Below are 57671 nucleotides of genomic sequence, written 5' to 3'. Positions count from 1 at the left end.
CCCAACTCGATCAAGCCGCCCTGGCGGGCCTTACCGAGCAGCGACAGATCGAGCACATCGAAGAATTCGGGAAATATGGTGACGATATCGATGCGCATGGTCAAATCCTAGAAGATCTGGGCTTGCTCTTTCGCCTCGAGGTACCGGTCGAGGACCACGTCAACCAGAGGAGCGGGGGCCGTTTCACCCGGCAGCAGCAGCGGAGCGGTGACCAGCTCAGCGCCCACGCTCTGGGCGCGCGTCAAGTCGAAGAAGAATCCGGGCGCCATGAGATAGGTACTCACGGTCACGTGTTCGCTGCGCAGCCTGGCGCCGGTGACGGCACAGGCCAGCCGGGGCGTGGCCGCGGAGAGAAAGCCGACGGTGACGCGAACACCGAGGCGCTGTTCCAGCAGGGCGCCGACCGTGCGGCAGTCGTGCACCGCGCGCGCGTCGCTCGATCCGGCGGCGGCGAGCACGATCTCTTGGCCGCGGACCCGTTTGTCGAACCCGTCGGCACGAAGACGATGTTCGAGTACGTCGATGAGTCGCTCGTCCGGGCCGAGCGCCCGCGACACGGCTGTCACGCGGTCGTGCTCGCTCGTTTCCCGTTGGAGGTCGACGTGCACGTGGTAGCCGGCGGAGAGCAACAGGGGAACCACGACCGCGGCGGAATCCGGCGGCACCGCGCCGAGGCTTGCGGCGACATCCGGCTGTTGCACATCGACGAAACCGCTGATCACGGCAAGTTCGGGATGAGCGAGGGCCACGGCTTCGACGAGGGCAGCGATGGCGGCCTGGCCGTCAGCCGAGTTGGTGCCGTGCGAGATGGCGACGAGTGCCGGCGTTCTGCGCTCAGCACCGCTCCGCTCGGCACTGCGCCCGGAGGTGCGGTGCCAATCGATGCTGTGCTCTGTTGCGCGAGGCCGTTCGCCAATGAGGGTCATGCTGCCTTGAGCAGTCCAGACTCGACCGCGACCTCGATGTACCCGCCGACAACGCGGGTTTCGTAGGTGTTGAGCACGAGCATCGGGTTGGTGAAGCATTCCCCGGTGCCGAGGTCGTAGACCTCTTTGTGCAACGGCGAGGCGATGGTGGGTCGGTCGCCCTTGGAGCCGACAATGCCTCGGGCCATGACGTTGGCCTCGGTGTGTGGGTCACGGTGATCGACAGCGTAGATTTCGGTCGGCGACAGCAGGAACAACGCGATCTGCTTCATGCGAATAAGGGCGGCTTCACCCCAGCTGGGTTCCAGATCGGCCACGGCACAGGCGCGCTCCCAGATCAGGGCGGGGCGGGTCGCTGCAGCGGTCAGGCGGGTGTCGGCCAGTGTCATCGTCATCGTGCGCTCCCAGGGGTTTGGTTTAGGGGTTGTCGCGTTTGTGCGCTGGTCCCACGGTAGGCGGGCCATATTTCGGCCAGGCGCCTGCCATGTTTCCCCCGAGTGAAACCCGCCTCACAGCGGGTGCGCTCCGCTGTGGGGCTTTCGACCAGTGCGGGACACACGGGCGACACGAGGGGGAAACTACCCCGAACTACGCTCACAATCGCCCCGCTTTGAAAGGATGCTGATGCCAGCTTCTCGTGAAACCGCCTCCGCGTATTCTGCCCCAGTCGCCACAGCATCCGCTATGGACGCGACGCACGCCGTCACAACAGTGAGTCCAGGGGATGCCGCCATGACCGATCCAGACGCACCGCGCCGCGTCATCGTGATCGGTGGCGGCCCCGCAGCGCACCGCCTCACCGATGCCCTGCACTCCCGCGATACCGAGCACGCCCTCTCGATCGTCGTGCTGGCCGAGGAGAACCACCGGCCCTACGATCGGGTGGCGCTGAGCCAGCGTCTGGCGGGAATGATCGACCTCACGCTCGAGCCCACGGCGCCGTGGGACAGTGAGCGCGTCGCACTGCGCATCAACGAGCGAGCCACCAGCATTGATCGGTTCGCACACACCGTCACTACGTCAACCGGGGCCGTGCTCGACTACGACGACCTCGTGCTCGCCACCGGATCCAGTGCTCCTGTACCCGAGATGCCGGGTCGCGAACACATTCGGGTCTACCGCACCGTGGACGACGTCGACGCCCTCGTCGACGAGCTCGCCGTCCTCACCGTCTCCCTCGGCCGCACCCCCCGAGTCGTCGTAGCCGGCGGCGGTCTGCTCGGCCTCGAAGCGGCCGGCGGACTGCACAAGCTCGGCGCGGAATCCGCCATCGTGCATTCCGGCGGCTGGCTCATGTCGGCCCAGCTCGACGAGGGCGGCGGGCAGGCCCTCGGTCGGCTCATCGTCGCCCAGGGCATCGAGCTACACCTCGGCACCAGGGCCCGAACCATCCTCTGCGACGACGACAACGCGGTCACCGGCCTGCAGCTTGGCAACGGCCGCGACATTGCCGCCGACATGGTCGTCTACGCGATCGGCATCTCGCCGCGCGACGAGCTGGCGCGCGGGGCCGGACTGACCGTTGGCGTGCGCGGCGGCGTCACGATCGGTAACGACTGCCGAACGAGCGACCCCAGCATCTGGGCGATCGGTGAGGTCGCCAGCTGGAACGACCGCTGTGTCGGTCTCGTCGCACCGGCCAACGCCATGGCCGAGGTCGTCGCCGACCGTCTGCTCGGCGGCAGCGCCGACTTCACGACCGTGGACGATGCCACCAAGCTCAAACTTTCCGGTGTCGACGTCGCCAGCTTCGGTGACGCCCTCGCCCGCACGCCGGGCTCACTTGAAATCGTCTACGCCGACCCGGCGCGCGGGCTCTATCAGAAGCTTGTCATGACCGACGACGCCAAAACCCTGCTCGGCGGCATCTTTGTCGGCGACGCCACCCCCTACTCGGCTCTGCGGCCGATGGTCGGCCGCGAACTCAGCAGTGAGCCGGCCGCCTACCTCTCTGCGGCCGGTGCCGAAGCCCCGGGCGGCGACGAGCTACCCGACGACGCCCTGGTCTGCTCCTGCAACATGGTGTCGGCCGGCGCCGTGCGAAGCGCCGTGCTCGGCGATCAGCACACCGATGCCTGCACCGAACTCGGGGCGCTCAAGGCCTGCACGCGGGCCGGCACCCAGTGCGGTTCGTGTGTGCCGTTGGTCAAGAAGATTCTTGAGGCCGAGCTGACGGCATCCGGTCAAACAATCTCGCACGCACTGTGCGAGCACTTCGAGCTGAGTCGCCAGGAGCTGTTCGACTCTGTACGAGTGCTCGGGCTCATGTCGAGCGATGAGATCTTCTCCCGCTTCGGCACCGGCCGCGGCTGCGATATCTGCAAGCCCGCCGTCGGCTCGATCCTGGCCAGCCAGAACTCCTCTTATATTTTGGATGCCGGTCGCGGTACCCTGCAGGACACCAACGACCGCGCCATGGCCAATATGCAGAAGGACGGCACCTACTCGGTGGTTCCGCGCATTCCGGGCGGTGAGATCACGCCGACGAAACTCGCCGTCATCGCGCAGGTCGCGCTCGACTTTGACCTCTATACCAAGATCACCGGCGGGCAGCGGATCGACCTGTTCGGCGCCCGGCTGGAGCAGCTGCCCGACATCTGGCGCATCCTGGTCGACGCCGGCTTTGAATCCGGTCAGGCCTACGGCAAGGCGCTGCGCAACGTGAAGTCCTGCGTCGGCTCGACCTGGTGCCGCTTCGGGGTGCAGGATGCCGTGGGCCTCGCCATTCGGCTGGAACTTCGCTATCGCGGCCTGCGCGCGCCGCACAAGTTCAAGTTCGGGGTGTCGGGCTGCGCCAGGGAGTGCGCCGAAGCACGCGCCAAAGACGTGGGCATCATCGCCAGCGACAACGGTTGGAACATGTATGTTGGCGGCAACGGTGGTTTTCAGCCCGCGCACGGGCAGCTGCTGGCGACCGACCTCGACGAGGAAACCCTGATCAAGTACATCGACCGCTACATGATGTATTACATTCGTACGGCCGATCGGATGCAGCGCACGGCGCGCTGGATGGAAGATCTGGAGGGCGGCCTCGAGCATGTGCGCGAGGTCGTCATCAACGACTCGCTCGAATTGGCCGAGGAGCTCGAGCAGGCCATGCTCGCCCACGTCGACAACTATGAAGACGAGTGGGCGGCCACGCTCGCCGACCCGGAGCGTCTGCGCCGCTTCCGGTCCTTCGTGAACGCGCCGACCGAACCCGACCCGAGCATCGCACTCGTTACGGAGCGTGACCAAATCCGGCCCGCGACCCCGGCCGAACGAGCCTCGTCGAGTACTGTTCTACTAAGTGGAAGCCGCATTCCCGTTCGAAAAGAGTAAGAAAATGACAACCCAGAATTCTCGTGCGACTGGGTCAGTCAGCGCCGGGTCGGTCACTCTGGTCGGCGGTGGCCCCGGCGCTGCTGAGCTACTGACCGTCGCCGCCGTCACCGCTTTGCAACGAGCGGATGTCGTGCTGTTCGACCGCCTCTCGCCCAGCGACGACCTCGGCTCACTCGCCCCCGGCGCAACCCTCGTCGACGTCGGCAAGCGCGCCGGCAGCCATCCGGTCTCGCAGGCCGGGATCGAAGAGCTGATGGTCGAGCATGCCCTCGCGGGCAAGCGCGTGGTGCGGCTCAAGGGCGGCGACCCCTATGTGTTTGGGCGCGGAAGCGAAGAAGTGCTTGCCTGCCACCGCAACGGTATTGCGGTCACGGTCATTTCCGGTGTCACGAGTGCGATCGCGGTGCCGGCGGCGGCGGGAATTCCGCTGACGCACCGCGGTATCAGCCACGCGTTCACCGTGATCAGCGGCCACGCGCCACTCACCGACAACGAACTCGAGGGCCTCACGCTGCTCGGAAGTACCATCGTCGTGTTGATGGGCGTTGGTACGCTGCCCACCCTGAGCCAGGGCCTGCTGCGCCACGGCATGCCCGCGCGGATGCCCGTGGCCATTATCGAACGCGGGTTCAGTGCCACCCAGCGCACCACCGTGAGCACGCTGGCAACCGTGCTGGCGGATGCCGCAGCGGCCGGCGTGCGCAGCCCGGCTGTGCTGGTCATCGGTGAGGTCGTGCGCCTCGCTTTCAGCGGCGACACTGCCGCGAACGACCTCGTGGCCCGGGCCGCTGAGTTCACGGTGACCGCCTGATGGCCAGCGGGGCCGGACCGGTTTCGGACAGCGAGCCGGGAGCATGCGCTGCGAAGCTGCCCGCGCACCGCGTGCCAAAGCCGGCGACCGAGCCGATCGAGGTGGCGGCTCCCTTTCTACAGCCGAACCAGCTGGACGGGTTTCGGATCGGCGTGACCAGCGATCGCCGCTCAAGCGATTTGATCGACGCCTTTGAACGGCGCGGTGCCCGGGTTGTGCACGCGCCAACGCTGCGCATCGCCCACTCTCAGCAGGACGGTCCGCTGCTCGATGACACCAGAACCCTCATCGCCGCGCGACCCGATATTCTGCTCGCGACGACCGGCTACGGCGTGCGACGCTGGTTCGAAGTAGCCGAGGCCGACGGCCTCGGCTCGGAGCTGACCGACGCACTCGCCGATACCACGATTCTGGTGCGCGGGCCGAAAGCACGCGGCGGCATTCGCGCCACCGGGCTGAACGACTCTGGCATGAGTCATTCAGAGACCACCGCTTCCCTGGTCGATAAGGTATTGGCCGAGTATCCGCCGGGACTTATCGTCGGCATTCAGGTTCATGGCGCCACCGACGAGGTGCAACTCGACCGGCTGCGCGCGGTGCACGAGCGCGTGCTGGTCGTTGCGCCGTATCGGTGGATCGCTGTCGATGACAGCGACGAACGCGTGTACAAGCTCGTCGAGGCTATCTGCTCCCGCCAGCTCGACTGCGTGACCTTCACGAGCGCCCCGGCCGTGCACGCCCTGTTCACTGCGGCGGAAGGCATGGAGGTCTATCCGGAACTCATCGCGGCGCTGCAGACGCAGGTGTGCGCCGCCGCCGTCGGCCCGGTGACCAGCGCCCCGCTCATTGCGGCCGGGATCGCGCCGATTCAGCCGACCCGGTTTCGCATGGGCGCGCTGATTCGGCTGGTCTGCGAATACCTGGAACAGAACATGATCGAACGGGTCGAAACGCAGAACGGGCTCGTGCAGCTGCGCGGTTCGATCGTGCAGGTTGGCGAGGAGCGCGTGCAGCTGCCGCCGACAGCGCTCGCGATTATGCGGGCGCTGGTTAGGGCCCGCGGCGCGGTCGTTTCCCGTGACGACCTCACCCTGTCACTGGCCGCCGACTCCGACGATCACGCCATGGAGGTTTCGCTCAGCCGGCTGCGGCAGACGCTCGGTGTTCCCGGGCTGGTCGCGACCGTGGTCAAGCGCGGCTACCGGCTCAACGTGTAGCTCTTTGGGCATCGACGCTCCCCCGCTGCTCGCGTTGCGCGGGAGGTACGCCAGTACGCGGGAGTTCCGGCGTGGCCACAAGTCCCGCGAAGCCAGGGGCGCGGGAGCTGCGCCAGTACGCGGGAGTTTCGCCTCCCGCGTAGCGGCGCAACTCCCGCGCGCCGTGAATCCCGTGGTTAGGGGCGGTCGGTCGTGGGATCGGATGCCGCGGCATCCGCTTCGGAGGCGGGCGCAGCATCCGTTTCAGCGTCAGCTTCAGCTTCAGCTTCAGCGTCAGCGTCAGCTTCGGCTTCGGCTTCAGCTTCCGCTTCAGCTTCGGCCGCATCCTCTGCCAGCTCTTCGAGCAGGCCGGGCGGCGGCGTAATCGTGACCAGGCCGTTTTTCACGTCGACGCTCGGCACGATGGCCTTCACGAACGGGATCATGACGTCGCCGGTGGGCGTCTTCACGATCAACAAATCTTGCGCGGGCATGTGCTCGAGGCGACCGATGGTGCCGATGCGCACGCCGTCACGCATGACGGCGAGGCCGATGAGCTGGTGGTCGTACCAGGCGTCTTCTTCATCCGACTGCTCGGCGACGTCCGCGTCGATCCAGAGGATCGCCTTGGCGAGCGTTTCTGCCGTGGAACGGTCGGGAACATCCTTGAAAAAACCGACCGCGTGCTGGTTGTACCAGCGCAGTTCGACGAGTTCGATCGTCTTGCCGTGCCAGGCCGAACCGGTCGGAACCTGCAGGGTGAACACGGCGCCCGGGACGAAACGTCGTCCCGGGTCATCCGTGAACAGTTCGAGCTTGATTGCTCCCTTGAGGCCGTGAGCCTTGGTCAGGCGCCCCACCCGTAACTGCTGGGTGCGGTCCTTCTCGCTGTCGTTCACTGTTTGTAGTTCATCGAACTAGAAATCGGTGTCGACGACGTCGACGCGAACGCGTCGACCATCGGCCAGAGCTGCAACGAGGGTGCGCAGGGCCTTGGCGGTGCGACCAGCACGACCAATGACCCGGCCGAGATCCTCGGGGTTCACACGAACCTCGAGTACCTCGCCTCTTGCAGAGTTCTTTTCTGCAACGTGCACATCGTCCGGGTGATCAACGATCCCCTTGACGAGGTGTTCGAGCGCGGGAGCAAGCAACAGTTACGCCTCTTCGGTTGCTTCGGCAGCAACCTCGGGGGCCTTGGCGGCCGGCTTCTCGGCCTTGGGCTTGAGAACCGGCTTCTTCTTCTCGTCAGCGACGAAAGCAGCCTTCGGTTCCTTCACCTTGACGGTGCTCTTGGCGTTCTTGTCGCCCTTGAAGATTCCCCAGTCGCCGGTGAGCTTGAGGAGTGCAGCAACCTGCTCGGTCGGCTGAGCGCCGACGCTGAGCCAGTACTGTGCACGCTCAGACTTGACCTCGATGACCGAGGGCTCCTCTGTGGGGTGGTAGATGCCGATTTCTTCGATGACTCGACCGTCGCGCTTGGTGCGCGCGTCGGCAACGACAATACGGTAGTACGGTGCACGGATCTTGCCCATGCGCTTCAGACGGATTTTGACAGCCACAATTCTCCAGTGTTGATTCGGTGTTTGGCGAACCTTGGGCCGTGAGCGTGGGGGCACACTCGGCATAAGCTCTATAGGATCACGTTGCACCGAGATAGAGGGTCGGGCACAACGGATCGCGACTAATCATTCTGTCAGAGATTGCGCACATTGTGATAATCGACCGTCTACGCTTTCATCGGCCCACCCAAGGAGTATCCCGTGTCACTCGAATTCGCCCGATCCGCCCGCTCCACCGTGGGCATCGAGTGGGAGGTCGCCCTCGTCGACCGCGCGAGCGGCGACCTGGTCAATATCGCCGACGAGGTGCTCGACGCCCTGCGCTGCCCCGACGGCGCGGCCCATCCCACCATCACCGGTGAGCTGCTGCTCAATACGGTGGAGCTCGTCTCCGGCGTACACGACACCGTCGGGCATGCCGTAGCGGATGTTGCCGGCCAGCTCAGCGAGGTACGCCGCGCCCTGGAAGGACGTGGCGTTGACGTGATCTGCAGCGGATCGCATCCGTTTGCCCAGTGGTTTGACCAGACCGTCACCGACAAGGCGCGCTATCACAGACTCATTGACCGCACGCAGTGGTGGGGTCGCAACATGATGATCTGGGGCATCCACGTGCATGTGGGCATCGAGGACAAGGCCAAGGTCATTCCCATTATGAACGGCCTGCTGACCTATGTTCCTCACCTGCAGGCGCTGAGTGCCTCAAGCCCGTTCTGGGCTGGTGTCGATACCGGCTACGCCAGCAACCGCTCGCTCATGTTCCAGCAACTGCCGACGGCCGGCCTGCCCTGGGACCTGCCCGACTGGGACGCCTGGGAGCGTTACGTCGACGACATGGCGGTGACCGGCATCATCGACGACGTAACAGAGGTGCGTTGGGACATTCGCCCGTCACCGCGCTGGGGCACAATCGAAATTCGGGTCTGCGACGGCGTCTCGACCACCGTGGAGCTCGGCGCAATCGCCGCGTTCATCCAGTGCCTGGTCGAGTGGATGTCCACCCGCCTCGATGCGGGAGACGACGTACCGCGCATGCAACCGTGGTTCGTGCGCGAGAACAAATGGCGGGCGGCCCGCTACGGGCTGGGCGCCGAGATCATCCTCGATGCGGCCGGCAACGAGTGCCTCGTAACGGATGACGTGCGTCGCCTCATCGAGATCCTCTCCCCCGTGGCCGAGCGGCTCGGCTGCCTGCCGGAGCTGCAGGGTCTCCACCGCATAATCGACGACGGCGGCAGCTACCAGCGACAGCTCGCCGTGGCCGCTGCCTCGGGCGGCAGCCTGCCCGCGGTCGTTGCGGCGCTCAGCCACGAACTCGCGCAGGGGCTCGGGAGCTAGCATGGCGCACCGGCAACGGGCCGACTCGGCCCCTGTGGATGGCGGTCCGGAAAAGACGTGCGCGTCGTGTGGGCGCCGGATCGAGTGGCGCGCGAAGTGGGCGCGCGACTGGGATTCGGTGAAGTACTGCTCGGACTCGTGCCGTAACCGCGGGGTCACCGCAACCGATCTCCGGTTGGAAGAATCGATCACCACGCTGCTCGCTGCCCGGGCGCTGACCGCCACGATCTGTCCGTCCGATGCGGCGAGGGCGGTCGGCGACGAGGAATGGCGCGATCTTCTGGAACCGGCCAGACGAGCCGCCCGCCGCATGGTCGCCCGCGGTGAACTGCAGATCACCCAGGGCGGCGCCGTGGTCGATCCATCGACCGTGAAGGGTCCGATTCGCCTGCGGCGGGCGCGCTAAGGGGCTGTTCAGTCGGGCGGCGCGAGCGACCAGGCCAGATAACATTTGGGTAGGGAAGCAGTACGAGAGGTTTTCGAATGTCGAACGATCACATCCTGGTGACCGGCGCGACCGGCAACGTCGGTCGCGTCGTGGTGGAACGGCTGCTCGCTGCCGGGCTCAGGGTGCGGGCCGCGGGCCGTTCTACCGAATCTGTGGCCCGGATTTTCGGTGATCGGGTCGAGGCCGTCGCCCTGGACTTCACTGACAAGACCACCTGGCGAGCCGCGTTCGCGGACATCCAGCGGATGTTCCTGCTGCGGCCGCCACATCTGGGCAAACCGAAGAAGCAGATGATTCCCGCTCTCGAGTTCGCGCAGCAATCTGGTGTGGAGCAGATGGTCTTTCTCTCGCTGCAGGGCGCCGAAAAGAACAGGGTCGTACCGCACGCCGCCATCGAAGCCTGGCTTCGCACCTCGGGGGTCACCTGGACGTTCGTTCGCGCCTCGTTTTTCCACCAGAACCTCTCCACCACTCACCTGACCGACATTCGTGATCGCGACGAGATCGTCGTTCCGGCCGGCCGGGGCGCGACAGCATTTGTCGACGCGGAAGACATCGGTGCGATCGCCGCGGTCGCCCTGCTCGACCCAACGTCTCACGCCGATACCGCCTACACCGTGACGGGGAGTGAGGCACTCACCTACCAGCAGGTCGCCCAGATCTTGACGGCCGAACTCGGCCGCCCCATTCGGTATGCCCGACCCGGCATCGTGCGCTATCTCCGCCACGCACGTCGCACCCTCGGCATGCCATGGGGAATGGTTTTAGTCACTTCGGCGATCTACACCACGGCCCGCCTCGGCATGGCGGCCGAGCTCACCGACACGGTGCGCGCGGTGCTCGGCCGCGAACCCATTCGCTTTGCCGAATTCGCCCACCGCGAGCGCGCGGTCTGGAATCCCGCACAGACCTCAGCCGACCTGGCTTCCACCTGACAATCCCGCTTCCGGTCGGCTACCTCGTCGAAAGACTCAGTTGCCGTGTGCCTCGATCGAAACCGGCTGCCATTCGTTCCACGTCGCCAGTCGCGACTCGTAGTCCTTCGTCGCGATGCCCAGGGGCGCCTTGCCGAAGAAAATGCGCAGTGGCGGCTTCTCTGCATCGACGACCTTGAGGATCGCGCCCCGGGTGGCCTTGGGGTCGCCGGGATCGTTTGCAGAGGGACGGCTCGCCGCCACCTGTCGCACATCGGCGTACTCCGCCATCTCCTCGCTCCGCGAAGCGGAGGGACCCGACCAATCGGTCGAGAATCCGCCGGGTTCCACCAGCGTCACGTTGATACCGAAGCCCGCAACCTCCTGGGAGAGTGACTGTGAAAAACCCTCGAGTGCCCACTTCGACGCATGGTAGATACCGACGGTGGGAAAGGCGCTGATACCGCCGATACTCGATACCTGGATGATGTGACCCGAACCCTGCTTTCGCATGGCGGGCACCGCCGCCTGTGTGATCCAGAGCGCGCCGAACAGGTTCGTCTCGATTTGCGCTCGAGCCTCGTCTTCGGTCAATTCCTCGACCATGCCGAAATGACCGTACCCAGCGTTATTGATGACGATATCGAGCTGGCCGAAGTGCTCCGCCGCCTTCTGCACGGCCGCGAAATCCGCATCCCGGTCCGTGACGTCGAGCCGAATCGGTAAAAAAGTATCCGGGTACTTCTGAACCAGAGCATCGAGAGTTTCCAGCTTTCGCGCGGTGCCTGCGACACTGTCGCCACGCTCAAGCGCAGCTTCCGTCCACTCGCGGCCAAAGCCCTTGGACGCGCCAGTGATGAACCAGGTTTTGCTCATGGGTATGTTCCTTTCAATGGATGACCTACACGGGAAACGTTCGACTCTCGCGCCCTGACCGGTCTAACTGTGGCGAACCTACTACGCAATCGGCTACGGTGGCGAGCGGTCTTCGTCATCCTCGGCACGTGGCTTCGGGGCCGAATATTCATCAGGCATTTTTGCTGTCGCGCCACGCCAGCCAGTCGATGGCTTTACCCAGGTCGTAGTCCGGCCCGGTGATTCCGACGGTGAACAAGCGGGTACCGAGGTCGTAGAGTGCGTCCGCGTCAGCGATGGTACGCCCGCGCAGCTCGGTAGAGATTTCGATCTCGGCGATATCCCGGCCAACCTCGTCGCACCACGCTCCCAGCACACCAAGCTTATGTTCGAGTACCTCGGGGTCGGAGAACGAGTGCCAGATGTCGGCGTGCTGGGCGACGATGCGCAGCGTTTTCTTTTCGCCGCCGCCACCGATGAGTACCGGGATGTCGCGGGTCGGCGGCGGGTTGATCTTGGCCCAGCGTGCCTCGATGCGCTTCAGACTGTCGTCGAGGGCGTTCAAGCGGGTGCCAGGCGTGCCGAACTCGTAGCCGTACTCCTGGTAGTCGCGCTCGAACCAGCCGGCGCCGGTTCCGAAGATGAAGCGTCCGCCGCTGATGTGGTCGATCGTGCGGGCCATGTCGGCCTGCAGATCGGCGTTGCGGTAGCTGTTGCAGTTGACCAGGGCGCCGAATTCGATTGTCGTCGTCTGCTCGGCCCAGGCCGCGAGGATGGTCCACGATTCGAAGTGCAGGCCGTCGGGCGCGCCAGTGAGCGGAAAGAAGTGGTCCCAGTTGAAAGCGACGTCGAAGCCTCGCGCCTCGACATCGGTGAGCGTGTCCCGAATCTTGACATACTCGGCGTGCTGCGGGGCGATCTGCACGCCGATGCGCACCTTCTGATTCCTCGTTGAACTCATGTACCCAGCCTAGGACCGCCACCGATTCGTGCCGCGACCGCCCGCGCCGAACGAAGACCGCTTCACGCGCATAACTCCTGCAATTTCTTCGCCGATCATCGCGGGTCCCAGTAATTTGCTGGGCTCGGCATTCTAACGGTCACGATTTGCAGGAGTTATGCGCGGTGCGCGCGCTCAGTTAGCAGGTTGGATACATGTTCCGGGCCCGGGCCCGTCGAGGAATAGGTGCGGGGATCGGATGCTACCGGCCGAGCATTTTTTGCAGCGCGGCCATTTCTTCTTCGGTGGGGCCGCCGGCCTTGCCCTTGCCGGGCTGGGCGCCGGAGCCGAGACCGAAACCCGAGCCTGGCGCATCCGCTGAAGCGGTCTCACCGACGGGTTTGACTCCCGAGGCGATCGCGGCGTTCTCGGCGGCGCGCTTGGCGGGGTTTCCCGACTTGGAGCCCTTCTTCTTCTGTGCCACCTTGGGCTTGCCGCCGTAGCCGGCGCCGGGGATCGGTCCCATGCCGGGAATGTTGGGCATTCCGCCCTTAGCGACCGTCTTCATCATCTTGGCGGCCTGCTCGAAGCGCTGCACGAGCTGGTTGACCTCGGTGACACTCGAGCCTGAGCCCTTGGCAATGCGCAGGCGGCGCGAGCCGTTGAGCAGTTTAGGAGTGGTGCGCTCGAGCTTGGTCATCGACTGGATGATGGCCTCGGTACGCACGATCTCGCGCTCGTCGAAGTTCTCGAGCTGCGCCTTCATAGCGCCGGCGCCGGGCAACATGCTCATCATCTTCTTGATCGAACCCATGTTGCGCAGTTGCTGCATCTGGCCGAGGAAGTCGTCGAGGGTGAAGGTGTCGGTCGCAAACTTCTCGGCGACCTTGCGGGCCTCGTCCTCATCGAACGCGCCCTGCGCCTGCTCGATCAGGGTGAGGATGTCACCGAGGTCGAGGATGCGGCCGGCCATGCGGTCGGGGTGGAACGGCTCGAAGTCGTCGAGCCCTTCACCGGTGGAGGCGAACATGATCGGCCGCCCGGTGAGCGAAGCGACCGAGAGAGCCGCGCCACCGCGGGCGTCGCCGTCGAGCTTGGTGAGCACGACGCCGGTGAAGTCGACGCCGTCCTGGAAGGCCTTGGCCGTGGCGACAGCGTCCTGGCCGATCATGGCGTCGATGACGAAGAGCACCTCGTCGGGATCGATCGCCTTGCGAATGTTGGCGGCTTGCTTCATGAGCTCGGCGTCGACGCCGAGCCGGCCAGCGGTGTCGACGATGACGACGTCGTGCACCTTCTGCAGGGCATACTTCACACCATCGCGGGCGACCTTGACCGGGTCGCCGACGCCGTTACCTGGCTCAGGTGCATAGACGGCGACGCCGGCCTGCCTGGCCACGACCTCGAGCTGGGTAACCGCGTTGGGGCGCTGCAAGTCGGCGGCGACGAGCAGCGGGGTGTGGCCGTCTTTGGCAAGCCACTTGGCGAGCTTGCCGGCGAGGGTGGTCTTACCGGCTCCCTGCAGTCCGGCGAGCATGATGATGGTCGGCGGCTTCTTGGCGAACTCCAGCCGGCGCTGCTGGCCGCCGAGAATGGTGATGAGCTCGTCATTGACAATCTGCACGACCTGCTGGGCGGGGTTCAGAGCCTTGCTGACCTCGTCGCCGAGGGCGCGCTCCCGCACCTTGCCGGTGAAATCCTTGACGACCTCGAGGGCGACGTCGGCGTCGAGCAGCGCGCGGCGAATCTCACGAACGGTGCCGTCGACATCCGCTGCGCTGAGCTTGCCCTTGGTGCGGAGGTTTTTGAACGTCTCGGCAAGACGATCTGAGAGGTTTCCAAAAGTTGCCATGATGCGTTTAGTTTAACCGGTGGCCGCCGCTACTTCTAAACGGATGCTGCGGCGCACGTTGTGCCGATTCGGGCTGGCCTCAGTTGATCGCAGCAATTGCACTCGGGGCGACCAGCCGTTCGACCGCACGGATGACGTTGGCACGTCGGGCTGCTATCGCCGCCGAGTCGGAACCGCCGGCGTTCGTCAGTACCACGCCGGGCTCGTGCACCCAGGCGGAGGCGATGCCGAAGACGAGCGTCATGAGCGCTGCCGGCTCCCACGATGCGTCGACCCGGCCGGCGGCCTGGGCCAAGCGGATGCGGCGCACCTGTTCGTCTCGATAGCCCAGCATGACTTCCAGGGCCGGCAGCCAGGTACCGTCGGTTTCGAGACGCGCCCAGTCGATCATGCGCAGATGGTCGCCGTGCTGCACGGCGTGGTCGAACAAGGCGCCGGCGAAGGCCGGTACGTCGTGGTCGGTCAGTACGGCGTCGCTCGTGAACTCGCGCAGATTGAGTTCCAAAACCTCGAAAAAGAGGTGTTTCTTGTCGGAGTAGTAGGCGTAGAGGCGTTCCTTGCTGGCCGACGCATTCTTGGCGATGCGGTCGATGCGCGCCCCGGCGAGGCCGTAAGCGGCGAATTCTGCCCGCGCAGCCTCAAGAATGCGGGTCTGGGGGTCTGCTCCATTGCGTGCCATACCCCAACTATAGCCAACAATTCATATAAAACGAACTAGTTCGTTTGGTTTTGCCGATAAGGTTGCAGCATGTCGACCCCACCACGCAGTACCGTTCCGCCCGAATCAGCCAACACGATTGAATCCCCGGCCACGCCGCCCTCGTCGGCGGGCGCGGCATCCGCCTCGCTGAAGGCCGGGGCCAACCCGCGCCGCTGGTGGCTGCTCGCCATTGTCGCGCTCGCCCAGCTCACCGTCGTGCTCGACGGGACCATTGTGAATATCGCACTCCCGCAGGCGCAGATCGCGCTCGGCATGAGCGACGGCGACCGCACCTGGGTCGTCACTCTCTACTCACTCGTGTTTGGCGCGCTCCTGCTGCTCGGCGGACGCATCGCTGACTTCTGGGGCCGTAAGCGCTCCTTCATCGTGGGGATGGCCGGGTTCGCCATCGCGTCGGCCCTTGGTGGCGCCGCGCAGAGCACGTGGGAACTGCTCGCTGCCCGTGGTCTGCAGGGGCTGTTCGCGGCATTGCTCGCTCCGGCCTCGCTCGCCCTGCTCACCGTGAACTTTCCCGGCGGAAAGGACCGGATCAAGGCTTTCGCTGTGTACGGAGCAATCGCCGGCGGCGGCGCGGCCGTCGGTCTCGTTCTCGGCGGGGTGCTGACCGAATACGCGAGCTGGCGCTGGTGCCTTTACGTGAACGTGCCGATCGCCGTCGTCGCGATTGCGGCCGCCCTTCCGATGATCCGGGAGAGTAAGGCACACGGCAACACGCGCTACGACGTGCCCGGGGCTATTCTCGTGGCGTTCGGTCTCGGATCCCTGGTCTTCGGCTTTGCACAGGCCGAAAATGGCTGGGGCAGCTGGCCCGTGCTCGTCTGCCTCCCACTCGGACTTATGCTGCTGGCGCTGTTCGTGTTTGTGGAGAGTAGGTCCAATCATCCGCTGTTGCCGTTACGCATTATCGTCAACAGGGTGCGCGGCGGCGCCTTTCTGACCGCTTTGCTCTCCGGCGCTGCGCTGCTCGGCGGGCTGCTCTTTCTCACGCTCTATTTTCAGATTGTGTTGGGCTACTCGCCGATTCAGTCCGGCCTCGCTTCCCTGCCGATGACCGTGACGATCATGATCGGTGCGGGTTTACTGTCAAGGTTTCTGCCTCACACCGGCGTGCGCATTCCGATGACCGTCGGACCGGTCGTCGGCGCAGCTGGCCTACTTTGGCTGACACAGATCACTGTGGACGGCAACTATGCATTGGAAGTGCTGCCGGGGCTCATTCTGCTCGGAGCGGGCCTCGCCCTGATCTTCGTGCCGCTTCAAAACGTGGCCCTGTCGGGAATCGCCGAACACGACGCCGGCGCGGCGAGCGCGGCCGTGACGGCCATGCAGCAGGTCGGCGGATCGCTTGGAACCGCGCTGTTCACCGCGCTCTATACGGCCGCCGTGAGTTCGTATCTGGTTGGCCAGGTTCCCTCTCAGGCCGCACAGTTCGGTGCGCTCGTGAGCGGCTACCAGTCCGTCTTTCTGTGGGCGGCCATCATCATCTTCGCGGCGGCGCCCATTGCATTCTTCCTGGTACGCCCGCGGGAGCAAGACCTGCTTGGCGCGGGAGCCGCGGTGCACCTCGGGTAGCCGGGCACGCAGCCCGCGCACGCTCCCGGCCCACCTTATGAAAGCGGGCCCATGATAGATCATGGGCCCGCTTTCGGGGCCCGGGCCCCGTCCAATCAACTGTCGAGGGCCACCAGGACCGTGTCGCCGTGCACGTCGATCGTCACGACGAGCAGGCCGTCGGTGTCGTCGGGACTGATGGCATACTCGAGCACCGCGAAGTGCGCCTCGTTGCTGGCGTGATGCGGGTGAAAACCGATGCGCTGTAGGCGCAGCGAGCGCAGAAAGTCAATCTGCTGGTCGCCGGAATCCCAGATGATGGCGTTTTCGATCGCCTCCTGGTCCATCTCGTCGAGCTGCTCAGCGATGTACTGGCTCGTCACCGACACCTCAGCCGACAGGTCGGCCACGAGGGACTCGCGCACCTGGGAGTCGAGGTCCTCCATCGAGCCGATCATCGCTGCAGCGATGTCGAGCGCTTCGGCGGTCACCGAGTCTTCATCGGGCGAATTGAGATCGATTTCGACGCTCTGGTCGCCGAGCTCGGCGGAGTCCGACCAGTACACCTCTCCTTCGTCTTCGTCGCCGAGAATTCCGAAGAAATCGTGTTCAATGCTCATAGTGCTCCTCTAAAGTTCTTCATCAGCCGACGAGTTTCTGGGCGAACACGTGCGGCGTGAAACCGGTGAGGTCGTTGATGCCTTCACCCTGCCCGACCAGTTTGATCGGAATGCCCGTCTTCTCCTGCACGGCCAGCACGAAGCCGCCCCGCGCTGAGCCGTCGAGCTTGGTCAATACGAGGCCGGTGACCCCGGCGTGTTCGATGAACGCTTCGGCCTGGGCGAGCCCGTTCTGGCCGGTCGTCGCGTCGAGCACGAGCAGCACCTCGGCGATCGGTCCCTGCTTCTCAACCACCCGCCGAATCTTGGTGAGCTCGTCCATCAGGCCGCCCTTGGTCTGTAGCCGCCCGGCGGTGTCGATGAGCACGATTTCGATGCCCTCGTTCTTCGCCTTCTCGACGGTCTGGAAAGCGACGGATGCCGGATCCTGGCCGGTCATCTGCGGCTTCACGATCTGCGCGCCGGCACGTTCGGCCCAGGTCGACAGTTGTTCGACAGCCCCGGCCCGGAAGGTGTCGGCCGCGCCGATCACGACGCTGCGGCCGTAGGTGTTCAAGAACTTAGCGAACTTGCCGATTGTCGTGGTCTTGCCGACGCCGTTGACGCCGACGACCAGCACGACGGCGGGGCGCTCGGACAGTGTGAGGGTGGAGTCGAGGACCGAGAGCCGCTCTTCGATGCCTTCGCGCAGCATCCGCTGCAGGTCGGTCGGGTCGGTCGTGTTGTATTTGGCGACCTTGGTACGCAGGTCGGTGATGACCGCATCGGTGACACTCGGCCCAAAGTCGGCCTGCAGCAGGGCGTCCTCGAGGTCGTCCCAGGTGTCAGCGTCGATGGTCTTCTTCGCGAACATTCCGCGCAGTGCGCCGGAGAGGGACCAGGGGGTTCGTTCAGCCATGTGCCTAGCCTACGGGGACGCCGCCGCCTTCGGCGCGGCGAGCACCACGGGCCGGTGGCAGCACGCCAACGGCCGACCAAACACTCGACCGGTTCCGCGCAATCTGTGTGACGTCGCGTGACAGTGTGTGACAGCACGTGACCCCCTCGCCGCCCTCTGTTCGTGCGCCGCAGTAGCGTGAGTGTCGTTGCTTCGGTTTGTGAACCCCGGGGCGGCGCCGCAAACCGAGGGAGCAGACGTGCCTAACGAAACCGAGACGGTGCACAGCGAAACGGCCGTGACTGCAAACGCACCGGTCGCGACCAAACTGCCCGCAGCCCGCCCGCCGCGGCCGTCCACCCGCCCGAACGGCCAGTGGAAGATAGACGGCACCGAACCGCTCAACGGCAACGAGGTCTGGAAGCAGGTCGACAACGGCATCGCAGTCCGTGGCCGCATCGAAGAAATCTATTCCAAGCAGGGGTTTGATTCCATTGACGGAACCGACCTGCACGGCCGTTTTCGCTGGTGGGGCCTCTACACGCAGCGCAAGCCCGGCATCGACGGTGGCAGGACCGCGACCCTCGAGCCGGAAGAACTCGAAGACCGCTATTTCATGCTGCGGGTACGCATAGACGGCGGCCAGCTCACCACCGAACAGACGCGTGTGATCGGTGAGGTCTCCCGCGACTTCGGCCGCGACACCGCCGACATCACCGACCGCCAGAACGTGCAGCTGCACTGGATCCAGATCGAGGACATGCCCGAAATCTGGCGCCGCCTCGAAGCCGTCGGCCTTGAAACCACCCAGGCCTGCGGTGACGTACCCCGCGTCTTCCTCGGCTCCCCCGTGGCCGGCATTGCCGCAGACGAACTGATCGACCCGACCAAGGTCATCCAGGAGATCGCGCGCAAGTATCTCGGCACCGACGAATTCGCCAACCTTCCGCGCAAATTCAAGACCGCCATCACGGGCCACCCCAGCCAGGACGTTGTGCACGAAATCAATGACATCGGCCTCGTCGCCGTCGACCACCCCGAACTCGGCATCGGCTATGACCTGTGGGTGGGCGGTGCCCTCAGCACCACCCCGCGCTTCGCCGAACGGCTGGGTGCCTTCGTGGCCGAAGACCGAGTGTCCGAGGTCTGGCGCGGCGTCACCTCGATCTTCCGGGACTACGGCTACCGTCGCCTCCGCGGCAAAGCACGCCTGAAGTTTCTACTCGCCGAATGGGGCACCGAGAAATTCCGTCGCATCCTCGAAGATGAATACCTCGGCTACCCCCTGCCAGACGGCCCCGCCGCGCCGCGCCCGAAAACACAGGGCGACCACATTGGTGTGCACAAGCAGAAGGACGGCCGCTTCTACATCGGCGTGGCCCCCTTCGTCGGCCGAGTCTCCGGCCAGACCCTCATCCGCCTTGCCGACCTGCTCGAGGCCTACGGCTCGAGGCGGCTGCGCACGACCCCGCATCAGAAAATCGTGGTGCTCGACGTGGCGGAGGAGCACGTGGAGCCCCTCATCGCGGCGCTCGACGAGATCGGGCTTTCGGCCCGCCCGAGCCTGTTCCGCCGTTCCACCGTCGCCTGCACCGGCATCGAATTCTGCAAGCTCGCCATCGTCGAAACCAAGCAGACGGCAACGGATGCAATCCTTGAGCTTGAAAAACGCCTCTCCACCATCGATGCCCCGCACCCCATCACCCTGCACGTGAACGGATGCCCCAACTCCTGCGCCCGTATTCAGGCGGCGGATATCGGGCTGAAGGGCCAACTGCTGCCGGACGGCAACGGCGGTTCCACCCCCGGTTTCCAGGTACACCTGGGCGGCGGTCTCGCCTCGGTCGATCGCGAAGAAGCCGGCCTCGGCCGCACCGTGCGCGGCCTCAAGGTGACCGCCGAGAACCTCACCGACTACGTCGAACGCCTCGTGCTCCGCTTTCTGGCCGCCCGCAGCGCCGACGAAACTTTTGCGCAGTGGGCACACCGCGCCGATGAGGAGGACCTCAAATGAGCGCTGTCAACCTGAACGCCCGCGCTGCGGCATCCACTGCCCGCGACCTGCCGCCGCGTCGACCGAGCGCCGAGCTGCAGGCCCTCGCCGAAGCTGGCTCGGCCGAGCTCGCCGCGGCCGCTACCGCCAACAATCGTGAAGCCACCGCCGCCGAGGTCATTGCCTGGGTCGCCCGCAATTTCGGCGCTGACTCTGTCGCCGTCGCCTGCTCCATGGCCGACGCGGTGCTGCCCGAGATCGTCTCGCAGCAGCTGCCCGGCGTCGACGTACTCTTTCTCGACACCGGGTACCACTTCGATGAGACCTATGCGACCCGCGACGCGGTGGCTGCCGCCCTGCCGGTGACGGTTGTCGACGTGTTGCCGCTGACGACGGTGCCGGAGCAGAATGCCCTGCACGGCGCCGAACTCTTTGCCCGCGACGCGAACGCCTGCTGCGCGATGCGCAAGGTCGAACCACTACAGCGGTCGCTCGGCGGCTACGAGCTGTGGTTCACCGGCGTACGCCGCGACGAGGCACCCACCCGCGCCAACACCCCGCTCATCACCTGGGATGAACGCAACGGCCTGGTGAAAGTCAACCCGGTTGCCGCCTGGAGCTACGACGAACTCATGGACTACGCCACCGAACACCACGTTCCCGTGAACGTACTGCTATCCCAGGGCTACCCCTCCATTGGCTGCGCCCCCTGCACCCAGCCCGTCGCGGCGGGTGCCGATCCCCGTTCCGGCCGCTGGGCCACCCTCGAGAAGACAGAATGCGGGCTCCACCTATGACCATTACACCGGCACTAGCTCACCGCCTCTCCGAACTCGACGTGCTCGAAAGCGAAGCGATCCACATCATTCGTGAGGTCGTCGCCGAGTTCGAACGCCCTGTGCTGATGTTTTCCGGTGGCAAGGACTCCGTCGTCGTGCTGCACCTTGCCGCGAAAGCCTTCTGGCCGGGCAAGATTCCCTTCTCGCTGCTGCACGTGGACACCGGCCACAACTTTCCCGAAGTGCTCGAGTTTCGCGACAAGACCGTCGCCGCGCACGGCGTACGCCTGACCGTGGCCAAGGTCGAGGAGTACATCGCGGACGGCCGCCTGGCGGAACGCGCCGACGGCACCCGCAACCCCCTGCAGACCCTCCCTTTGCTCGACGCTATCGCAGCCGGTCGGCACGACGCGGTCTTCGGCGGTGCCCGTCGGGACGAAGATAAAGCGCGTGCCAAGGAGCGCATCCTCTCGCTGCGCGATGAATTCGGGCAGTGGGACCCGCGCAACCAACGCCCGGAGCTGTGGAACCTCTACAACGGCCGCCACACCGTCGGCCAGCACGTTCGCGCCTTCCCGATCAGCAACTGGACCGAACTCAACGTCTGGCGTTACATCGAACGCGAGAACATCGAACTGCCCTCGCTCTACTACGCCCACGAGCGTGAGGTGTACCGCCGCGACAATATGTGGCGTGCCGTCGGCCCGGTCAGCCCAGCACGGGCCGACGAGACCATCGAACTTCGCACCGTGCGGTATCGCACGGTGGGTGATATGAGCTGCACCGGCGCAGTCGACTCGGCGGCGGTATCCGTGTCCGACGTCGTGCGCGAGGTGGGGGTATCCACCATCACCGAACGCGGCGCGACCCGCGCCGACGACCGCATCTCAGAAGCCGCCATGGAAGACCGCAAAAAGGAAGGCTACTTCTGATGCGCGCGTCGATCGCCGCCATCGGCGCAGCCCTAGCGGCGACGCTGCTGCTGAGCGGATGCTCCGGCGCGGCCTCCGCCGGAAGCGCCACCGGACCGGCCGAGGAACTGCGCCTCGGCTATTTCGACAATCTCACCCACGCCCCGGCCCTGGTCGGCCTCGAGCAGGGATTCTTCACCGACGCCCTCGGCGAGACGACCCTGAACGCCCAGGCTTTCGGAGCGGGTCCGGCCGCAATCGAGGCACTCAGCGCCGGCGCGATCGACGCCGCCTATGTGGGTCCGAGCCCGGCCGTCAACACGTTCGTGCAGAGCGCCGGGCAGAGCGCGGTCATCGTGGCAGGCGCAACTATCGGCGGCGCCGCCCTCGTCGTGCGCGACGGTATCGACTCGCCCGCCGATCTTGCGGGCACGACTCTCGCCTCACCGCAGCTCGGTAATACGCAGGACGTCGCCCTGCGTTCCTGGCTCAAAAGCGAGGGCTATGAAACCAGTACGACCGGTGGCGGTGATGTGACGGTCGCGCCGACCGACAACGCCCGCGCGTTCACCCTGCTTCAGAGCGGGCAGATCGACGGCGCCTGGCTGCCGGAACCCTGGGTGTCTCGCCTGGTGCTCGAAGCGGATGCCCACGTGCTCGTCGAGGAGGCCGACCTGTGGCCGAACGGCGAGTTTCCCACGACCGTGCTGCTCGTCGGCGCCGATTTCAACCGCGACCACCCCGAAACGGTGCGGGCCCTTTTGGAGGGCCATACGGCATCCATTGCCTGGCTGAACGAACATCCCACCGAAGCGGCCGCCGTGATCAACAAGAAACTTGCCGCCGACACCGGTAAGCCCCTCGCTGACGCGGTCATCGAACGTGCCCTGGGCGGCCTGCACTTCACCAATGACCCCCTGGCCGACACTTTTTCGATCTCGCTGCAGAAGGCGGTCGCTTCCGGCACCGCGAAAGACGGCGACCTCACTGGCTTGTTTGACCTGACCCAGCTCAATGGCATTCTCGCCGCAGCATCAGGCGCGCCCATTTCGGCCGCCGGACTCGGAACGGAGTAATCGCATGACCCTCATCATTGATACCCAGGACCTCGCCACCGAAGCCGCCGTCGCCGCTCCCGAGGGCACCCTTTTTCGCTTCGCGACGGCAGGCTCGGTCGACGACGGCAAGTCCACCCTGGTGGGCCGCCTGCTGCACGACTCGAAGGCCATCTTGGCCGACCAGCTCGAAGCGGTCACCCGCACGTCGACCGAGCGCGGCTTCGGCGGCGAGAGCGGCGGCATCGACTTCGCCCTGCTGACCGACGGCCTGCGCGCCGAACGTGAGCAGGGCATTACCATCGACGTGGCCTACCGCTACTTCGCAACACCCGCCCGCTCGTTCATTCTGGCGGACTGCCCCGGCCACGTGCAGTACACCCGCAACATGGTCACCGGTGCCACCACAGCGGATGCCGTCATCATGCTCATCGACGCCCGCAAAGGGGTGCTCGAACAGACGCGCCGGCACCTCAGCGTCGTCGCACTGCTGCGAGTACCCCACGTCATCATCGCGGTCAACAAGATTGACCTGCTGGACTACAACGAGGCCGCCTACCGGGAGGTGGAGGCATCCGTTCGTCTCATCACCGCCGAACTGGGCATCGCTGAAGTTCTCGTGATTCCGGTGTCGGCATTGGTCGGCGACAACGTCGTAGACCGCTCTGAGCGCACCCCCTGGTATGCCGGGCCGAGCCTGCTCGAACTGCTCGAAACCCTCACCGTGATCGACGACCTCGACGAACGAGGCCAGGCCACCGAGGCGTTTCGCCTGCCGGTCCAACTTGTGCTTCGTCCGCAGGGTGCGGTCGTCGTTACGCCGGACTTAGCCGAAACCTTTCGCGACTACCGGGCCTACGCCGGCCAGGTCGCGAGCGGCAGCATCAAAGTGGGTGACACCGTCAGCGTTGAACCCGGCGGCGGCACCAGCACCGTCACCGGCATTGACTTTGCCGGAGTCGCCCTCGACGAGGCCTTCGCGCCGCAGTCGGTCGCCCTGCGGCTGGCCGACGACCTCGACATTGCCCGCGGTGCCGTCATTGCAGCGCTGGGCACCCTGCCGCCGGTCACCCGCACCCTCCAAGCCGACCTGTTCTGGCTCGACCCGCGCCCGCTCGCTCCGGGCGCCCGAATTCTCGTGAAGTTCGGCACGACCGTGGTGCAGGCTCTGGTCAGCGAGGTTACCGGCCGGCTCGACCTGACGACCCTCGGCGTTGAACCGGCCACTTCGCTCGCCGTGAACGACATCGGGCAGGCGAGCATCCGCTTATCGCGCGATCTGCCCGTGGAACGTTACGTAGAGAACCGCCGCTCGGGCGCCTTCCTGGTGATTCACCCGCAGGACGGCGCAACCCTCGCCGCCGGCATCGTCACTGCGCCGGGCGAGCCCACCTGGGCTGGCGACGGCTCGGGCGCCGGATCGGACGTGTCGCCGTGACCTTGCCCGCACGCACGTCAGTGGTGACCGCGCCGGTGCAGACTTCTAAACCGCCCGTGGCCGGTGAGGAAGCCGCTGCGACGGACCCCGGGCCGGTCGCGATCACCATTGACGGTCTCGGCAAGCGCTACGGCACCGGTCCGCTCGTGCTCGACGACATCAACCTCTCGATCGAAGCCGGCCAGTTCGTCTGTCTGCTCGGAGCGAGCGGATGCGGCAAGTCCACACTGCTCAACATCATCGCCGGGCTGGAGAAGCCGACCGAGGGCGCCGTGACCGTGGCGAGCGGCAAGGCAGCGGTCATGTTCCAGGACGCTGCCCTGTTTCCGTGGCTGACCGCCGGCCGCAATGTGGAGCTCGCCCTGAAGCTGCGCGGCGTGCCGCGCAAGGAACGCCGGAGGGAAGCCCTCGAACTGCTCGATCTGGTCAATCTGGCCGATGCGGCCGAGAAACGCCCGCACGAGCTGTCCGGCGGTATGCGACAGCGGGTAGCCCTGGCCCGATCATTGGCGCAGGACCGCAAAGTACTGCTCATGGACGAACCGTTCGCGGCGCTTGACGCCATCACCCGCGACCTGCTGCACGAAGAGCTCGAACGGGTGTGGCGCCAGACGGGCCGTACCATTGTCTTCGTCACGCACAACGTGCGGGAAGCGGCCCGGCTCGGGCAGCGCATCCTCCTGATGTCGTCGCGCCCCGGCCGCATCGTCAACGAGTGGACCATCACCGATACCGGCTCCCGCCGAATCGAATCCCCCGAAGTAGCTCGTCTGGGCGACGAGATCACCGACCAGTTGCGAAAGGAGATTCGCCGCAATGCCGCTTGAATCACAGGCTGCCACCGCGAGGGGGCACGACCCCGACCACGACGAGTTGCGCCGCCTCGAAGCTGGCCTGGACTCCCTGCAGGCCGTCCCCGAAACGCCCCGCGGAGCCTTTCGCCGCACCGTCGACGGTGTCCTGCCACCGATTCTGCTGCTCATCGCTCTCGTCGCAGCCTGGCAGATCTACATTGTGATCGCCAAACCCCGTCCCGACCTGATTCCCGGGCCGTTCGACGTGTTCGGCGCCCTGGCCAGCGCGTGGTCGAGCGAGCGCCTCCAGCTCGCGGTTGCGACGAGCCTCGAGCGCGGCGGCCTCGGCTTTCTGATCGCCGTCGCCATCGGCACCCCGATCGGGCTGTTGCTCGCTGAATGCCGCCCGGTACGACGGGCCGTCGGCCCACTGCTGTCTGGTCTGCAGGTGCTGCCATCGGTCGCTTGGGTGCCAGCCGCGATCATCTGGTTCGGCCTCACCGACGCCACGGTGTACTTCGTCATCCTGATGGGCGCCGTCCCCTCGATCGCCAACGGACTCGTCTCCGGAGTCGACCAGATTCCGCCACAGCTTCGCCGAGTCGGCACGGTGCTGGGCGCCTCGCGCTTCGAAATGGCGACCCTCGTGGTGCTGCCGGCCGCGCTGCCCGGCTATTTCTCCGGCCTCAAGCAGGGCTGGGCTTTCGCGTGGCGTTCGTTGATGGCCGCGGAAATCATCACGACCGGCGGCACGATCGGGTTCGGCCTCGGTACCATGCTGAACCAGAGCCGAGAACTGGCCGATCTGGCGGGCGTGCTCGCGACCATCCTGGTGATTCTGTTCGTCGGGATTTTGGTCGAGCTCGTCATCTTCGCTCCGATCGAGCGTCGCCTGCTGCGCCGCCGCGGACTGATGGCCGCTGGCCTGCGCTGACCGCGCGCATCCACTTTTTTTGTCCGTTGCTGTTGAAAGGTTTTTCATGATTCCCGTTTCTTCTGCCCTGCGCGTTGCCATTATCGGCGCCGGCCCGGCCGGCATCTACGCCGGCAATATTCTGGGCCGGCTCGTGCAGGAGGCTGGTCACCAGGTAGCCATCGACCTGTTCGATTCGCTGCCAGCACCATACGGACTCATTCGCTACGGCGTCGCCCCCGACCACCCGCGAATCAAGGGCATCGTCAAGTCCTTGCAGGAGATGCTCGACGCCGGCACGATTCGCTTCATCGGCAACGTCACGTACGGCACCGACCTGACCCTCGCCGACCTGCGCGAGCAGTACCACGCGGTTATCTTCGCGACCGGCGCCATTCTCGACGCCCCGCTCGTCATTGACGGCATCGACCTGCCCGGCTCATTCGGCGCCGCCGACTTCGTGTCCTGGTATGACGGGCACCCCGACGTCCCCCTGGAATGGCCGCTCGACGCAACCGACGTGGCCGTGATCGGCAACGGCAACGTCGCCCTCGACGTGGCCCGCATTCTCGCCAAGCACGCCGACGACCTGCTCACCACCGACATTCCCGCCTCGGTCTATGCCGGCCTCGCTGGGTCTCCGGTCACCGACGTACACATATTCGGTCGTCGCGGGCCCTCCCAGGTGAAATTCACCCCGATCGAACTGCGCGAACTCGCCGACATTCCCGACGTCGACCTCGTGGTCTATGCCGAGGACTTCACCCCCGATTCGTACAGTGAACAGCTCGTCGCCAGCAATAACCAGGTCAAGATCATGACCCGCACGCTGAACGGATGGCTCACCAAGGCTCCGAGCGGCGCCTCGCGTCGTTTGCACCTGCACTTTTTGCACGCCCCGGTCGAGGTGTACGGAGACGGACGGGTGGAAGGCATCCGTTTTGAACGCACCGAACACACCGGAGACGGCGGAGTGCGATCGACCGGTCAGATTATCGACTACCCGGTGCAGGCCATCTATCGTGCGGTCGGCTACCGCGGCAGCGCCCTGACGGAAGTGCCGTTCGACGCCGTGCGCGGTGTCATTCCAAACGATGGCGGGCGGGTACTCGATGCGGCCGGCAAGCCGATCGCCGGACTTTACGCCACCGGATGGATCAAGCGCGGCCCGATCGGGCTGATTGGCCACACCAAGGGAGACGCGCTGGAAACCGTGACGCGGCTCGTGACCGACCTGCCGGTACTGGTCGCCGGGGGCACTGCTGTGGGCACGGCGGATGCGATTCTGGCCCTGTTGGACGAACGCGGGGTGGAGTTCACTACCTGGGCCGGCTGGCAGGCCCTCGATGCCCACGAACTGATGCTCGGCAGCCTCGACGAGGTCACTCCGGGTCGCGAACGCGTGAAGGTCATCTCCCGCGCGGAACAGGTAGCGATCTCGCGCACGGAAGCGTTGTTGACCCTGTGACGTATGTGATCGCTCTGCCGTGCGTCGATGTGAAAGATCGTGCTTGCATCGATGAATGCCCGGTGGACTGCATTTATGAGGGCGAACGCTCGCTCTATATCCATCCTGACGAGTGCGTCGACTGCGGGGCCTGCGAACCGGTCTGCCCGGTCGAGGCCATCTACTACGAAGATGACCTGCCCGAACAGTGGGCCGACTACTACAAAGCCAACGTCGAATTCTTCGATGACATCGGCTCCCCGGGAGGCGCCGCCAAGATCGGCGTGCTCGCCAAGGACCACCCCGTCATCTCCGCACTGCCCCCGCAGGTCTAGACCGGCCGTGGCGGCGTGACTACGCCGTCACGGCCGAGCGCGTCGGCCGGAACGTGGCCGGTTGACCGTGCCAGCTGTTCTCGAATCAGGACGCCGCGGCATTCTCCTGCTGGTCGGCTCGGGCGCCAAGGCGTTGGCCCACGACGGCGCTGACCCCGTCTTGCCGCATACTGACACCGTAGAGGGCATCCGCTATTTCCATGGTGCGTTTTTGATGCGTGATCACAATGAGCTGGCTGGTTTCGCGCAGGTCTTCGAAGATGGTCAGTAGCCGGCCGAGGTTGGCATCATCAAGGGCAGCTTCAACCTCGTCCATGATGTAGAACGGGCTCGGGCGGGCCTTGAAAATGGCGATCAAAAGCGCCACGGCGGCGAGCGAGCGTTCGCCGCCGGAGAGCAGGGACAGGCGTTCGATCTTTTTACCGGCCGGCTTCACCGACACCTCGATGCCGGTCGTGAGCAAGTCATCGGGGTGGGTGAGCCAGATGCTGCCGCTGCCGCCAGGAAACAGCACCGGAAAAACCTCGGCGAAGGCCGCCTGGGTGTCATCGAATGCAGACGAGAAGATGGTCTGCATCTTTTCGTCGATGTCGGCGATGATGGTGAGCAGGTCGCTGCGCGTTTCGGTGAGGTCGGTGAGTTGCTCCGTGAGAAACCGGTGCCGTTGCTCGAGTGCCGCGAATTCTTCAAGCGCGAGCGGGTTCACCCGGCCGAGTTGACCGAGCTTGCGTTCAGCCGCCGCGAACCGTTTCTGCTGTTCGGCCCGATCGAAACGGATACCGCCGCCTTTGTCGTCCGTATTACTGTCCGGGGCGCTTAAGCCGATACCCGTGCCGTCGGGTGGAATAACCTGATCGGGCCCATATTCGGTGATGAGCACGTCTTCTGTCAGCGCTAGTTCGCTTGCGGCGCGTTCGAGCAGGGCCGAGAGGTGCAGTTTCTTCTCGTAGATCTCGAGTTCGAGGCCGTGTACGTTCTCAGTGATCGAGGCGAGCCGCTCGCGCAGGGCGTTCTCGTCACGACGCAGCTGCTGTAGTTCGGTGTTCTGGCTGACCCGTTCGGTTTCGGCGCTCGCTAGCTGAAGCCTCGCCTCGGCGACGGAGCGATCCGCTGCGGCGAGCACGGCAGGAAGTGCCGTGGCGACCCGGGAAGCGGCATCCACTTGGCGACGACGAACGACGGCGCGGCGGGCTGCGGCGGTGGCGGCCGTGCGGTCGGCCTCGAGCTGATGGGTGAGGCTCGTGACGTGCACTTCGCCAGCGCGCACCCGCTCGCGGGCGGTTTCCACCTGCAGCCGAGTCTCGACCTCGGTCTCGCGGGCGGCCTCGAGTTCGGTGTAGAGCGCGTCGCGCAGGGTCGCGTCAAGCATGGGGCGTGGCCGTGACCGGGCGGTGGCGAGGGTGGCTGCGGCCCGTGCGTCGACGGCTTCCGCTTCGGTGACGGCGCTGCTTGCGAGCTGCAGCGCGGCGGAGACTCGGTCGACGTCGGCGGTAGCCGCGTCTGCCTGCACCGAGAGTCGCCCACGCCGTTCGGTCAGGGTGGCGAGCCGCGTTTCACAGGCGCGCAAGGCCGCCCGCGCACGGACGGACTGCTCTTTGTGCGCCTGCAACAGTGTGCGCTGTTCGGTGAAGTCAAACCGCACACGTTCGATCTGCGAGGTCACGGCCGCCAGTTTCTCGGCGGCGGTATCGCGTTCGGCGACGAGTTCGAGCCTGCTCTGCCTGGCGCCGGACCCTCCGCGGACGACCCACGGGCTCAGCACCTCTCCGGCGAGGGTAATGACGGTGAGGTCGTTCGGTAGCTGTATGGTGCTGGCCACGGCAAAATCGTCGGCCACGACGGTCTGGGCGAGCAGACCACGTACTCCCGCCGGGCCGTCGATGACCGAGTTCGCCCAGCGGATGCCCGGCTGCGCGCCCAGTTCATCAACTGGCGCTGCAGGGTTATCGGTATCGGTATCAGCATCGGCATCAGCCACGATCAGTTCAACCCTTCCGTAATCGTCGCGTTCGGCCTGCATGATCGCGGCTAGTGCGGCTTCGCGGTTGTCGGCAAGCACGGCGTCAGCGAGGGAACCGAGTGCGGCAGCGATCGCCGTCTCGAACCCCGGCTGCACCCGCACATGGTCGGCCACGAGGCCGCGAATGCCGGCTAACTGCGCCGCGAGCACCGCCGACGAGCCGTCCTTCTGATCGAGCGCGAGGGAAAACGCGCCCTGTCGGGCCGCCTGGGCGTCGCGTTCCCGCTCGAGCCGGTGCAGGTCATCACGAAGGTGCTCCACCTCGGCCTCAACGCGCTGCACCGCGGTCTGGGCGAGTTCGAATGCCTCGGAGAGCTCGCCCGAGTCGGGTTCGCCAGCCGGCACGTCGGCTGGCAGTTCGTCGAGCTGTTCCTGCGCTTTTCGACTGCGGTCCACGGCGTCACCCCGAGCATTCTGCTGCCGCAACTGCTCACCGCGCACCGCAGTAAGCCGCGACGTCGCCGCCTCGGATTGCCCGGTCAGGTGCGAGATTTCAAGGTCGTGGCGAGAGACGAGTGCTGCCTGAGCCGCAATGTCTTCGTCGACCGCGTCGAGACACGATCGGGCCGCCGCACTCTGCTCCCGGCCGATGTCTGAGGCGATTTGGGCCGTCTCGATGCCTGCACGCAACTGCTCAACCTCGGCGGCGGCCTCGGCCAGCATGGTCGGGGTGACACTCGACACGAGTCCGGTCGACTCCGCCTGCGAACCCAGCAGGGCAAGTCGCTGATTGGCGAGGGTGAACAGTCCACGCAGGCGTTCTTGCACCGACTCCAGTTCGTGGCTGGTGCGGCGAGCCAGGTCGACGGCATCGCCGACCTGGGTGAGCTCAAGCCGCTGCACTCGCCCCTGCTTCTGCGAGAGCTGTTCCTGGAGCACGACCCGCTCGGTGTGCCGTTCACTCTCGGTGCGGTCACAGGCGTCGAGGGCGGTACGCAGCGCCACGACGTCGTCGGCGAGGAGGCGGGCGCGGGCGTCGCGGACGACGGCAGCGATGGTCTGCGCTTCCCGGGCGATTTCGGCCTGGTGTCCGAGCGGCTTGAGTTGGCGCCGAATCTCCCCGGCAAGGTCGCTCAGCCGCGTGAGGTTGGTCTGCATCGCATCAAGTTTGCGCAGAGTCTTTTCTTTGCGGCGCCGGTGTTTGAGAATGCCGGCGGCCTCTTCGATGAAGCCTCGACGTTCCTCGGGGCTCGCACGCAGCACAGCGTCGAGCTGTCCCTGCCCAACGATGACGTGCATCTCCCGGCCAAGGCCGGAGTCGCTGAGCAGTTCCTGCACGTCGAGCAGGCGGCACGTGCGCCCGTTGATGGCGTACTCGCTTGCGCCATTGCGAAACAGGGTGCGCGAAATGGTGACTTCGGAGTACTCGATCGGCAGGGCGCCGTCGGTGTTGTCAATGGTGAGAATAACCTCGGCCCGGCCGAGCGGACCGCGGGTGGACGTGCCGGCGAAGATGACGTCTTCCATTTTGCCGCCGCGCAAGGTTTTCACGCCCTGCTCGCCCATTACCCAGGCCAGGGCGTCGACGACGTTGGACTTGCCCGAGCCGTTCGGGCCCACAACGCAGGTGACACCGGGCTCAAAAGCGAACGTCGTCGGCTGCGCGAACGATTTGAAGCCCTTGAGGGTGAGGCTCTTCAAATACAACAGAAACCCTTTCGGTTGTCGGCCACCAGTACTCGTCTCGACGCTGATTCAACGGTACCGTGACCCACCGACACTGGCAGGGACATCCGCTAATCGCGAAGTGTGGCGTGCACACTTCGGTCGCTCGGACTACTCTGGCGCAGCATGAGCGACTTCTCGATCGACGAACTCGTCATTCCCGCAACTCCTAATGCGCCCGGCTGACCCGAACGACGACCCTGCCTGCCTGAGCGTGCAGGTGCTGCCAGCGTGGCGCCACCGCGGTATCGGAACCGCCCGTGCCGACCAGAGCCCGGGGCATCCGTCGGTCACGACCTTCAACGCCGAGGAGAACCGCCACATGCTCGCGGTCAACGAGGCGCTCGGCTTCGGGCCGATGCGCTCCGAGGGTGTCTGGAAACGCTTCGTGCCACCTGTTGCCTAATCATGAGTCATGAATTCTGGCTCTGTCCTGATTAGCGGGTCGAAATCATCGAGGCCCCTCTTTGAGGTGCTGCTAGCCTTGCGGTTTCAGACTGAGGGGGTTCTGGTGGTTGCACTTACCCAGATGAAAGTGATTGGTCCGTTGTTGTATCTGGTCGCGGGGATACTCGCGGCGCTCGTCGGGCTATTGCCTTGGCTGGTCACCGGGATGCGCCTTCCGCTTCAGAATCTGTGGGCGGTGACCTCCCGGGCGGAAGACATGCCGATCGTCCTGCTGCCATTCAGCCAGTACACGATCACCCTCATCGTCGCGGTGGTCGTGACCGGGTCAGCGCTCGCCGGCGGCCTCGCCCGGGTGACGCGCGCACAGCACCCCCGATTCGCTCTCGCCGCGATCATTGTCGGAGTGCTTCTCGTGCAGGTCATTGCCATCACGCAGACCGCCGTCACCGTCGCCACCGGACTCGCGGAGAGTCCGGCCGCGAAGGTATACCTGTTCGTTCTGACCGCCGGAACACTGGCGGCCAGCCTGATCGGACTACTCATTCTTGTGCTCATCGCCCGAGCGCCTGCCGCTGGCGCGGTGGTGGCCGTGAGCCTCGCCGCCGTAGCCTTTAGCTCCTGGGTCAACGGACTCATCGCGCATCCGTTCAGCTTTGAGACAACCGAAACGACCAGTACTCTGCTGGGCGCAGCCCGGTGGGTTCCGGCTGTGATCGTGGGGCTCGCCGTGGCCTGGTGTGGCCTGGCAACGATTGGTCGGGTGACCGGGGCGATCGTCAGTTTTCTTGCCCTCTGGATCGGACCGACGCTGTTCACAGCCGTGAGCGCAGCCGCGGGAACTCGTGTCCTTGCCGCCTACCCGGCCGAGATGCTCGATTATGGTGCGCAGGTATTCGTCAGCGCGCTGGGTGTGAAGGGCGGATCGGCCTCGCTCCTGATCCCCGCAGTCGTCGTGATGGTTCTGGGCCTGGCTGTGCGCTGGGCACTGCGGCGGCGGCGTATGCAGGCGGCCCTGGCCTGATGCCCCCGCCACACCGTCCAGTTCACCTCTCTCTACACCGCCCGAACGCCAACTTGTAGAAGACCGATTTGTGAGATCGGGAAACCTCCGTGAACCCTGCCTTTACGAGGACCCGTTGAGATGCATAGTTTTCGAGGTCAGTGTCTGCCTTGACCTGCACTGCACCATTCTGCAGTGCACACCGAATCGCGGCGCGGAGTGCTTCTGTGGCGAGTCCGCGTCCCCGAACGGCCTCCACGAGTCCGTAACCGATTTCAACCAAACCCTCCGCGTCTGGAGGGCCAAAGAACCCGATACCGCCCACTGCTACGTCGCCGTCGTTGATGCGGACTGAATAAAGCGTAAAGACTGTTTCACTCTGGCCGGATTCGGCGAGGGCTCTCAGCGGATCCAGTTCATCGTCCAGCGGATAGTCCGCATGCCAGACGTCGTCGGGTTCATGCTCTCGGTTAACAATGCGCTGCGCCTCAAACGGCGTCAGGGAATGCAGCGTCAATCGATCTGTAACAATATCCATGACTGAAGAATGACAAACCCCCGCCCGGATGCCTCCCTAAGCGGGATGCTGCGGTCGCGCGGGACCTGCGCCGCTGGCGGGAGGCGCAACTCACGCGCACTGGCGCAAGTCCAGCGCGACGCTCTCGACCGGATGCCCACGGCTGTATTCCCGCGTGAACGTCCGACTACCACCGTCCAGCGGCTAACGCAGGCGCTGGCAGTGCGGACAGAAGTGCGAGCCGCGGTTCATGAACTGTTCGCGAACGATCAGGGTGCCGCAGCGGGAGCACGGGTTTCCCTGCCGTCCGTAGGCTTCGAGGCTGTGGGCAAAGTAGCCGGACTGCCCGTTCACGTTCACATACTGCGCGTCAAAGCTGGTGCCGCCCTCGGCCAGAGCGCGGTGCAAAATGGTGCGCATGGCCGCGAGCAGTGTCGTCGCCCTGGCGCGCGACAGCGACGCGGCAGGCTGCTCATAGTGGATCCGCGCGGCGAACAACGCTTCGTCCGCGTAGATATTGCCGATGCCGCTAATCAGGTTTTGATCGAGCAGCGCCCGCTTAATGCCGGTGTTCTTCCGTGCGAGTGCTGCGAAGAAGGCACGGGGCGAGAACGACGGGTCGATCGGGTCGCGGGCAATGTGCGCAACCTGTCCGGGAATGCGGTCCTGCCAGACGGCATCCGCTGTGGCCATACCGGAATAGCCGCCCGGCAGCCCGTCGCTGGTGGCGATCATGGTGTCCACGGCCATGCTTCCAAAAATGCGCTGGTCGACGAAATTGACCCACAGTTCGCCGTGGGTCGGCTGTTCCAGCGTCAAGCGGATGCGCAACATGCGATCATCGGCCGCCCCGGGAGCCCGCAGCAGCACCTGGCCGCTCATACCGAGGTGAATGACGAGTGCCTGGCCGCTGTCAAGCGGCAGCCATAGAAACTTGCCGCGGCGCACCGCCGCGAGAATGCGCCGCCCAATGAGTTGCTCGGCGAATGTCCCATTTGCACGAGCGTGCCGGCGCAGGGAACGTTCGTCGAAGACCTCGACCCCGGTGACTACAGCATCGGTGACGGCCGGCTGAAGACCGGAACGCACGACTTCAACCTCGGGCAGTTCGGGCATTTCGTGCGACTTTAGAGCGCGCTGAGCTGGTCGATGGCCTCGCGTGCCGCGGCCATTTCAGCGAACTTCTTGCTCGGTCCGACGCCCTGGGCAGTCACGGAGGAACCGATCGCTACGGTCGCGACAAAAATCTTCGAGTGATCGGGGCCGCTCGATTCGAGCGTGTAAACGGGAACCTCCACGCCAATGCTCGCAGCGAGCTCTTGCAGGCTCGTTTTCGGGTCCATCGACACACCAAAGTGGCCGGGTTCAGCCAACAGGGGCTCGATCAGGCGCAGCACGAACGCGGTGGCGACTTCGCCACCGGCATCCAGAAAAGTCGCCCCGATGAGCGCCTCAACGGTGTCTGCCAGAATCGACGCTTTATCGCGCCCGCCGGTGAGAATCTCACCGCGTCCAAGGCGAATGTAATCGCCCAGCCCGAGACCGCGGGCGATCTGTGCGAGGGCGGCCGTGGAGACCAGGCTGGCCCGGCGTTTGGCCAGATGACCTTCGTCGAGGTCGGGGTAGGTGCGGTAGAGCATCACCGTGACGGCCTGGCCCAGAATCGAGTCGCCCAGAAATTCGAGGCGCTCGTTCGTAGGAATACCACCGTTTTCGTACGCAAAAGACCGGTGGGTCAGAGCAAGCTCTAGAATCACCGGTTCAATCTGCACTCCGAGGGTCGCCAACAGGGGCGACCGCTCGGCACTCACACTCTTCATCTGTCTACCTTCATCGACCGCATTCCGGTCTCTTCAGAAGGGGTGACTTAGATGTCGGCGACTTTACGACCCTTGTATTCCATGAACAACGGGGTGCCGGTGGAGTCGGTGACAACCTTGGCGCGGTGCGGCAGGCTGTAAACGACCTTGCCGCCCTCCATGGTCTTCACGAGGGTGGGAGGCGTGGCCTTCCACTGCGCGCGACGCGAGTGGGTGTTGGAACGCGACATCTTGCGCTTCGGAACTGCCATGACTACTTCTCTTCTCTGCTGTCTGAAACATGGATGTCCGCACCCATGTCTTTGTCTGTGGAAGCCGTAAACCCCGCAAGCGCTGACCACCGGGGATCGTAGCTCTCGTCGGAAACGAGTTCGGGCAGTTCGGCAAGCGGTTGTCCGGTCTCACTGTCAAGACCTGGGCAATCCCGCCGACATACCGGCTGGAACGGAAGTGCTAACACTACCGCGTCCCGGATCAAAGATTCCAAATCGACATTGTCGTCTAGAATCTCAAACTCGAAGGCTTCCTCCTGAGGATAACCGAAAAGCTCGGCAAACTGAACTCGAACCGGCAGGTCGATGTCTTTCAGGCACCGGCCGCACTCGCCGAGTGCACGTCCATACACCTCGATGCTGACCAGGATTCCTTCGTGCATTGCCTCGAGCCGCAGCTCGGTCGACAGAATCGAACCGGCTTTCACCGCTACGAGGCCAGCACCGAGATCGTCGGGAACCACAATGTCGAGGTGGCGTTCGTGCATGGTACCCGGGCGGTTGATGAGGTCACGCACGTCGACCGTATACGGAGTCTTCTTGAACTTAGTCACGGTCATAAATTGTACGCGTTCTGGGTGAGTGCTCCGTTCAGGGGGCGATCGTACGGGCCCGTCGCTCTCCGCGCAGCACCGCAGCCAGAGTGGCGAACAGTGAGGCAGGAGCGAATATTGCCCGAAAACGGATGCCGACAGTCGCCCCGCCGTGCACCCCTCGCAAGGCCACGGTCAGGTCGTCGGCGAGGGTTTCTGACGACGCCTGCGACCGGTCGAACCGCGAGCGTTCGAACGCCAGAAGTACCCGTTCGAGTGCTTCCATCACCGCAGGATCCACGGTTCGGAGACGTTTCAGGCGGGCAGCGAAGGCCCGGGGAGTTTCGGTAACCGGCACCGGTATGCCGTGATCGAGGCTGGTGTGCCGCAACTCGGTCCAGGCGAGGCCTGCCCCGGCTTTTCCGGAGCGAATGCGGCGCACCCGCGAACCACGCAGCATCCGTCTGGCTGCCGCCGGGAGGAGGATCACGAGCAGTACCAGCGTGCTGAGTCCGAGGATTCCGAGAACGTTGCTGGACTCGACCCTCTGCGTCACTGCTCCGCGTTCCAGGGCGGAATCGTCCACTAGCAGGTCCGGGCTGAGAGCGGGAGCCCTCGTGGCGCCGGCCCCACCTGGTGCTGCATTGGGTGTGTCGGCAACTGCTGCCCGCTCGTAGTTGGGTACGGTGCCACGGCCGGGCGTTGGCTCGAATTTCACCCAGCCGATGCCGACGAAGTACAACTCCGGCCAGGCGTGCAGGTCGTGGGAGTCAACGTTGTACTGCCCCAGTCCCTGCTCGAGATCCTGCGATTTAACCCCGGGCAGGTAGCCGAGGGAGACCCGCGAGGGGATACCGAGGGTGCGTGCCATCGCGGCCATGGTGGAGGCGAAATGCACGCAGTAACCGCGTTTTTCCTCAAGGAACGTTCCAATCACCCCAACTCCGCCACCGTCGTAACCGTCTTCAACGGGCGCGTCGGTGTCGTAGCTGAAGGCGCTGCTTCGTAAATAGGTCTGAATCGCGACAGCGGCGTCGTAGTTCGACGTTGTGTCCGCCGTCACCTCACGTGCGCTCTCCTCGATGATCGACGGCGGGTCGGCCGGGAGTTGTAGATTACCCACAACGCTCGCGGGATAGTCGGTGTTCGACTGTCGCAGTTGCTCGGCGGTGGGTTTCAATTCCAATGACGACACCGTGTATTTCTGACCAAGAGTGTTCCCCGTGACGCTCGCGATCGCCCGGGTACGGCTGTCCCAGTACCAGCGACCGGTCAAACCCTCGATACTGCTTGCACGTGCCGGCGCGGGCAGCCAGTGGCTGTTGACGCCGTCGATGACGACCGACGTCGACGCTTCCACTGTTTCCACTTCGGCATCGAGCCCGAATGGCTTCGGAATAGCGTCGACGGTATTGCGTGCGTCTGCCCCCTCGACGCGGGCCGTCCAGTTCAATCCGATGATCTCGTCAAGGGTGAGCAGGGTGAAATAAGGCTGCTCCGTACCGGTCGACGTGTAGTGAAATGCTGCCCCGGCCTTGGGCCGACGCAGGTCCTGTCCGAGATTGATCATGGGGCTCACCCCACTACCAAACAGCAATCCACCGGTCCGGGCCGTCACGAGTCCTCCGGCAGTAAAAGCCGGGGCGAGCGTACTCAGCAGCAGGGCACCCACGATGGCCAGGGATCCCACCAGGAGTGCGCCGCCGATCGGCCCGCGGCCGCTCGGCCGCTCCGATCGGTAGGCACGCAGCGAGCCCGCACCGGTCGAAGGATGCCTGGCCGTCTGCGTGCGCCGCACATACACGTCAACCCGCAACAGCAACAAGAATGCGATCGCGGCCACGACGAGAGCGGCGATATCGGCCCCACCATCGATGACGAAGCTCGGGGCGAGGAGCGGCACGAGTGTGAACGCCGCGCCGAGGGCGGGCCAGCGGAGCGTCATGGTGAACAGGTCCAGGAAAATAGCGATCAGTCCGGTGCCGCCGACCAGTAGGAAGAGGATACCGATGGTCACCTCGGCCGGCGTACTCTGTTGGACGATCGAGGCCCCACCATCAGTGATCAACCCGCTGAACACATCGATGGTCTGCGGTGTCGGGATGAGCCAGAACAGGCCGGTACCGCCAGCGAACAACACCGTCATCGTGCCGAGCAGCACCAGGACGTTCGCTACCGGGATGACCGCGCGCGGCAGCCCGATGCGGCGAAACAGCGCCGCGCCGACCAGCACAACGGCGCCGGCCATCGCGCAGACCCACCACCAGGCGCTGCCTCGAAGCAGCGGCCCGAGTGCAGCACAACTGATGAGGAGTAACAATAAGAGGCTGAGGGCCAGCGGCCAGAGCGCGGCATCACGCCCGCCACGCCGGCGACGTGCCGGACCGCCGGGGCGTGCCGGGGGCGGCGTCTGGCGCGTGCTCGCGGGTGCTGCCCGCTTGGTAACCACGCTAGTCATGATTGGCACCTCGATCCCCGCTCACGTCGTTCCACGCGTCTACCAGGTCATCGGCCGCGGCAAGCTCCAGACAGCGCCAGCCGGCGTCCCGCAGACGTTCGCGGGCCACACCGCTGACGGTGCGTTGCACGAACGCTATGGCGGGCTCACAGTGACGCACGAGGGCGACGAGGTCGTCGACATCCGCATCGGACACGGTCACGAGCATCGCGAATGTCGGAAGTGATAGCTGCGCGTTTCGCAAGGCGGCACGAACCGGGGCTCGGCGCTTGGCGGACAGTCGCGCGCCGCGGGCAGGCCACGGCACCGGAACCACACTGGCGAGGGCTTCCAGCAGGGCGCGATCGCCGCCGGGGGCGCGAAAAGTGGCGGGCACGTCGCCGTGCATCCCACCCAGGGTCTGTTGGTCGCCCGGCAGCAGTTGGCTGGCGCCCAGCTCGATCACCTCGAGGCGGTAGCCAGCGTCGAGCAGATGCACACCAACGGATGCCGCCAGCTCGATCGCGAGTTCAAAACCGGCCACGAGATGCGGTGGAACATGCCCGGCGCCGAGCCCCGCCGCGCCGGTCAAGGTCGTGTCGAGTACGATGCGGGCCTCCGGATTGCTGCGCTGCTCTTCCTGCCGCACCATGATTTCCCCGTGCCGGGCGGTGGCCGGCCAGTTCACTCGGCGCAGGGCATCGCCCGGGCGGTATTCGCGGGCGATGAGTTCGTCGGAGGTGGGAGTGGTCTGGCGCACCAGCTCTCGGATCGAGCCGTCGTTGTTGGACTGGGCGACGGCGCTGCCTGGCAGCGGCGTCACGCGCGGCGTCACGATCAAGTCGTGCGGCGAACCAGCCTGTCGGTCGCTGTGCGCGAAGCCGAACGGGTCGTGACGAGATACACGGAGCGGGCCGACATCGTAAACGCCGCGGTGGCGCGGCACGACGGAGTATTCCAAGCGCACTGAATCGCCGGTCGCGCCGATCCGGCTCACGAGGGGAAGGATGGCCGCCGCCGGCACCTCAACGCCGGGTGATGGGGTGTCGGCCCACCAGGCATTGCTGAGCGGCGCCGCCGAGAGGTTGTGCAACTGCAGGGAGATCACACTCTCACCGCCGACCGACACGATCGGCGGCCGAAAGACCCTGCTGACTTCGACTCGGGCGGGGCGGAGCGAAACGTAACCGGCTGCCACGAGCGGCGCCATGATCAAGAGGCTTGCCACGAACATCATGTCACGGCTGTTGACCAGCACAGCGTTGGCGAACAGCACAACTCCGGCCGCCAGAATAACCCAGCCGCGCAGGGTGAGACGCGTGGCGAATCGGGCCGCCAGCCGCGTAAACCAGTCGGCATTCACCGGCCCAGGTTCTCTCACCCCGGAGGCCATGGCTACGACGCCCCGGTAGAACCAACGGGCCGCGTCGAAACGGCGTGCACGGACGGCGCCGGTGGAGACGCCGCCGATTCGAACGGCTTCGATGGAAACCGATCGGATGCCGCGACGCCGACCGGTACTGGCGTTTCAGCGAGAATTCGACGCACGATGTCGTCAATCACCGGACCGCTGTCCTGGTGGTGGTGACCCAACGCCCGGCTGGTGGGGACCAGCCGATGGCCGAGAACGGCCACCGCGAGCGAGTCGATATCGTCGGGTAAGACGTAGTCCCGACCGCTCAACGCCGCCTGCGCTTTCGCAGCCCGGATGAGTTGAAGCGTCGCTCTTGGGCTGCCACCGAGACGCAGGTCGCGATCGTCGCGGGTGGCGCGCACCAGGTTGACCGCGTACTCCTTGACCGCCGCGGAGGCGAAAACTGCTCGTGCTGTGAGCATCATGTCACGCAGAGTCTCCTCCGATACCACGGCCGAGATCAGGGCGAGCGGGCTGTTGGTGTCGCGCGAATCGAGCATCGCGAGCTCCGAGTCGGAGTCGGGGTAGCCCATGGAAATTCGAGCCATGAACCGGTCCCGTTGCGCCTCAGGAAGGGCGTAGGTTCCCTCCATCTCGATCGGGTTTTGAGTAGCGATAACCGTGAACGGCAGGGCCAGTGGGTAGGTGGTGCCGTCAACGGTGACCTGGCGCTCCTCCATCGATTCCAGAAGCGCCGACTGGGTTTTCGGACTCGCCCGGTTGATCTCATCACCGATGACAATGTTGGCGAAGACCGGGCCCGGTTTGAACTCGAAGCGGCGCTCGGCCTGATTGAATACGGACACCCCGGTCACGTCGGATGGCAGCAGGTCGGGGGTGAATTGAATTCGCCCGACCGTGCAGTTTACGGAGCGGGCGAGCGCCTTGGCCAGCATGGTCTTGCCGACACCGGGAACGTCCTCGATGAGCAGGTGACCCTCGGCCAGCAGAACAGTCAGCGCGATCTGCACGGCCTCGTGCTTGCCATCAATGACCGTCTCGACGTTTTGCATGATCGCGCGCCCCGCATCTTGCAACTCGCGCAGGTTGCCCGCCGAAACTTCCTGTGCCGGCGGGGAGGAACGAGTCGGTTTGAGGTTCATACCCGCGACCGCTCCAGATACTGCGCAACGGCTCGCGGCACGTACGGCGAGACGTCGCCGCCCAGGCCGGCGACCTGGCGCACCAGAGAGCTGGAGACATGGGCGTTGGCCGGATCGGGCAGCAAAAAGACTGTCTCGACCGCGGCCAGATTGCGATTGACGATCGCCATCGGCGTCTCATAGGCGACATCGACCTGCGAGCGGATGCCCTTGACCAGCACGCTCGCACCGACGTCCATACAGTAGTCCACGAGCAATCCCATGCTCCAGCTGGCGACCACGATATTGGTCGGCAGCCCGGCCTCTGTGATGGCCTGTTCCAGCAGCGAGACGCGCTGACTGATGGGCAAGAGGGCCGATTTGTCGGGGTTGTGCACCACGAGAACATGAAGCTCGTCAAACAGGCCGGCCGCGCGATCGATCACGTCCAGGTGGCCCAGGGTGACGGGGTCAAATGATCCAGGGACAACGGCGATCCTGCGCATGATCACACCCTACTGCCACACGCTGACGGAACGCTGCCCGATGCATCCGCTTTGCGTCGACATTGTCAGCCTTTGTTGAGCCAGGTGCGTTCGGAATCATTCAGGCGGCGCGCGATCGCATCGCGCAGGGCCGGGTTGGTGCGGATGCCCGGATCCCCCGTGACCAGATGGTAGGCCGCTTGTCGAGCTTCGGCGATCATGTCGCCGTCGACCGCCACCCGCAGAAAGCGCAGTTTCGAACCATCACCGGATTGCACGTCACCGAGCACGTTGCCCTCCCGGCGCAGGGCGAGGTCGAGTTCAGCGAGCACGAAGCCATCGAGCGTCGCGGCGACATCACCGATGCGCTGACGGGCCGGGGACCCGTCGCGGGAATTAGTAACCAGCAGGCACAGCCCTGGCACTCCACCACGCCCGACCCGACCGCGCAACTGGTGCAGCTGCGAGACACCGAATCGGTCTGCGTCGAGTACGACCATGGCTGAGGCGTTAGGAACGTCGACACCGACCTCGATGACGGTGGTGGCGACGAGAACATCGATCTCACCGGTGGCAAAGGAGCGCATGATGCGGTCTTTCTCGTCGCTCGTCATGCGCCCGTGCAGTGCCTCGAGACGATACGGCCCCAGGGACGCGACTCCGCGCATTCCCTCAAGCACTTCTTCCACGTTGAACAGCGGACGCGGATCATCTCCCGGCGGCAGCGCAATGTCGGCCTCGTCTTCGATTTCTGCCGGAGAAATCGCCGGACACACGACAAAGCCTTGACGCCCCAAGGCGAGTTCCTGTGCCAAACTCGCCCACACTCGCCCGAACAGGGCCCCGTTCTCACCCATGGGAACAACGACACTGCGAATTCCCTGGCGCCCGGCCGGCAGTATGCGAATGGTGCTCACATCAAGGTCGCCGAACACGGTCATGGCGATGGTGCGAGGAATCGGCGTTGCCGTCATGACGAGAACGTGCGGAGGCTCGGCCCCCTTGAGCCGCAGTGTTTCGCGCTGGTCGACGCCGAACCGGTGCTGCTCATCGATCACGATCAGACCGAGGTCGAAAAAGGTCACGGTATCGCTGAGCAGGGCGTGCGTGCCGATCACAATACGCGACTGGCCAGAGACCGTGCGAAGCAGGGCCTTGCGTTTCTGCGCCATTGGCAGTTTTCCGGTCAACAAGGTCGGCATCAGTTCGGCCGCGAGATCCGGGCCGAGCAGGGTCGTGATCGACCGCAGGTGTTGCCCGGCGAGCACCTCGGTCGGTGCCAGCAACGCGGTCTGGCCGCCGGCGTCGGCCACGGCGAGCATGGCCCGCAGTGCCACCACGGTCTTGCCCGAGCCAACCTCGCCCTGCAACAGCCGATTCATCGGGCCGGACCGGGCCATGTCGGCGGCGATTTCGACCGCGCAAATTTCTTGATCGACCGTCAGTACGAAGGGCAGCGCTGCGTCGAAGCGTTCGAGGTAGCCGCCGGGCGTTGGCACTCGGGGCTGGGTACGGCGTTCCCGCGCGAGACTGTGCCGCTGCAAAAGCGCGCACTGCAGCACCCAGGCCTCGGTGAACCGCAGTGTGTCTTGGGCGGCCATCCACTGTTCTGGATCGTCGGGGCTGTGAATCCAGCGGATGGCCTGGGTGTGGTCGAGCAGACTGTGTTCGACCCGCAGATCCTCGGGAACAGGGTCGGGCAGGGTGCCGAGGCGCCGGAGTACCTGGTCGATCATGGTCTGCAGGTTCCAGCTGGTTTCGGCGGCCGTAGCGGCATAAATTGGGATGAGCGGCTTGTGCTTCAACCGCAGGGCCGGGTCGTCGCGCGCTTCTTCTTCTTCGCTTTCAAAAGTCTTGTAAGACGGGTTCGCCAGTTGACTCTGACCCTGGTACATGCGCACCTTGCCGGAGAAACTGCCGCGCAGGCCGGGTCGCAGCTGGTCAAGACGCCACTGCTGGCTGTTCTTGCCGAAAAACGTGAGGGTGAACTGACCTCCCCCGTCGGAGATGACGACCTCCACGATCGTTCCATGCCGGGATGACATGCGCTTTTCGTGCGCAGAGATGATGTCGGCGATGACCGTGATGTTGGCGCCGGGAGTGAGTTGGTTCAGGGGCCGGAGTACTTCGCGGTCGGCGTAGTCGCGCGGGTAATGGCTGAGCAGATCGTTGACGGTCTGAAACCCAAAGGCTTTCCCGAGCGCCGTCGCCTGGGGAGCGCTCAGTGCCTTTTTCAAAGGGGTGTCGAGCGTCAGCGGCTCGAGTTGGGGTGTCGGAAGGGCAACGCCATCGAATCCGGGGCTACTGGCAGCGCTCGAACCGGTCATGTTTCCATCGTAAACCGGGCCACTGACATGGTGTTGTGACCGAGCCACCACAACCAACGCCGCCGTCGCCGCCGCTTTTTCTGCGCGGAGCGTTCTTCGCGGGGCGGCTAGGCTCGAAAGGGTTATGACGCGAATTATTACCGGGTTTGCCGGCTCCCTCTCCCTGGCTGTTCCAAAGTCGGGTACGCGGCCAACCAGTGATCGGGTGCGCGAGGCCATCTTTTCAGCGCTCGACTCACGGGATGCCCTGCACGGCATGCGGGCGTTGGATCTATATGCGGGATCGGGAGCTTTGGGGCTTGAGGCCGCCAGTCGCGGTGCACGGGTAGTGACGCTCGTCGAGAACAGTTTCGGTGCGGCGGCCATGTGTCGCCGGAACGCCGAGGCCGTGCAACGGTCAGCGCCGAAGGGCACTGACCTGAAGATTGCGGTCTCCTCGCAGGCGGTTCAGTCGTTCTTGGCCGCTACCAAAGAGGGCTTCGACGTGGTGTTCATCGACCCACCGTACGACCTCAGCGAGATTGAACTCGGGCACAATTTGAGTGCACTGGCTCCCCTGCTGGCCATTGATGCGCTCGTGGTGCTTGAGCGCAGCTCCCGCTCGCCCGAGCCGGAGTGGGGCCAGGGGCTCGAACTCGAACGTCGCAAGGACTACGGCGACACGACCGTTTGGTATGCCGCCCCCACCGAGCAGCCGGCACCGTAGCACTGTCGGCGGCACACTGCTCGTGCCGCATCCGGCTCATCTAGCCGGCTGCACCGTCCCAGCCGCGGTACGGATCCCAGCCACCCTGGTCGTGTGGGGCACCGTCGACGGTGATGGAACCCCAACTCGAAGCGGATACCGCGACGACCGTGCCGAGGCGGCGAAAGTCGGGCGGCAAAACAGTGTCGGGCGCGAAGGTGGCGAGAAGCCCGTGGTCTTCCCCTCCACCGAGGGCGACCTCGATCCGCTCCCCCAGACAGCGAGAGTCGAAGTCGATACCCACACCGCTGGCCCGCGCAATGCGTCCGGCATCGATGGCCAGTCCGTCGGAGACGTCAAGCATGGCCGTGGCTCCGCCGAGCGCTGCAATCGGGCCGCTTGCAATTGGCGGCACGGGGGTGAGCTGGGCGGCCACTTCGGTGGGATGCGTGAGTTTGAGTGCGTTGGCCCTGGCACGGTCGGGTACTCCGTGGCGATCGACGCCCAGACGAAACAGCAGTTCGAGGCCGATTCCAGCGTCGCCAAGCCGGCCGGAAAGCGCCACTATGTCCCCCGGGCGCGCCCCCGATCGCAGCACGGGAGCGCGCCCCTCGAGGTCGCCGAAGGCCGTCACAGCCAGGGTGAGGACGTCTGAAGCCGACAGATCCCCGCCGACCACCCCGCAGCCGGGGGCGAGCGCCTCACAGCAGTCGCGCAGCCCGTCGACGAGGCCCTCGAGCACCGAAATGGGCGTCGACGGCGGTGCAGCGATCGCCACGACCAAAGCTGTCGGGCGAGCGCCCATCGCGGCCACGTCGGACAGATTGGTGGCGGCGGCCTTCCAGCCGAGATCGTGCGGCGACGACCACGCGAGGCGAAAATCGGGTCCCTGAATCATCATGTCGGTCGTCACGACGAACCGGCCGTCCGGCGCCGAGATGACCGCCGCATCGTCGCCCGGGCCGAGAAGTTGGGCCGCAGCTGTCGGTAGACGAGGAAAGATCCGTGCCAGCACCGCCCCCTCGCTGAGGTCGGCTAGAGTTTCGGTGGTGCCGGAGTGCGGAAGTGAAAGCGGGGCATCCGCAGCAGTGGTCATGTTAGAAACGGTAGCCTGAATACGATGTCTCACCCATTCCTGCTCCTTTCCACTGTTCCGCTTCGTTCCGTCGCCGTCGCCTCTGTGCTGGCGACCTCGCTGTTGCTGGCCGGCTGCGCCACGGCCGTACCTCTGACCCCGGCCGCCGACGCCACCAACGTGGCCTGCGCCGACGTGATAGTGCATCTGCCGTCCACCGTCGCCGATCAGGCGTCCCGGGAAACGAACGCTCAGGCGACAGGCGCCTGGGGTGACCCGGCCGCCGTGTTGCTGCACTGTGGTGTTCCGGTTCCGGCTCCCACGACGCTGCCATGCCTGAATATTAACGGCATTGACTGGATCGAAGACGACGCCGACGCCCCGACCTACCGCTACACGACCTATGGGCGCGACCCGGCCATCGAAATCGTGATCGACTCCGAAGCGGTGAGCGGCTCGACGGCGCTCATCGACGTCGCCAACGCGGTCGCGTATGTGCCGGCCACCGGTTTCTGCGTCGGTGCCGAGGACGTGCAGCTGCCCACTGACGGGGCCACGACCGCCCCGTAGAACCTCGACCCCCGCGCGCTCCGTGGCGACCGGTGCGACCACGCGGGAGTTGCGCCGCTACGCGGGAGGCGAAACTCCCACGGACTGGCGCAGGCCCAGCGTCGCGCGTGGCGCTGGAGTTCTGGCCAGACGCCAACTTCCGTGCACTGGCGCATGTCCGGCGCAGCTCGAGCGAAAACTCGCAGGCGGCGTCCTTGAAGGGTCAGGAGCCGTGGCAGGCATGGGCGATGGCCACAGAGATAAGTTCGTCGATCAGCTCCGGGTAGGTATAGCCGCTGGCCAGCCAGCAGGTCGGAAACATCGAGATGCTCGTGAACCCTGGCATGGTGTTGATTTCGTTGATAACCCAGCCGGTTGCCGTCAGGAAGAAGTCGACCCGGGCCAGGCCAGCCCCGCCGATCGCCTCGAAAGCGGCTATGGCCAAACTTTGCACCTCAGCCAATTCTGCCGCTGATAGCGGTGCGGGGCAGACCAGCTCCACTCCCGGAGCATCCAGGTACTTTGCGGCGAAGTCGTAGAAGTCGCGGCCGGTCACGACGACCTCGCCGGCTAGGGAGGCGCGGGTCGGTTCCCCCGGGCGTCCCTGCAGCACCGCAATCTCGAGTTCCCGTCCGACGAGGCCGGATTCAATGAGTACCTTGTTGTCTTCGGCGAGACCGACAGCCATGGCCTCGGCCAGCTGGTCCGGTGTAGCCACCCGGCTGACGCCGACGCTCGACCCGGCACGCGCCGGCTTCACGAAGGCAGGCAGGCCGAGCTGCTCGAGGGCGGCGTAACCCACGCCAGGGTCCCGCGCCCAGTCATCCGCTGTCAGGGTACGCCACGGCGCCACTGGCAGGGCAGCCTGCTGAAAGACGGTCTTGGCAAAGTGCTTGTCCATCCCCAGAGCGGATGCGAGAACTCCCGATCCGATATACGGCAGATTGAGCAGGTCGAGCATGCCCTGAATGGTTCCGTCCTCGCCAAACGGTCCGTGCAGAATCGGGAAGATGAGATCGACGGAACCGAGCGAACGCTCGCCAAACGCGTCGACAACGGTCAGTTCCCGGCTCGATGCGCTCTGCGGCCAGCGCACCCGGGTGCCATTGTCGGCGACAACGGGCAACGCCTGCGCGTTGAGGGCAAACTTGGCCGGGTCGTTGTCTTCGAGGACGTACGCGCCGTCGCGGGTGATTCCAACCGGGATGACGGTATAACGCTCAGGGTCGAGGGCTGCCAGCACTCCGCCCGCCGTGGCGCAGCTGATCGAGTGTTCGCTGGAACGCCCTCCAAAGAGAAGCACCACCGTGAGCTTGTCCATCGTCAAGTGTCCTTTCGCCCTGCGGTTCGCCGGAGTCAGTTGTGAGGTGCGGCGCAATGTCGCGGGGGTTGAGTGTGCCCTCGAGCACCTGGCGGACCTGTTCCACGATCGGCATCTCGACGCCCTTGGCGCGGGCTAGTTCGAGAACGGGTTTGACAGAGGCGAGGCCTTCGGTGGTCTGCTGCATCTGCTTGACGACGTCGTTGATGCTGTAACCCTGGCCGAGCAACCGCCCGGCCGTGTTGTTCCGCGACAGCGGCGACTGGCAGGTGGCGATGAGGTCGCCGAGGCCGGCCAGGCCGGCCAGAGTCTCGGGCTGAGCGCCGTAAGCGACGGCAAAGTCGGTCATTTCGACGAGGCCCCGGGTGATGATCGAGGCCTTGGTGTTCTCGCCGTAACCGACGCCGTCAACGATGCCGATGGCGACCGCGATGAGGTTTTTCAGCACGCCACCGAACTCGGTCCCGATGACATCCGTGTTCACGTAGGACCGAAAGTAGCGGTTGGTGGCCAGTTTGGCCACGGCCTGCGCGGTTTCGAGGCTCGAGGACGAGACGACGGCTCCGGTGGGCTGCTCCTTGGCTATTTCGAGCGCAAGGTTGGGCCCGCTGATCGCCGCGATGCGAGCGGGGTCGATGCGCAGCACCTCCTCGATCACCGTGCTCATGCGCATGCCCGTCGACCGTTCGACGCCCTTCATGAGCGAGACGATGATCGCATTCTCGGCCAGGTACGGCTCGACCTGATTCAGGTTTTCGCGCAGGGACTGGCTCGGAACCGAGACGAAGATCATTTCGGCGCCGGCCAGGGCCAGGTCAAGGCGGCTCGTGGCGCGCAGGCCAACGGGTAGATTCACGCCGGGCAGGTAGTCGCTGTTGCGGCGCGCTTCGGAAATTTCCCGCGCCAATTCGGGGCGGCGAGCCCACAGGACGACGTCCGCTCCGCCATCCGTCAGAATTTTAGCGAAGGTCGTTCCCCAGCTGCCCGCGCCAAGAACGGCCACCCGAGTGCCTGGTTGAACCTTCGGCAGCTGGGGGGTTCTAGGCTTCAAAACGACCGGTCTCTCTCTGATTGTGCTCCGACGGATTCCACCGTTTGGCCGGGGCTTTCTCGCCGCGCAGGTCTTCAAGCAGCGCGGTGATGGCCAGCATCACGACGGCGGTCGCCTCGTTGAGCGTTGCCGTGTCGAGGCTACGCCCGCGAAACTGGGAGAGATCGATCGGGTCGCCGATCTTCACCGTGATGGTTTTGCGCGGAAACAGGCTGATCTTCTTGGAATACCGTTCCATCAGGTGCTGGCTGCCCCAGTGGGCGGCCGGCACGATGGGAATTCCCTGCTCGAGCGCAATGCGAACGGCTCCGGTCTTGCCGCGCATCGGCCACAGGTCAGGATCACGGGTGAGGGAACCTTCCGGATACACCACGACCATCTGACCCTTTTCGGCCAAACGCTGGGCGGCTTTGACCGGCTCGCTCCCGCGCACCGATCCGCCGCGCTGCACCGGAATCTGGCCCGATTTGCGCAGCACAGCGCCGATGACGGGAATCTCGAAAACGGATGCTTTCGCCAGAAATCGTGGCAACCGCCCCAGCTTCCAGGCAACGACTCCCATGACCACGGGGTCAATCTCGCTGTAGTGGTTGGGTGAGAACACGAACGCGCCGCTGCGCGGAAACTTGTGCGCGTCGATGATGTCGTACCGTGCGGCCAGATTCATGATCGGCAGGATCAGGCCGGCGAGAATCCAAAACGCGCTTGGCCTGCTCTTCTCCGACCGAATACGAATCGGCGGCACGGATGACTGGGCAGTTACGGGCACGTCGTTATTTTCAGGCACGCGCCTATTATCCTTCGAGATCGAAGTCCGCCCCCAAAAGCCGCAGTTTACCGATGAAGTTCTCGTACCCGCGGCTGATGATTCCCACGTTACTGACCGTCGAGGTGCCCTCGGCCGAAAGTGCCGCGATCAAGTGGCTGAAGCCACCGCGCAGGTCCGGCACGATGATGTCGGCGCCGCGCAGCTTCGTCGGACCGGTAATGACGGCCGAGTGATTGAAATTGCGCTGGCCAAACCGGCACGTGTGCCCACCGAGGCATTCCCTATGAATTTGAATGGTCGCGCCCATCTCAACGAGCGCGTCGACGAAGCCGAACCGCTGCTCGTACACCGTTTCGTGCACGATCGACGTTCCGTGTGCCTTGGTCAATGCGATGACAAGCGGTTGCTGCCAGTCCGTCATGAACCCGGGGTGAACGCCCGTTTCGATAATGACGGGCTTGAGGTCACCGCCGGGGTGGTAGAAGCGGATGCCATCGTCGCAAATGTCAAAGGCGCCACCGACCTTGCGGAAGACATTGAGGAACGTGATCATCTCAGCCTGCCGGGCGCCACCGACGAAGATGTCACCGTCGGTAGCGAGGGCGGCGGCGGCCCAGCTCGCGGCCTCGTTGCGGTCGAACAGGGCACGATGGTTGTATCCGACCAGGCGCTCGACGCCCTCGATGCGGATCACCCGGTCAGTATCGACCGTGATGATGGCACCCATCTTTTGCAGAATATTAATGAGATCCATGATCTCTGGCTCGATCGCCGCGCCCTTGAGCTCGGTGAGACCCTCGGCCCTCACCGCGGTGAGCAGCACCTGCTCGGTGGCGCCCACGCTCGGGTACGGCAGCTCAAGTTTGGCGCCCTTCAGACCGTTCGGTGCCGACATACGGATGCCGTTGGGCTGCTTTTCGACGACGGCGCCAAACTTGCGCAGCACCTCAAGGTGAAAGTCGATCGGCCGGTCGCCGATGCGGCAGCCGCCGAGGTCGGGAATGAAGGCTTCGCCAAGCCGGTGCAACAGCGGACCACAGAACAAAATGGGGATGCGCGAGGAACCCGCGTGGGCGTCGATCGCGGCGAAGTGCGCGCTTTCCACGTCGACCGGGTCAAGCACGAGGGTTCCAGGCTCGTCACCCTCGGTTACCTTGACGCCGTGCACCTCGAGCAGACCGCGAACGATCCGAACATCGCTGATGTTCGGAACGTCCTTGAGGACGCTCGGGGTTTCACCGAGCAGAGCTGCGACCATGGCCTTGGTGACGAGGTTCTTCGCCCCCTTCACCTCGATGCGACCCACCAGCGGAATACCGCCGCGGATGGTGATTTTGTCAGCGGTGAGACCGACGGATGCCCCGTGGTTCTGAGCACTGCCCCGCTCGTTCGCGTCGTCGTGCTGACTGGCACCGTTCAAATTCTTCGCTTCTTGATCACGCCGGGCTTCGCTGAGAGTGCTCACAAAATACCTGTCCTGGTGCAAATTGATGCAATACAAATTACTGCAAATTGACGCGGGCCGAATCTGCGGAGAGCGCCGGAAGGGTGCGGGGCAACCACGACTCGCGCGTCCCTTCGAATTCCTTTATCCGCGCTTCGTCACGCAGAGTCAACCCGATGTCATCGAGACCTTCGAGCAGCCGCCATCTAGTGTAATCATCGATTTCGAATTTCACTGTCAGATCCCCGACACGCGCTGTTTTACTCACCAGATCCACGGTCAACTCCACCCCGGGGGCGCACTCGATAAGGTTCCACAGGGTTTCGGCATCCGCTTCGCTGATTTGGCCGGCGAGCAAGCCCTGTTTGCCGGAGTTTCCGCGAAAGATATCGCCGAACCGGGGGCTGAGCACCACGTCGAAGCCGTAATCGCGCAGCGCCCAGACGGCGTGTTCGCGCGATGATCCAATTCCGAAGTCGGCCCCGGCGATGAGCACGCGACCGCCCTGATACTCCTTCTTATTGATGACGAAGTCGGGGTCGAGGCGCCAGGCCGCGAACAACGCGTCCTCAAAGCCGGTGCGCGTAACGCGCTTGAGATGGACGGCGGGAATGATCTGGTCGGTATCGACATTGGAACGGCGCAGCGGTACCGCGATGCCGGTGACGGTGGTGAATTTCTGCATGGTTACTGGTCTCCAGCCTGGTCGAGATCCCACGGACTACTGAGCGTGCCGCGAATGGCCGTGGCGGCAGCGACGAGCGGCGACACCAGGTGGGTGCGCCCGCCCTTTCCCTGACGTCCTTCAAAGTTGCGGTTACTGGTCGACGCGCAGCGTTCGCCCGGTTCCAGCTGGTCGGGGTTCATGCCGAGGCACATCGAACAGCCGGCGAAGCGCCATTCGGCTCCGAAGTCGAGGAAGATCTGGTCGAGCCCCTCGGCTTCGGCCTCGATGCGCACCCGGGCAGAGCCGGGAACAACCATCATGCGCAAGCCCTCGGCTTTGGTTTTGCCCTTGATGATTTCGGCGGCGGCGCGGAGATCTTCGACCCGGCTGTTGGTGCAGGAGCCGAGAAAAACGGTATCGACCCGAATGTCCTTCATCGGGGTGCCGGCCGCGAGGTCCATATATTCCAGGGCCCGCTCGGCCGCCGAGCGCTCGTTGACGTCGACGATCTCGGCGGGGTTCGGAACAGATCCGCTCAGGGATACGCCCTGTCCGGGGTTGGTACCCCACGTCACAAACGGTTCGAGCTCGTTGGCGTCGATGATGACCTCGGCGTCGTAGGTCGCGCCTTCGTCGGTGGCCAGCGTCTCCCAGTACGAGACGGCAGCGTCCCATTCAACGCCGCGGGGCGCATGGGCACGCCCTTCAAGGTAGTCGTAGGTGACCTGGTCGGGGGCGACCATGCCGGCACGGGCGCCGGCTTCGATCGACATGTTGCAGATGGTCATGCGCCCCTCCATGGAAAGTGCCCTGATGGCCTCACCACGGTATTCGAGCACGTAACCGGCGCCCCCACCGGTTCCGATTTTGGCAATCACGGCGAGAATGATGTCTTTCGCGGTTACCCCGGCGCGCAACGTACCGTTGACCGTAATGGCCATGGTTTTGAACGGGTTTAGCGGCAGAGTCTGCGTGGCCATGACGTGCTCGACCTCGCTCGTGCCGATACCGAGCGCCATTGCGCCGAACGCACCGTGGGTGGACGTGTGCGAGTCTCCACACACCACGGTAATTCCGGGCTGGGTCAGGCCAAGCTGCGGGCCGACGACGTGCACGATGCCCTGTTCGATGTCACCGAGCGAGTGCAGGCGCACCCCGTATTCGGCGCAGTTACGGCGCAGGGTCTCGATCTGGGTACGACTGGTGAGGTCGGCGATGGGCTTGTCGATGGCGAGCGTTGGAGTGTTGTGGTCCTCGGTCGCGATGGTCAGATCGGGCCGACGCAGCATGCGATTAGCCAGTCTCAGGCCGTCGAAGGCTTGCGGGCTGGTGACCTCGTGCAGCAGGTGCAGGTCGATGTAGATCAGGTCAGGCGTGCCGTCCTCACCCTTGGTGACGAGGTGCTTGTCCCAGACCTTTTCGGCCAGGGTACGAAGACCAGTGCCGGAGTCTCTTTGCGAAGTGGATATTACGTTGGTCATTTTGAGCGTCTTCCTCACGAATCGATGGCAGCCACACCGAACTCCGCGACGAGGGAGGCCTCAGTACAGGGACTCGTCGCGGCACAGAAGAAGTCGGCTCAGCACCACGGATTCAGGGTAACACCTCGCCCAGCCACTCGGCTCGCAAACGCGGGCTGGAACGGTCAGTCGAACGCAGACTCCACGTAAACGACGCTCACATTGTCGCGTCCGCCCTGCTCGAGGGCTTCGTCGACGAGAATGTCGGCGACACTGCGCCCTGCGACATCCAGACGGATGTCCATAGCCAGGACTCGCGCGATCGCCGCGTCGTCGAGTTCTTTGGTCAGTCCGTCGGAGCAGATCAAAAAGGACTGGTGCGCCAGGGCTGGCAGCAGCCAGACGTCGGCATCGACAAACTCATCGGCGCCGATCGCCCGGGTGATGACGTTGCGCTCGGGGTGTTTCTCGGCGTCGTCGACCGAAATCAGGCCAGCGTCGACCATCTCCTGCACTGCGGAATGGTCAACGGACAACTGGGCCAAAACACCGTCGATCCAGGTGTATACGCGTGAATCGCCGACGTTGAAGACCATCCAGTGATAGCCGCCGGAATCGCCGGCATCGACGAAGGCGATGCCGGCGAGGGTGGTGCCCGACACCGCGGTGCCGTAGTCATCGGCTGCGCTCAAATCGCGTACGGCGTCGTTTGAAGAGTGGATGGCGTCGAGGATACGCTCCGGCGTCGAAGGCAGGTCGCGCGCGATGTGCTCGTCAAACACCCGAAGTACCGTCTGGCTGGCGACCTCCCCCTGGGCGTGCCCGCCCATGCCATCGGCCACGAGGAACACTGGGGACTGCGCGAGAACGCTGTCTTCATTGACCTTGCGCACGCTGCCGACATCGCTGCGCGCGCTGAAAGAGAGGCGGGCGACAGCGGTGGAAAGTTCAATCCTGCTCTGCTGCTGCAGAGTCATGAGAGCCCCCCGTTCGCCGACGCCCGGCCTCGACCTGTCATTCGTTGGCGTTTACCGAAATCTCTTCGGCCAGCGTGTGGCCACGCTCTTTGGCATCGTGACCAGCCTTGATCAGGCTCGCCACGGTGGCAACGGCCATGCTGCCGATAATCACGCCGAGCGAGGTCCAGGTGCCGATCTCGGGCGCCCACAACATGGGATCACCACCGTTGATGAAGGGGACTTCGTTGGTGTGCATCGCGTGCAGCACGAGCTTGACGCCGATAAAGCCGAGAATAACCGCGATGCCGTACTTGAGGTATTCAAGACGTTCGAGCAGTCCGCCGAGGAGGAAGTACAGCTGGCGCAGGCCCATGAGGGCGAAGATATTGGCGGTGAACACGATGAACGGGCTCGTCGTGATGCCGAAGATCGCTGGAATGGAATCAAGGGCGAAGATGAGGTCGGTGGTGCCGATCGCGATGAACACGATGAGCATCGGCGTAAAGATCTTCTTGCCATCGACCATCGTGCGAACCTTAGAGCCGTCGAATTCTGACGAGATGCGAATGCGGCGGCGAAGCAGGCGGATGACGCCGTTCTCTTTTTCTTCTGTTTCTGCCTCAGAGGAGAACGCTTGCTTCACTGCCGTGTAGAACAGGAACGCGCCAAAGATGTAGAAGATCCAGGCATAGCTTTCGATCAGCTGGGCGCCGAGCAGAATGAAGATCCCGCGCAGCACGAGAGCGATGATAATACCCACCATCAGGACTTCCTGCTGGTATTTTCGCGGTACGGAGAACCGGGCCATGATGATGACAAAGACAAACAGGTTATCGATCGACAGGCTGTACTCGGTTAGCCAGCCGGCGAGAAATTGACCAGCATGTTCGGCGTCACCGAGAATCAGCATCAAGAGCGCGAAAATGAGCGCGAGACCAACGTAGAACGCCACCCAGAGCCCGGCCTCGCGCATACTCGGAACGTGCGGGCGCTTGTAGACGATGAGCAGGTCGGCGACCAGAATAAGGGTCAAAACGACCAATGATCCAGCTTCAAACCAAAGAGGCAGGGCGAGTTCCACAGGGGCCTTTCAAAAAATGAGGGGGGTCGGGCATAGCAGAACCCGAAAGTCTCTCCCGCACCGATAACGTCCAAACGGAACCAATCGATACCACCGCGACCGGGGCCCCGCCAGCGCGGCCCGTATTGACGATCGCGACATAGAACCCGATCGGGCCCAGAGGGATACTCCCCTTCGCTGGAAAAAGCCTATCAGTGTGGCGGCCCCACGCGCACCGGTCGGAAAAGCACGAGTGCGCAGTCTGCTCAGTGACTGATCTGACGGGGAATAGTCCGGGTCCGGTTCCGGAGCCGCAGGATCAGCATGAGGACACCTGCCAGAAACAGAAGGATTGCAGCGCCGCGGACCGGTGTCGCTGCCATTCCGGTGCGGGCGAGTTCGGTCGTTTCCGGGGAGACCTCTGCAATCCTGACACTGCCGGGGCCAGCGTTGGTGCTGGTGCTGGTGCTGCTGCTGGTGCTCGTGCTGGTGCTGGTGCTGGTGCTGGTGCTGGTGCTGATGACGGAGATCGTTTCCGAGGCCAGTTGCGCAGTCGAGGAAGTCACTCCGATCATCACGATGTGGTGCAGGCCGGCCACTGTCGCCGCGGGGACGATAACGCTGGTTACGATGGCGCCGTTTGCATTAGCTGTGACGGTTGACAGCAGCACGGGTGTGGAGTGAATCCAAACCTGAACGGACTCCCCTGGATCGAAATCGGCGCCGGTCACAGCGAGTGACTGCAGCGCCCCCTCCGTAACGGTTTGTTCGAGAGTGGTGTTGGTCGGCGGCGTGGTGGCCACCACGAAACTCTGGCTAACCGAGCGCGCGTTTCCATACGTGTCTTCGGCCGTGACGACGACGTCGACGTTTCCGTCGGCCAGCGGACCGGGCTCGACAGTCCAGACGCCCTTGAGCTGTACCGTTGCGCTCAAAACCTGCCCAGCCACCCTGACTGACAGGATCGCGCCGAACGGGGCATCCGTCGTGCCCGACAGTTTTGGCGTAGTGTCGCGCGTGCGACCCCTCGGTGCCACGGTCACGGCCACAGTGGGAGCGGTCGTGTCGATGGTGAAGAGCTGAGCCGAATCAGCGCTGATGTTCGTCGCGAGGTCCACGACGGTCACCGCGACGGTGTATTCACCGTCAGCGGAGATGTCGGCCGAGGCGACGGACCACGTTCCGCCAGCCGTCACAGTCGTCCTGAGAATCTGCCCGCCGATCGTCACGGTCACAGCAGAGCCGGCCGCAGCCGTCGAGGTACCGACGAAGGTCGGTGCTGGATCGTTAGATGCTGCTGCCGCGCCCCCGGTGACAGTGACGTCGGGGGCCGCGACCACGCTATAAACCTGGGTTGCAACACCCGTATTGCCGGCGGTATCCGTGATCGACGCCCTGACGGCATGATCGCCCTTGGCAAGCGTTGCGGCGGTCACCGACCACCTGCCGCCCTCGATGACGGTGGCCCCGAGCGTCTGGGTCCCCACCACAACGGATACCGCGGTGCCGACGAGTGCATCGGACGTGCCTGAAATGGTCGGTGCCGTATCGACGCTGGTGAGTGCGGACCCTCCGGAAATGGACACGATCGGTGCGACGGTGTCGACGGGGTACGCCTGCGTCGCGGTTTGGCTGTTACCCGCCGGGTCCGTGACCACAGCGGAGGCGACGTGATTACCGTCGCTGAGTGCGCCGGCCGTGACCGACCACGCGCCGTCGGTAACGGTGGCGGACAGGGTCTGGTTGGCCACGGTGACGGTGACAACGGTGCCGTCGGCCGCATCCGTTCTGCCCGAGATGGTCGGGGTGGCGTCGTTGATCAGCGTGGAACCCGCGTTTATGGCCAGCGAGGGTCTGGTGGTGTCCAGGGTGATGGTCTGGCTCCCCGTTCCGGCAACGCCGCCGGCGGTGATGGTGACGACGACCGGGTAGACACCATCGGAACCAAGGTCGGCCACGGGCACCGAGAATGCGCCGTCCGTGACGATCGATGCGACGGTACGGCCGTCGATCAGCACGGAAACGACGCTGCCATTAGCCGCGTTGGTCGTGCCGGAGATCGCCGGTGCCGCGTCGTTGGTCAGGCGCATGGCGCCCCCGGTGATCGTGACCCGAGGAGCCACGGCCACGCGGTACGACTGGGTGGCCATTCCGATATTGCCGGCCACGTCCGTAATCGAGACGGTGACGGTGTGCTCGCCCTCGCCCAGTGCCGCGGCCGTCACCGACCAGGTACCACCGTCAACAACAGTGGTCGCCAACATCTGACCAGCCACGGTCACAGCGACCGCCGTGCCAACGGGAGCATCCGTCGTACCCGAAATAGTCGGCGTGCCATCAGCCGTCGTCAACGATGAACCGCCGGCGATAGCCACCGTCGGCGCCGTCGTATCCAGCGTCAGACTCTGCCTCCCTGTTCCATCAACGCCGCCGACAGTAATGGTGACAACGACCGGGTAGACACCATCGGCACCAAGGTCGGCCGCGAGCACCGACCAAGCACCGGCCGTCACTGTCGATGACACCGTGGCGCCGTCGATCAGCATGGTAACGACGCTGCCATTGGCCGCGTCGGTCGTACCCGAAATAGTCGGAGTTCGATCGGTGGTTGTCAGCGTTGCCCCACGCGCAAAGACCACCGTCGGCGCCTTAGCGTCGTGAGTCAAGGTCTGCGTAGCGCGGCCCCTGTTACCCGCCAAATCCGTAACCGAGACGGTGACGGTGTGCTCGCCCTCGCCCAATGCCGCGGCCCTCACCGACCAGGTACCACCGTCAACAACAGTGGTCGCCAACATCTGACCAGCCACGGTCACAGCGACCGCCGTGCCAACGGGAGCATCCGTCGTACCCGAAATAGTCGGCGTGCCATCAGCCATCGTCAACGATGAACCGCCGGCGATAGCCACCGTCGGCGCCGTCGCATCCAGCGTCAGACTCTGCGTAGCGCGACCCCTGTTACCCGCCAAATCCGTAACCGAGACGGTGACGGTGTGCTCGCCCTCGCCCAATGCCGCGGCCGTCACCGACCAGGTACCACCGTCAACAACAGTG

At 64.8% G+C, this 57671-nt stretch carries 53 protein-coding genes (1 of these 53 running past the window's edge); 20 read left to right on the top strand and 33 right to left on the bottom strand.

The window, feature by feature from the left end; genetic code table 11:
• The 3 genes in view from trmD to nirD are tightly spaced (at most 9 nt apart) and all read right to left on the bottom strand, a layout consistent with a single transcriptional unit that may run on beyond the window.
• Window positions 1-98, bottom strand: partial view of a tRNA (guanosine(37)-N1)-methyltransferase TrmD gene (gene trmD, locus E3T51_RS05805; RefSeq protein WP_134528727.1) — the 5' portion only. The gene continues 613 nt to the left of window position 1, outside the view; 98 of the gene's 711 nt are visible here — the first part of the coding sequence; its start codon is at window positions 96-98; the stop codon falls past the left edge of the window.
• Between the two features lie 9 nt (window positions 99-107).
• Window positions 108-926, bottom strand: coding sequence for a sirohydrochlorin chelatase (locus E3T51_RS05800; RefSeq protein WP_134528725.1), 819 nt, complete (start codon window positions 924-926; stop codon window positions 108-110).
• Complete coding sequence (gene nirD / locus E3T51_RS05795; protein WP_134528724.1) at window positions 923-1321, bottom strand: nitrite reductase small subunit NirD; 399 nt, start codon at window positions 1319-1321, stop codon at window positions 923-925. The genes E3T51_RS05800 and nirD overlap by 4 nt, the downstream gene beginning before the upstream one ends.
• A gap of 337 nt (window positions 1322-1658) precedes the next feature.
• Here nirD and nirB point away from each other — a divergent pair, with 337 nt between their 5' ends.
• The 3 genes from nirB (at window position 1659) to E3T51_RS05780 (ending at window position 6278) form a co-directional block, all read left to right on the top strand.
• Window positions 1659-4247, top strand: a complete 2589-nt coding sequence (gene nirB, locus E3T51_RS05790; protein ID WP_134529398.1) for a nitrite reductase large subunit NirB — start codon at window positions 1659-1661, stop codon at window positions 4245-4247.
• A gap of 4 nt (window positions 4248-4251) precedes the next feature.
• Entirely contained in the window at window positions 4252-5061 is an 810-nt protein-coding gene (gene cobA, locus E3T51_RS05785; protein WP_134528722.1) for a uroporphyrinogen-III C-methyltransferase, read from the top strand.
• A gap of 71 nt (window positions 5062-5132) precedes the next feature.
• Entirely contained in the window at window positions 5133-6278 is a 1146-nt protein-coding gene (locus E3T51_RS05780) for a uroporphyrinogen-III synthase (RefSeq protein WP_241989193.1), read from the top strand.
• A 176-nt stretch (window positions 6279-6454) separates the two neighbouring features.
• Here the strand turns inward: E3T51_RS05780 and rimM are convergent, their stop codons facing one another.
• From rimM to rpsP, 3 genes are read right to left on the bottom strand one after another with little or no spacing between them, the layout of a single operon-like run.
• Window positions 6455-7156, bottom strand: a complete 702-nt coding sequence (rimM, locus tag E3T51_RS05775; protein ID WP_338145146.1) for a ribosome maturation factor RimM — start codon at window positions 7154-7156, stop codon at window positions 6455-6457.
• Window positions 7157-7174: 18 nt separating this feature from the next.
• Entirely contained in the window at window positions 7175-7411 is a 237-nt protein-coding gene (locus E3T51_RS05770; protein ID WP_092108900.1) for an RNA-binding protein, read from the bottom strand.
• A 3-nt stretch (window positions 7412-7414) separates the two neighbouring features.
• Complete coding sequence (rpsP, locus tag E3T51_RS05765; protein WP_104191590.1) at window positions 7415-7819, bottom strand: 30S ribosomal protein S16; 405 nt, start codon at window positions 7817-7819, stop codon at window positions 7415-7417.
• Window positions 7820-8020: 201 nt separating this feature from the next.
• Between rpsP and E3T51_RS05760 the strand changes: the two genes are divergently transcribed.
• The 3 genes from E3T51_RS05760 (at window position 8021) to E3T51_RS05750 (ending at window position 10540) form a co-directional block, all read left to right on the top strand.
• Window positions 8021-9157 (top strand): glutamate--cysteine ligase, encoded by a 1137-nt coding sequence (locus E3T51_RS05760; protein ID WP_104191589.1) that lies wholly within the window; start codon window positions 8021-8023, stop codon window positions 9155-9157.
• 1 nt (window position 9158) lies between these two features.
• Window positions 9159-9563 carry a DUF2256 and DUF3253 domain-containing protein gene (locus tag E3T51_RS05755; RefSeq protein ID WP_134528718.1) on the top strand — a complete coding sequence of 135 codons (405 nt, stop codon included), beginning with the start codon at window positions 9159-9161 and terminating at the stop codon, window positions 9561-9563.
• Window positions 9564-9640: 77 nt separating this feature from the next.
• Window positions 9641-10540: an SDR family oxidoreductase gene (locus E3T51_RS05750; protein ID WP_134528716.1), complete on the top strand. Its 900-nt coding sequence runs from the start codon at window positions 9641-9643 to the stop codon at window positions 10538-10540.
• A gap of 36 nt (window positions 10541-10576) precedes the next feature.
• On the opposite strand, the gene E3T51_RS05745 is transcribed toward E3T51_RS05750, so the two are convergent.
• The 4 genes from E3T51_RS05745 to E3T51_RS05730 all read right to left on the bottom strand — a co-directional run bounded on the left by E3T51_RS05745 (window position 10577) and on the right by E3T51_RS05730 (window position 14845).
• Window positions 10577-11395: an SDR family oxidoreductase gene (locus tag E3T51_RS05745; protein ID WP_134528714.1), complete on the bottom strand. Its 819-nt coding sequence runs from the start codon at window positions 11393-11395 to the stop codon at window positions 10577-10579.
• A 151-nt stretch (window positions 11396-11546) separates the two neighbouring features.
• Window positions 11547-12335, bottom strand: coding sequence for an LLM class F420-dependent oxidoreductase (locus E3T51_RS05740; RefSeq protein WP_134528712.1), 789 nt, complete (start codon window positions 12333-12335; stop codon window positions 11547-11549).
• Window positions 12336-12576: 241 nt separating this feature from the next.
• Window positions 12577-14166 (bottom strand): signal recognition particle protein, encoded by a 1590-nt coding sequence (gene ffh / locus E3T51_RS05735; RefSeq protein WP_134528710.1) that lies wholly within the window; start codon window positions 14164-14166, stop codon window positions 12577-12579.
• A gap of 79 nt (window positions 14167-14245) precedes the next feature.
• Window positions 14246-14845: a TetR/AcrR family transcriptional regulator gene (locus tag E3T51_RS05730; protein WP_134528708.1), complete on the bottom strand. Its 600-nt coding sequence runs from the start codon at window positions 14843-14845 to the stop codon at window positions 14246-14248.
• A gap of 69 nt (window positions 14846-14914) precedes the next feature.
• Here E3T51_RS05730 and E3T51_RS05725 point away from each other — a divergent pair, with 69 nt between their 5' ends.
• Window positions 14915-16459: an MFS transporter gene (locus E3T51_RS05725; RefSeq protein WP_134528706.1), complete on the top strand. Its 1545-nt coding sequence runs from the start codon at window positions 14915-14917 to the stop codon at window positions 16457-16459.
• A gap of 95 nt (window positions 16460-16554) precedes the next feature.
• Here E3T51_RS05725 and E3T51_RS05720 read toward each other — a convergent pair whose 3' ends face one another.
• Both E3T51_RS05720 and ftsY read right to left on the bottom strand, forming a co-directional pair.
• Window positions 16555-17058: a DUF2004 domain-containing protein gene (locus tag E3T51_RS05720; protein WP_104191581.1), complete on the bottom strand. Its 504-nt coding sequence runs from the start codon at window positions 17056-17058 to the stop codon at window positions 16555-16557.
• 22 nt (window positions 17059-17080) lie between these two features.
• Window positions 17081-17956, bottom strand: coding sequence for a signal recognition particle-docking protein FtsY (gene ftsY / locus E3T51_RS05715; RefSeq protein ID WP_134528704.1), 876 nt, complete (start codon window positions 17954-17956; stop codon window positions 17081-17083).
• Window positions 17957-18233: 277 nt separating this feature from the next.
• On the opposite strand from ftsY, the gene E3T51_RS05710 reads away from it, so the two are divergent.
• The 9 genes from E3T51_RS05710 (at window position 18234) to fdxA (ending at window position 27600) form a co-directional block, all read left to right on the top strand.
• Window positions 18234-19949, top strand: a complete 1716-nt coding sequence (locus E3T51_RS05710; RefSeq protein WP_174844572.1) for a nitrite/sulfite reductase — start codon at window positions 18234-18236, stop codon at window positions 19947-19949.
• Complete coding sequence (locus tag E3T51_RS05705) at window positions 19946-20725, top strand: phosphoadenylyl-sulfate reductase (protein ID WP_134528702.1); 780 nt, start codon at window positions 19946-19948, stop codon at window positions 20723-20725. The genes E3T51_RS05710 and E3T51_RS05705 overlap by 4 nt, the downstream gene beginning before the upstream one ends.
• A complete protein-coding gene (cysD, locus tag E3T51_RS05700; RefSeq protein WP_174844567.1) occupies window positions 20722-21639 on the top strand; it encodes a sulfate adenylyltransferase subunit CysD in 918 nt (305 codons plus the stop codon). The genes E3T51_RS05705 and cysD overlap by 4 nt, the downstream gene beginning before the upstream one ends.
• Complete coding sequence (locus E3T51_RS05695; protein WP_134528698.1) at window positions 21639-22694, top strand: ABC transporter substrate-binding protein; 1056 nt, start codon at window positions 21639-21641, stop codon at window positions 22692-22694. The genes cysD and E3T51_RS05695 overlap by 1 nt, the downstream gene beginning before the upstream one ends.
• A 4-nt stretch (window positions 22695-22698) precedes the next feature.
• The gene (locus tag E3T51_RS05690; protein ID WP_134528696.1) at window positions 22699-24111 is read left to right on the top strand and encodes a sulfate adenylyltransferase subunit 1; all 1413 of its coding nucleotides are present in this window, start codon (window positions 22699-22701) and stop codon (window positions 24109-24111) included.
• 101 nt (window positions 24112-24212) lie between these two features.
• Window positions 24213-24938 carry an ABC transporter ATP-binding protein gene (locus E3T51_RS05685; protein ID WP_198417845.1) on the top strand — a complete coding sequence of 242 codons (726 nt, stop codon included), beginning with the start codon at window positions 24213-24215 and terminating at the stop codon, window positions 24936-24938.
• Window positions 24928-25839, top strand: coding sequence for an ABC transporter permease (locus E3T51_RS05680; RefSeq protein ID WP_134528695.1), 912 nt, complete (start codon window positions 24928-24930; stop codon window positions 25837-25839). The genes E3T51_RS05685 and E3T51_RS05680 overlap by 11 nt, the downstream gene beginning before the upstream one ends.
• Window positions 25840-25885: 46 nt before the next feature.
• Window positions 25886-27286 (top strand): FAD-dependent oxidoreductase, encoded by a 1401-nt coding sequence (locus E3T51_RS05675; protein ID WP_134528693.1) that lies wholly within the window; start codon window positions 25886-25888, stop codon window positions 27284-27286.
• Window positions 27283-27600, top strand: coding sequence for a ferredoxin (gene fdxA, locus E3T51_RS05670; RefSeq protein ID WP_134528691.1), 318 nt, complete (start codon window positions 27283-27285; stop codon window positions 27598-27600). The genes E3T51_RS05675 and fdxA overlap by 4 nt, the downstream gene beginning before the upstream one ends.
• Window positions 27601-27685: 85 nt before the next feature.
• On the opposite strand, the gene smc is transcribed toward fdxA, so the two are convergent.
• Complete coding sequence (gene smc, locus E3T51_RS05665) at window positions 27686-31267, bottom strand: chromosome segregation protein SMC (protein ID WP_134528689.1); 3582 nt, start codon at window positions 31265-31267, stop codon at window positions 27686-27688.
• A gap of 190 nt (window positions 31268-31457) precedes the next feature.
• Here smc and E3T51_RS05660 point away from each other — a divergent pair, with 190 nt between their 5' ends.
• Entirely contained in the window at window positions 31458-31691 is a 234-nt protein-coding gene (locus E3T51_RS05660; protein WP_134528688.1) for a GNAT family protein, read from the top strand.
• Window positions 31692-31814: 123 nt separating this feature from the next.
• Window positions 31815-32714 (top strand): hypothetical protein, encoded by a 900-nt coding sequence (locus E3T51_RS05655; RefSeq protein WP_166806395.1) that lies wholly within the window; start codon window positions 31815-31817, stop codon window positions 32712-32714.
• Window positions 32715-32736: 22 nt separating this feature from the next.
• Here the strand turns inward: E3T51_RS05655 and E3T51_RS05650 are convergent, their stop codons facing one another.
• The 10 genes from E3T51_RS05650 to E3T51_RS05605 form a co-directional block, all read right to left on the bottom strand.
• Window positions 32737-33231, bottom strand: a complete 495-nt coding sequence (locus E3T51_RS05650) for a GNAT family N-acetyltransferase (protein WP_134528684.1) — start codon at window positions 33229-33231, stop codon at window positions 32737-32739.
• Window positions 33232-33414: 183 nt separating this feature from the next.
• Entirely contained in the window at window positions 33415-34326 is a 912-nt protein-coding gene (gene mutM, locus E3T51_RS05645) for a bifunctional DNA-formamidopyrimidine glycosylase/DNA-(apurinic or apyrimidinic site) lyase (RefSeq protein WP_134528682.1), read from the bottom strand.
• Between the two features lie 11 nt (window positions 34327-34337).
• Entirely contained in the window at window positions 34338-35030 is a 693-nt protein-coding gene (gene rnc, locus E3T51_RS05640; protein WP_134528680.1) for a ribonuclease III, read from the bottom strand.
• A 47-nt stretch (window positions 35031-35077) separates the two neighbouring features.
• A complete protein-coding gene (gene rpmF, locus E3T51_RS05635) occupies window positions 35078-35281 on the bottom strand; it encodes a 50S ribosomal protein L32 (RefSeq protein ID WP_092108959.1) in 204 nt (67 codons plus the stop codon).
• Between the two features lie 2 nt (window positions 35282-35283).
• A complete protein-coding gene (locus E3T51_RS05630; protein WP_420898411.1) occupies window positions 35284-35856 on the bottom strand; it encodes a YceD family protein in 573 nt (190 codons plus the stop codon).
• Window positions 35857-35893: 37 nt separating this feature from the next.
• The gene (locus E3T51_RS05625) at window positions 35894-38293 is read right to left on the bottom strand and encodes a transglutaminase TgpA family protein (protein WP_134528677.1); all 2400 of its coding nucleotides are present in this window, start codon (window positions 38291-38293) and stop codon (window positions 35894-35896) included.
• Window positions 38286-39635 carry a DUF58 domain-containing protein gene (locus E3T51_RS05620; RefSeq protein ID WP_166806394.1) on the bottom strand — a complete coding sequence of 450 codons (1350 nt, stop codon included), beginning with the start codon at window positions 39633-39635 and terminating at the stop codon, window positions 38286-38288. The genes E3T51_RS05625 and E3T51_RS05620 overlap by 8 nt, the downstream gene beginning before the upstream one ends.
• Window positions 39636-39667: 32 nt before the next feature.
• The gene (locus E3T51_RS05615) at window positions 39668-40789 is read right to left on the bottom strand and encodes an AAA family ATPase (protein WP_134528672.1); all 1122 of its coding nucleotides are present in this window, start codon (window positions 40787-40789) and stop codon (window positions 39668-39670) included.
• Entirely contained in the window at window positions 40786-41274 is a 489-nt protein-coding gene (gene coaD / locus E3T51_RS05610) for a pantetheine-phosphate adenylyltransferase (protein ID WP_174844566.1), read from the bottom strand. Before coaD ends, E3T51_RS05615 begins: the two co-directional genes overlap by 4 nt.
• 65 nt (window positions 41275-41339) lie before the next feature.
• Entirely contained in the window at window positions 41340-43580 is a 2241-nt protein-coding gene (locus tag E3T51_RS05605) for an ATP-dependent DNA helicase RecG (RefSeq protein ID WP_134528669.1), read from the bottom strand.
• Window positions 43581-43704: 124 nt separating this feature from the next.
• On the opposite strand from E3T51_RS05605, the gene rsmD reads away from it, so the two are divergent.
• Window positions 43705-44286, top strand: a complete 582-nt coding sequence (gene rsmD / locus E3T51_RS05600; RefSeq protein ID WP_134528666.1) for a 16S rRNA (guanine(966)-N(2))-methyltransferase RsmD — start codon at window positions 43705-43707, stop codon at window positions 44284-44286.
• Window positions 44287-44326: 40 nt separating this feature from the next.
• Here rsmD and thiL read toward each other — a convergent pair whose 3' ends face one another.
• Window positions 44327-45361, bottom strand: coding sequence for a thiamine-phosphate kinase (gene thiL / locus E3T51_RS05595; protein ID WP_134528663.1), 1035 nt, complete (start codon window positions 45359-45361; stop codon window positions 44327-44329).
• Window positions 45362-45385: 24 nt separating this feature from the next.
• Here thiL and E3T51_RS05590 point away from each other — a divergent pair, with 24 nt between their 5' ends.
• On the top strand, window positions 45386-45910 hold the full coding sequence (locus E3T51_RS05590; RefSeq protein WP_134528660.1) for a DUF3515 family protein: 525 nt from the start codon (window positions 45386-45388) through the stop codon (window positions 45908-45910).
• Between the two features lie 202 nt (window positions 45911-46112).
• On the opposite strand, the gene E3T51_RS05585 is transcribed toward E3T51_RS05590, so the two are convergent.
• From E3T51_RS05585 to E3T51_RS05545, 9 genes are all read right to left on the bottom strand, one after another.
• On the bottom strand, window positions 46113-47210 hold the full coding sequence (locus E3T51_RS05585) for a D-alanine--D-alanine ligase family protein (protein ID WP_134528657.1): 1098 nt from the start codon (window positions 47208-47210) through the stop codon (window positions 46113-46115).
• Window positions 47110-48213 (bottom strand): NAD(P)H-dependent glycerol-3-phosphate dehydrogenase, encoded by a 1104-nt coding sequence (locus E3T51_RS05580; RefSeq protein WP_134528654.1) that lies wholly within the window; start codon window positions 48211-48213, stop codon window positions 47110-47112. Before E3T51_RS05580 ends, E3T51_RS05585 begins: the two co-directional genes overlap by 101 nt.
• A 37-nt stretch (window positions 48214-48250) precedes the next feature.
• The gene (locus E3T51_RS05575; RefSeq protein ID WP_420898410.1) at window positions 48251-49048 is read right to left on the bottom strand and encodes a lysophospholipid acyltransferase family protein; all 798 of its coding nucleotides are present in this window, start codon (window positions 49046-49048) and stop codon (window positions 48251-48253) included.
• A 7-nt stretch (window positions 49049-49055) separates the two neighbouring features.
• On the bottom strand, window positions 49056-50363 hold the full coding sequence (gene murA / locus E3T51_RS05570; protein WP_233205797.1) for a UDP-N-acetylglucosamine 1-carboxyvinyltransferase: 1308 nt from the start codon (window positions 50361-50363) through the stop codon (window positions 49056-49058).
• A 169-nt stretch (window positions 50364-50532) separates the two neighbouring features.
• Window positions 50533-51159: a 3-isopropylmalate dehydratase small subunit gene (leuD, locus tag E3T51_RS05565; RefSeq protein ID WP_134528651.1), complete on the bottom strand. Its 627-nt coding sequence runs from the start codon at window positions 51157-51159 to the stop codon at window positions 50533-50535.
• 2 nt (window positions 51160-51161) lie between these two features.
• Window positions 51162-52622, bottom strand: coding sequence for a 3-isopropylmalate dehydratase large subunit (gene leuC / locus E3T51_RS05560; protein ID WP_134528648.1), 1461 nt, complete (start codon window positions 52620-52622; stop codon window positions 51162-51164).
• Between the two features lie 164 nt (window positions 52623-52786).
• Entirely contained in the window at window positions 52787-53578 is a 792-nt protein-coding gene (locus E3T51_RS05555; protein WP_134528645.1) for a PP2C family protein-serine/threonine phosphatase, read from the bottom strand.
• A gap of 37 nt (window positions 53579-53615) precedes the next feature.
• Window positions 53616-54641 (bottom strand): TerC family protein, encoded by a 1026-nt coding sequence (locus E3T51_RS05550; RefSeq protein ID WP_134528643.1) that lies wholly within the window; start codon window positions 54639-54641, stop codon window positions 53616-53618.
• A gap of 245 nt (window positions 54642-54886) precedes the next feature.
• The coding region (locus E3T51_RS05545; RefSeq protein ID WP_134528640.1) for a beta strand repeat-containing protein at window positions 54887-57671 on the bottom strand (2785 nt) is incomplete at its 5' end.

Source organism: Cryobacterium serini, assembly GCF_004404025.1.
GTDB lineage: Bacteria > Actinomycetota > Actinomycetes > Actinomycetales > Microbacteriaceae > Cryobacterium > Cryobacterium serini.
Note: the sequence above shows the minus strand (reverse complement) of the source record. Positions and strands in the feature narration are given on the sequence as shown.

Coding starts and splice junctions, on each gene's coding strand:
- ffh (WP_134528710.1), bottom strand. CDS start 14,166: ATGGCAACTTTTGGAAACCTCTCAGATCGTCTTGCCGAGACGTTCAAA.
- rnc (WP_134528680.1), bottom strand. CDS start 35,030: ATGAAGAGTGTGAGTGCCGAGCGGTCGCCCCTGTTGGCGACCCTCGGA.
- E3T51_RS05680 (WP_134528695.1), top strand. CDS start 24,928: ATGCCGCTTGAATCACAGGCTGCCACCGCGAGGGGGCACGACCCCGAC.
- E3T51_RS05740 (WP_134528712.1), bottom strand. CDS start 12,335: ATGAGTTCAACGAGGAATCAGAAGGTGCGCATCGGCGTGCAGATCGCC.
- cobA (WP_134528722.1), top strand. CDS start 4,252: ATGACAACCCAGAATTCTCGTGCGACTGGGTCAGTCAGCGCCGGGTCG.
- mutM (WP_134528682.1), bottom strand. CDS start 34,326: ATGCCCGAACTGCCCGAGGTTGAAGTCGTGCGTTCCGGTCTTCAGCCG.
- E3T51_RS05695 (WP_134528698.1), top strand. CDS start 21,639: ATGCGCGCGTCGATCGCCGCCATCGGCGCAGCCCTAGCGGCGACGCTG.
- coaD (WP_174844566.1), bottom strand. CDS start 41,274: ATGCGCAGGATCGCCGTTGTCCCTGGATCATTTGACCCCGTCACCCTG.
- E3T51_RS05720 (WP_104191581.1), bottom strand. CDS start 17,058: ATGAGCATTGAACACGATTTCTTCGGAATTCTCGGCGACGAAGACGAA.
- E3T51_RS05590 (WP_134528660.1), top strand. CDS start 45,386: ATGTCTCACCCATTCCTGCTCCTTTCCACTGTTCCGCTTCGTTCCGTC.
- E3T51_RS05655 (WP_166806395.1), top strand. CDS start 31,815: ATGAAAGTGATTGGTCCGTTGTTGTATCTGGTCGCGGGGATACTCGCG.
- ftsY (WP_134528704.1), bottom strand. CDS start 17,956: ATGGCTGAACGAACCCCCTGGTCCCTCTCCGGCGCACTGCGCGGAATG.
- E3T51_RS05675 (WP_134528693.1), top strand. CDS start 25,886: ATGATTCCCGTTTCTTCTGCCCTGCGCGTTGCCATTATCGGCGCCGGC.
- E3T51_RS05755 (WP_134528718.1), top strand. CDS start 9,159: ATGGCGCACCGGCAACGGGCCGACTCGGCCCCTGTGGATGGCGGTCCG.
- E3T51_RS05585 (WP_134528657.1), bottom strand. CDS start 47,210: ATGGACAAGCTCACGGTGGTGCTTCTCTTTGGAGGGCGTTCCAGCGAA.
- E3T51_RS05750 (WP_134528716.1), top strand. CDS start 9,641: ATGTCGAACGATCACATCCTGGTGACCGGCGCGACCGGCAACGTCGGT.
- leuD (WP_134528651.1), bottom strand. CDS start 51,159: ATGCAGAAATTCACCACCGTCACCGGCATCGCGGTACCGCTGCGCCGT.
- E3T51_RS05690 (WP_134528696.1), top strand. CDS start 22,699: ATGACCCTCATCATTGATACCCAGGACCTCGCCACCGAAGCCGCCGTC.
- E3T51_RS05745 (WP_134528714.1), bottom strand. CDS start 11,395: ATGAGCAAAACCTGGTTCATCACTGGCGCGTCCAAGGGCTTTGGCCGC.
- E3T51_RS05800 (WP_134528725.1), bottom strand. CDS start 926: ATGACCCTCATTGGCGAACGGCCTCGCGCAACAGAGCACAGCATCGAT.
- leuC (WP_134528648.1), bottom strand. CDS start 52,622: ATGACCAACGTAATATCCACTTCGCAAAGAGACTCCGGCACTGGTCTT.
- E3T51_RS05650 (WP_134528684.1), bottom strand. CDS start 33,231: ATGGATATTGTTACAGATCGATTGACGCTGCATTCCCTGACGCCGTTT.
- thiL (WP_134528663.1), bottom strand. CDS start 45,361: ATGACCACTGCTGCGGATGCCCCGCTTTCACTTCCGCACTCCGGCACC.
- E3T51_RS05625 (WP_134528677.1), bottom strand. CDS start 38,293: ATGACTAGCGTGGTTACCAAGCGGGCAGCACCCGCGAGCACGCGCCAG.
- E3T51_RS05725 (WP_134528706.1), top strand. CDS start 14,915: ATGTCGACCCCACCACGCAGTACCGTTCCGCCCGAATCAGCCAACACG.
- nirD (WP_134528724.1), bottom strand. CDS start 1,321: ATGACGATGACACTGGCCGACACCCGCCTGACCGCTGCAGCGACCCGC.
- E3T51_RS05605 (WP_134528669.1), bottom strand. CDS start 43,580: ATGACCGGTTCGAGCGCTGCCAGTAGCCCCGGATTCGATGGCGTTGCC.
- E3T51_RS05555 (WP_134528645.1), bottom strand. CDS start 53,578: ATGACTCTGCAGCAGCAGAGCAGGATTGAACTTTCCACCGCTGTCGCC.
- cysD (WP_174844567.1), top strand. CDS start 20,722: ATGACCATTACACCGGCACTAGCTCACCGCCTCTCCGAACTCGACGTG.
- rpmF (WP_092108959.1), bottom strand. CDS start 35,281: ATGGCAGTTCCGAAGCGCAAGATGTCGCGTTCCAACACCCACTCGCGT.
- E3T51_RS05615 (WP_134528672.1), bottom strand. CDS start 40,789: ATGAACCTCAAACCGACTCGTTCCTCCCCGCCGGCACAGGAAGTTTCG.
- rsmD (WP_134528666.1), top strand. CDS start 43,705: ATGACGCGAATTATTACCGGGTTTGCCGGCTCCCTCTCCCTGGCTGTT.
- E3T51_RS05705 (WP_134528702.1), top strand. CDS start 19,946: ATGAGCGCTGTCAACCTGAACGCCCGCGCTGCGGCATCCACTGCCCGC.
- E3T51_RS05730 (WP_134528708.1), bottom strand. CDS start 14,845: ATGGCACGCAATGGAGCAGACCCCCAGACCCGCATTCTTGAGGCTGCG.
- E3T51_RS05660 (WP_134528688.1), top strand. CDS start 31,458: ATGCGCCCGGCTGACCCGAACGACGACCCTGCCTGCCTGAGCGTGCAG.
- nirB (WP_134529398.1), top strand. CDS start 1,659: ATGACCGATCCAGACGCACCGCGCCGCGTCATCGTGATCGGTGGCGGC.